This is a genomic window from Secundilactobacillus silagincola, assembly GCF_002583405.1.
In the GTDB taxonomy this organism is placed as follows: domain Bacteria; phylum Bacillota; class Bacilli; order Lactobacillales; family Lactobacillaceae; genus Secundilactobacillus; species Secundilactobacillus silagincola.
Genome location: NZ_BCMJ01000003.1, coordinates 173,014 through 230,684, shown reverse-complemented (window position 1 = coordinate 230,684; position 57,671 = coordinate 173,014). Strand labels below are relative to the sequence as shown.

Genomic DNA, 57,671 nt, shown 5'->3' with positions numbered 1-57,671 from the left:
CCGTTATTTCGGATGTACGTTAACGAGAGAATCCCTGGCAGAACGGTATGCGTACCGCCCAGTGCAATCGTTGCCACAACAAAATGTTTGATCCATTGGTCAATGAAAAATAATAAGATGATAAATGCTGTAATTAGCCCAATTAACACGTTGGCAACTTCCTTTACTTTAAAATGTATAAATTCATCTGCGCCAAAATAGCAGCTGTTCGTTTAAGTAACTTCCATTATATCAAAAAAGCGGCTGATAAACGTCATTGTTATCAATCCGCTTGAGTTGATTTTTTAAAACAGACCTGTAATCTTGCCATCTGCATCAATATCCATGTTCAAAGCGGCCGGATGTTTTGGCAGTCCTGGCATGGTTAATACGTTGCCAGTCATCGCCACGATGAACCCGGCACCTAATTTAGGAACGAATTCCCGGACATGAATCGTAAAGTCCGTTGGTGCACCAAGGGCTTTAGCGTTGTCCGATAAGGAATACTGGGTTTTGGCCATGCAGACTGGTAATTTATCCCAGCCATACTTTGCAAATCGCCGTAACTGACGTTTAGCTTTGGCTTCCAGTTCAACGTCCTTCCCACCATATATTTTTTGAACGATAGTGGTCATCTTGGCAACCACATCGTCATCTTGCTGATACAGTGAGTTAAAATGACTGGTTTCATTGGTTGCATCAACAACAGCGTCCGCAAGTTCAAGTGCACCGCCACCGCCATTTGCCCAAACCGTCGTGTCATATGCTGGGACGTGGAGTTCATCTTTAATGTAACCAAGTAACTGATCGATCTCCGCATCCGTATCAGAAGTAAAGCGGTTCACTGCAACAATCACTGGCACACCGTACTGCTGCATGCTTGCCACGTGTCGTTTCAGGTTTGCAGAACCAGCAGCTAAGGCTTCCAAATTCTCGGTTTCAAGATCATTCTTGTTAACCCCGCCGTTGTATTTCAACGCCCGGACGGTAGCAACAATGACCACTGCATCCGGTGTTTTGCCTAATACAGGCGTTTTGATATCCATAAACTTTTCGCCACCAAGATCAGCACCGAAACCAGCTTCAGTCACAACATAATCAGCCAGCTTCAAAGCCGTTTGGGTAGCTAGAACTGAGTTGCAGCCATGAGCAATATTGGCGAATGGACCGCCGTGAATAATTGCTGGTGTGTGTTCCAAGGTTTGGACGAGGTTAGGTTTAATGGCATCTTTTAACAGTAATGTGATGGCACCGCCAACTTTTAAATCAGCTACTGTGACGGGTTCTTTATCATAAGTATAACCAATCACGATACGATTGATTCGTGACTTTAAATCTGCGAGATCTTTACTCAAACAAAGAATAGCCATGAGTTCGCTGGCAACGGTAATGTCAAAACCATCCTGGCGCGGAACACCAGAAGTCCGGCCACCAAGACCAATCACAGTTTGACGCAGTGCGCGGTCGTTAATGTCTAATACCCGCTTCCAAATCACCTGGCGCGGATCAATATTTAATTCATTGCCTTGCTGAATATGGTTATCAATCAGGGCAGCTAAGGTATCATGGGCCTCGGTCAAGGCATGCATGTCACCCGTAAAGTGGAGGTTGATGTCTTCCATTGGAATCACTTGAGCGTAGCCCCCGCCAGTCGCACCACCTTTCATGCCCATGACTGGGCCTAAGGATGGTTCTCGCAATGCAATGGCGGCCTTTTTACCGCGACGTCTAAGGGCGTCACCCAACCCGACCGTTACCGTCGATTTGCCTTCACCAGCTGGCGTTGGGTTGATGGAAGTAACTAAGACCAGTTTGGAATTTTTGGCGTCACCTTTAACGGGTAATTTGATTTTTGCTTTTGAGGCACCATAAGGTTCAATCTGATCAGCAGAAAGTCCTAATTCAGCGGCAATTTCTGTAATTGGGTTCTCTTTTGCAGCTTGTGAAATTTCAATATCATTCAATTAAACAACCTCCAATTTATTTGAGTGCTTCTTCTTTGGTTTCACCAATGATATTACTCAATTCAATGATAGAATTCAATGGCATGATAAACGAATAAATCTTACCACCGTAGATAAAACCTAAACGGTACTTTGAAACGTGAAGTTCCTGAACATCCTTTAACCGAATGTGAACCCAGTTACGATTGATCACCCGGCTAACCCTGATGATACCATTATCCAAATAAATATGGCGATAATGAATTTGTGCCCAAGTCAACACCAGAAAAATAATTCCTAGTAGATAGGCGATCCATTGCAGTTTGGCCGAAACCTCTAACCCAACGATCAGGGCAAGAAAGAGAAGGCAAAATGTCCAGCTCCACAGAATAATACTGCTTAATGGCGCAGGTTGATATAAAAATTTTCGCTTTTGATTTATGATAGAACTACCTCATTTCGAAAGGTTTGATACCATGTATACGTTATACACAGATGCAGCAACCAACAACGATACCCAGCACAGTGCAGCTGGTATCCTGATCGTACACGCGGGCGAGCAACAGCAATTACGTACCAGTTTGCCTGACAGCGACAATCACCATGCCGAATTTCACGCAGCCCTAGCTGGATTCGAAGCGTTGCTGAAGCTTCTAAACGGGGAGGCCCAAACCGCCACCGTTCAATATTTTACTGATTCTAAAATTGTTGCCGACAGCGTTGAAAAGCGCTATGCAAAACATTACCAAGACTTGGTTGATCAACTACTAGCTAAGCAGTCAGCGTTTAACCTCGTTATCACTCAATGGGTGCCAGAAAAACAAAACCAAGGCGCTCACAATCTTGCCCAGCAAGCGTTGCACGAAAATGATTAGCTTAAATAATTGGTTAACGGTTTTTCATAATTTGACCAGTCAGGTGTGCCACCATAAATTAAGGTACCAGCTAATAAGCGACCTATAAGCGGACCGGTCGTTAATCCTGAGGCACCTAAACCACTTGCCACAAGCATTTGCGGGTAGGCCTTCAGGCGACCGAAAAACGGGGCAAAATCTGGCGTATAGGCTCGGGTACCCACTTTGGTGCGCGTAATATTATCCTGAGTTAGATAGTTGGCAAATTGTGTTGCGCTACTCAGTAAATCTTGGGTAGCTTCGGGGGTTACCGTTAGATTAAAACCAGCTTCATCATCATGAGTTGCCCCAACAATTAGCTTGCCGTGACCAAACGGAATGAAGTCCCGTTCACCTTCTGGCATCAGTACGGGCATGTTTTCTTGTGATTCATAATCGGGTACAGATAATTCGATCAACTGCCCCTTCTGTGGTCGAACCGCTACCTTGATCCCCAATGGTTCAACGAGTTCGTTCAACCAAGGACCAACTGCGATAATGACGTTGTCAAACCGTTGCGGGCCGGTTGGAGAAAGCAGATGACCTTGATGATCAAAAGTCACTTGTTGATGCTTTACGGTCAAATTGACTTGCTGAGCTTGCGCCAGTAATTCACTAACCAAAGCCTCACCATCAATTCGTGCGCCACCGCTAACGTAAATACCTGGCTGCGGATTGGTCAATAACGGTATGCACGCTTTAACTTCTTCAGCTGTTAAGCGTTCTATTTCACCCATATCAGGTGCTTCTTCATGACGTTTCTGTGCTAACACGTACAAATCATGAAGGTCCTTCTCGTTGGTTCTGGTAATGATGGTGCCAGTTTGCTGATAAATATCCGTTGAAAGGTTCGCGCGCCTTGCCAACGTCATTAAAGTCGTCGCACCATCTTTTGCTAACTGATACCACTGTTGATTTCTTCGTTTTGACAACCAGGGTGAGATGATGCCTGCTGCGGCCTTTGTCGCTTGACCGGCACCCTCGTCAAATAAGGTCACATCGATTTGGCTGCCTCCAGGTAAACTACTAAGATAGTATGCGGCACTTGCACCAACGATACCACCACCGATAATTGCAACTTTCTTGTTCATGCTCCAAACCACGCTCCCAAAATCAATTTTGTTTCATAGCGTAATTCTAGCATACTATCGCTTTCAAGATTAAACTAGAAATTTTGGAAAATTTATGGAAATCTATATTTTGAAGATTGATCTTATTTGTCTCAACTCAAATGAACGCCCAAAAAAGCCTGGCAGTTATCACAAATATTGTTGTGATCTGTCAGGCTTTTTTAAACCGAGCTTTAAATTTTATTTATAAAACTTACTTCAGTACTTTGAACCGATCTTCGTCAGCCATGAATTCCTTGTCGCCAGCAGGTGCTTCGATTGAACCAAAGTCCATTTCGGCACGTAATTGCCAGTTATCAGGAATATTGAACGCAGCTTTTACTTCTTCATCAATCAGAGGATTGTAATGCTGCAGGTTGGCACCCAAACCATTTTCAGCTAAGGCAGTCCAAACGGCAAACTGTGCATATCCTTGGCCCTGTTCAGCCCAGTCTTTGAAGTTATCTGCATAAAGCGCAAAGTCACTTTCAAAACGGTGAACGATAGCCATGTCCGTGTAGAACATGACTGTTCCGAATGCTGACTTGAAGCTGTTGATCTTTTGTAACGTCTTTTGATAAGCTTCTTCAGTTGGTACTTCGGACTTCAAACGTTTGGCAACGATGTCCCAAAGCTTTTCGTGGCTGTCGCCAAAGAGAATAACCGCACGGGTGGTTTGGTTGTTAAATGAAGTTGGTGCCCACTTGATTGTTTCCTTGATCAAGTTTGCCAAATCATCTTCACTGGCATTCACATTGCGGCCTAAGGCATAGATTGAGCGACGTTGTTTAGCTAAGTTTAAAAGTTGTTCTTTCATTTTATAAAGTCCTCCAATAAGTTGCGTTCATTTATTAATTTACAAGAACTAGTATAACAGCTTACTTTTTGTAAGTAAAGGTCTTTTTCGTTTTTTGCTTAAGAAGCGCACCATTATTTGTCCTTGCACTATGCGCATGCTACACTAAAAACAACGAATAACAATGAAGGACGTGACATCATGTTGCATCAACGAACAGGTCGTCAACTACTTAGTCAGTACGGCTATTTTTTTGTTTTATGGTTTGTCATACAAGTTTTTATCAACGTACCCATTATGAATTTAACAAGCGGCTGGACTGAGGAATTATTAACGGATGCCGTCAAAATGTTGATCTGGTTAGGTGTCGGTTTTTTCATGATTTTTCATACGAAAAAGGACCAATTCGAGGTTGAACGGCCCTTCCAGCTAAACTTAAAATTCAAACCACTTTATGTGACGCTTGCTGCAATCTTGGTTTACATGTTAGCCAGCGCATTTATTCAGCGACATAGTATTAGCGTTGTTGCTAGTTTTAAACCCACCATGCTGCTGCAAGATTTTTTGATTGTGGGTCTTTGTGAGGAAACCGTGTTTCGTGGTTATCTGCTAAATCGGTTACGCAAAATCGTTCCCACTGAACAGTCAGCACTCATTATTCAGGCAGTTTTGTTTGCGTTGATTCACCTGCCTAAATACCTCACGACTTATCCAGCGCTTTCGTTGATCACGATTATGGGGCAGTTAGTGACCGTCGCCATTCTTGGTTATCTGTTCGGTTGGTTATTTCTCAAGAGCCGTTCACTGTGGCCAAGTATTATTGTTCATTCTGTCTGGGATTTATTGATTGTCCTGCTGATTGGCGGTTAAGTGTAATTGGCCATTCATAGTCAAGGACATAGCAGAAACAGTTGTTGGCTCGGTAAAAATGGCTAACATTTCCATAAAGCTTTCCGCCGTATTTGATGCGTCTAAGTCGGCCAACGGCATCCAAAAGATACGCCCTTCGTCACTTTGTTTCAGAATGCCTGAGAAGTGACTTGTTCGGTACAAATAACCGATTTTTCGATAACCGGCTTGCTGATCGAACCACTCAACGCAGCCACAAGCTTCTAGCTGACTGATGTGCAGACCAGTTTCCTCAAAAACTTCCCGAATCATGGCATCCGCAACGGGTTCGTTGGGCTCAACGTGACCGCCGGGAAAGGTGTGACCAAACTTCCAGCTCACATCAGTTTTATCTTCCACTAACACTTGTTTTGTTTTCTCGTCGTAAATCATGCACATATTAACTAGTTCAACTCGTTGTGTGCGGTCGAGTCCCATGTTACCACCTCATTTACTTAGATGGTTCCATTATAAAGAATGAGTTCATTCTCGTAAACGGGCAGTTTGCCCCTTAAATTCGGTGGCATAGAGTTTCATATCGCTCTGGGCTTTAGCAACATCATCGCTAAGTTCAACCGTATAATCAGCTTCTTCGCCATGTTCGCCAATATCTAAGCCTAGCTCTTCTTCATCGGCGTCAACACGCATTGGCATGACAAGTTGCAGTGCTTTGATAAGGACAATACACATAATAGCAACGAAGGCGATAGTGCTTAAAGTGGCAGCAAGTTGAATTAAGAAAAGATGGACGCCCCCACCGTAAAACAAACCGTTTTCTGCAAGACTGCTATTCACTGATTTCGTGGCAAACAAACCCGTGGCAATACTACCGAAGATACCACTAACGCCGTGACAACCAAAAGCGTCCAGCGCATCGTCCACACCAATACGGTCCTTTAGAACGTTAACAAAGAAGTAGCTGCAACAAGTTGCAACTAAGCCAATCCAGAATGAGCCACCCACAGTGACAAAGCCGGCACCTGGCGTAATCCCAACTAAACCGCACAACGTTCCTGTGCAAACACCCACCAACGTCGGCTTACCTTTAATGAAAACATCAAGAAACATCCACGCCACCATTGCCGTAGCGGTTGCAACCGTGGTGGTTAACGTTGCTTGAACGGCTACCGTGTTAACGCCTAGAGCTGATCCAGCATTGAAACCGTACCAGCCAATCCAAAGAATGGTCGTTCCAAGCAAAACCCAAGGCAAGTTGTAATGGGTATGTGGAATGTCACCAAACTTTATCCGTTTGCCTAAGAATGCCGATAACACAAAGGCCGTAATACCGGCGTTGATATGAACCACGGTTCCACCGGCAAAATCAACTGTTCCCAGTTTAGCAAGCAATCCAGATGGGCTCCAAACCATGTGAACCATTGGGTAGTAAATAAAAATGGACCAAACAACTAAGAAAGTCAGCAAAAATTTAAATCTAATTCTGCCCACTACCGCACCAACGAACAGTGCTGGGGTGATAATTGCAAACATCATCTGGAATAACGAATAAAGACTTGTGGGAATATGAGTGCTAGTCAACGTATTTAGATTCAGGTGGCTCATAAACGGGTGGGCCCAACTGCCGAAGACACCGCCATGATCACCAACAAACGACAATGAATATCCAATTAGAATCCACAAAATAATGGCGACACCGGTCATGACAAACACTGACAGCATGGTATTGACTACGTTTCGTTTTGACACCAAACCACCATAAAAAAAGGCCAACCCAGGTGTCATGAATAAAACCAGAATACTGGATAGCACCATAAACGAGACGTTAGCAAGACTCATATAAAATCACTTCTCTCTTTGATTATGTTATGAATTCTAACATGGTTTAAAATACTATTCCAGCGGTATTTTAATGATGTCACCTCGGAAAAAGTAACAGTTGACCAGTAAACAGCGTGAACACTATCTGAGAATAAGATTAATTTTTTTAAGAATTTTCGTCGCAATGTTAGGTTTTAATACATCATTATGAATAAAAAGAGCTAATACGACTAGTCACTTCACTCATTGATTAGTCATGTCAGCTCTTTTTATTCTAGTTCGTTGAAAGTTTTCCTACTTATGTGAGCGATGTCCCCAATACTGGAAGTAGTCCGTTCTCAAGGCACCGTTGTATAATTTACGACGTTTTGTGGCCTTTTCACCATAAAACGTTTCAAACTCGAGGTCAGCAGTCAAAATATACTTTGACCAGGTGGTTAACGGTTTGAAGACTTGCCCCATTTGTTCATAGAGCTTACGGACACTCTTTTGATCACCCATCCGTTTACCATAGGGTGGGTTGGCGATGATGACACCGTCTTCCTTATCAGTCTTAAAGTCTTTGACCGCTACCTGTTTAAAGGTAATGTCATGTAACACGCCAGCGCCGTTAGCATTTAGCTTGGCGATATCGATCATTGAACCGTCAATATCACAACCGGTGATGTCGACAACATCGTCGTTTTGCTTAGCCTTTGCTTCTTCCTTAAGTTCGTTTGAAATCTTAAGGTTGTCTGGATGCCAGTTTTCGCATAGAAAATGGCGGTTGATCCCTGGCGCAATGTTGCGTGCCATGAGGGCTGCTTCGATTGGCAACGTACCAGAACCACACATTGGATCAACGAATGGCATATCGGTATGCCAGTTGGTCAGCATGATTAAGGCAGCAGCAAAGTTTTCCTTTAAAGGCGCCTCGCCCTTTTCCTGACGGTAGCCTCGTTTGAACAGACTATCACCCGTGGTATCTAGTGTCAGGGTTGCTTCATCCTTATTTAACGCAATTTCTAAGGTAAACAGGGCACCGGTTTCAGGAAAACGACTTTTACGGTGATAAGCACCCGCCATCTGATTGACAATGGCTTTCTTAGTGACCGCTTGAATATCCGGCACACTGAACAGTTTGGAGTTCTTAGAGCGGCCATTTACTGGAAATTTAGCATCCATTGGTAGCCATTGATCCCACGGCATAGCGGTAACAGTATCAAAAATATCGTCAAACGTAGTCGCCTTAAACGTTTTTAAAATAATTTTGATACGATCAGCCGAACGTAGCCAAATATTCGCCCGTAAAATATCGGTCATGGTTCCTTCAAAATAGATTCGTCCGTTATCGACACGCACGTCGTACCCTAAGTCCCGTAATTCTTGGCCAGCTAAAGCTTCTAATCCACTAGCCGTTGCTGCATATAATTGAAATTTATGTTCTGCCATGTTTTGCCTCTTTCTTTGTGGTGAGTGATTGTTTATTGGTTAAAGTAACAAGTTTCTAAAAGCACTGTCGAAACCCAGATTGTTGCCAAAGGTATGTGCCATCCCCGTTGTAGCCAAAATCTGGTAGCCTGGCTTTTGCTACTAACATTAACATCATTTTATAGGCAATTCATCACATTCCTGATGGGAACGTATTTTCTTGTCTTTAATTGCAAAAAAAAGGTGAGAGTCACCTCTCACCAATCCTGAACTGTAAATCTCTGTAAGCCATGTTCCGTACTTTATTAGATGTCAGGGACAGTCTAACAAAGCGGTAATCATCTATCTCAAGAGTAAAAACTCTTCCCCCACATTTAGTTCATTTCCAGATGTGAAGCTCCCCTACCATAGTTTGGGTTGCCCGCTCGAGGGGTTTACCAACGTTCCACCGTACCCGTTTCCGAATACGTCATCGTCGCTGTGGCACTTTTCAGGGATATTAACGCATAGCCGAAACCTTAGCGCGTTTTCCCGCCGTAACTTCTTGCGAAGTCCCCCGGCTTATTTTTTCACCGAGCACGAACACTACAAGCATCTCAGCTTGTGCGAGCATGGACTTTCCTCAGCCGACATAAGCCGACCGCGATTACCCGAGATTTACAAGTTACTATCAAATTATTAAAGACGGTGAGATGCGTTAGCACCACTGTCTACTTGAGAACCGAACACGTGGCGTTCCAAGTTAGAAAGACGCTTCAAAATATCCATGTTAGTCACATTAGTAGCTGGCTGACTTGGTTGGGCAGCGGTTGTGCCCCCAACGGATAACTGCTTCGTCAATTCATCAACTTTAGCACGCAGACGTTCGTTCTCGTCTTGGAGGTGCTGATTTTCCTTCGTGAATGTTTCGTAGTCCTTAATCACATTATCTAAAAAGCTGTCGACATCAGCGGGATCATATCCTCGCATCTTTTGTCTGAACTCTTTTTGAAGGATGTCTTTTGGATTATAATTAATGGTTGCCATTTAAATACACCTCATCATTTATTCAACACCAACATTTAAGATGTTAACAAATTTTAGTTTGAATTGAAACCCTTATTTGAATTTTTATCTGAATTTTCTCCAAATTCATACGAAAATTCCTGTAATTGATCGAAATCAATCATTTGCAAGGGGTAATCATGCTGCCCTTGCCAGTTTACAATTGCATCATAATCGTAACTCGATTTGCCTTTGTTGTCTACATCGTATACTAAAATTGCACCGTCAGTATGGTTTAACATGAATTCTTGGTAATTTCTTAACTGTTGCGGTGATGTATAATCATGGTTACTAACGCTAGCGTGAAAATCAACTTGGGATAGTAACGTCGCTAATTTGGCTTGGTTCTCCGGTTTCCAGTTACCACCGAAATGGGTAAATGGCGTCATCATGGCAACTTGCAGTTCAGGATATTCAGCTTTTAATGATAAACCCACTTGGGCAGCCCACTGTTCAATTCCCATCTGACCACCAGTAATCAGCCATGTCGTTCCATCGTCAATTGCCGCTTTGATCAGCTGTTTCAGTGCGTATTGCAGAACTAAAAATTTGGGTTCTTTATCGGAAAATACGCCTAATTCATAGGCACGGTACCCCGTTATCCAAACTCGTTGCATTTCTCATCCCCCTTTTTGTGGTATCATTTCAACCATGAGTGTTGTGCAAAAACTAATTTCTTACATAATACTTAAGTTAATAGTTTCATATTCCAGTTTTTATTCACGAAGCAACTTGGTATAATAAGCGTAACTGGGTACGGACTTTTTTTCAACATTTTACTATAGAAAAGAGATGATCCAGCCAGTGACAATCCATTATCCTAACGGGACAAAATACCAGCCGCAAGCAACTCAACATTCAACACATGCGCATGCATCACTAGTGAAGCACGGTGGCCGCGGTATGACGCTAGAACAGGAAATCAACGAAAGCAATCAGTATTATCTGGCCCACGATATTGCAGTTATTCATAAAAAACCGACTCCTATTCAAATCGTCAAGGTAGATTATCCTAAACGTAGTGCTGCGGTAATTCGGGAAGCTTATTTCCGGCAAGCCTCAACCACTGACTATAACGGAATTTATCGTGGCCGGTATATCGATTTTGATGCAAAAGAAACAAAGGAAACAACGCGTTTTCCTCTCGATAATTTTCATCAGCATCAAGTAGAGCACATGCGTAGTTGTTTAAAACAAGGTGGAATTTGTTTTGGTTTAATCAAATTTGCCACGCTTGATCAATTATTTTTATTAAAGGCAACTGATTTAATCAAATATTGGGATGCACAGGATAATGCGGATGGTCGGAAATCAATTCCCATGTCCGCATTTAAAACTTCCGGCATACCAATAAAATATTCTCTCAACCCCATTATCGCTTATCTTGATGCGGTTGATCAACTCATTTAACGCCTTAACCAAAGGAGTCTATTTATGTCAAGCAATCAATCTAATCCTCAGACACGCTCGGAGATACGAGCCAAACGAAACCGCGGTCCTAAGGGCCATCACACCATCTGGCGAATACTCAAATGGGCGGTCGTTGTTTTTTTGGCAGCTATACTATTAGGTGCAGTTGTCTTCTTCTATTACGCACAGGGAGCGCCAAACATTTCACAGTCTGCACTTGAAAGTGATACTTCAACGAAGATCTATGATTCTAACAATGATGTTATTTCAAGATCAGGTGCACAGAACCGTGATTATGTTAAATCGAAAAACATCCCTGAACAGTTAAAATCAGCAGTTGTTTCCATTGAAGACCGTCGTTTCTACAAAAACCACGGCGTTGACCCCATTCGAATCGTGAGTGCTGCTATGCACAACGTCACAGGTTCCTCGCTTGGACTTCAAGGTGGAAGTACACTGACCCAGCAACTGGTCAAATTATCGGTCTTTTCAACTGCACAGTCTGACCAAACTTTAAAGCGAAAATCACAGGAAGCTTGGTTAGCAATCAAAGTTGATCAGACATACAGTAAACAGCAGATCCTCGAATTTTACATTAATAAAGTTTACATGGGCAATGGTGTTTATGGGATGCAAACGGCGGCTCACTATTACTATGGTAAATCACTATCCAAGCTTAACCTGCAGCAAATGGCAATGTTAGCTGGTATGCCACAGAGTCCAACAAACTATGATCCCATTCATCATCCGCAATACGCGAAGTATCGTCGTGACCAAGTACTCGATGCCATGGTTTCTAACAAAGTCATTACCTCTGGTCAGGCTGCTGCTGCTAAAGCAACCAGTGTTCAAACTGGCTTGGCTAAAACGCATCCCGTTAGCACGGTCAATTCAGCTAATCAAAAGTACATTGATGCCTATTTAAAAGAGGTTTATGCTGAGCTTAAAAGTGAAGGTTATAATACCAACACGGATGGCCTTCGAGTTTACACTAACCTGAATATGTCAGCACAAAAACACCTCTATAGCATTGCGAATAGCAATAATTATGTGGCCTATCCAAGCAATAAATTCCAGATGGGTGCCACAATGGTGGACCCACACAACGGTCAAGTCGTTGCTATGTTGGGTGGCCGTAAAACGGGTAACGTTACTTTTGGTCTTAATCGTGCGGTTCAAACCGATCGCTCAAGTGGTTCAACGGCTAAGCCAATCGCGGATTACGGTCCAGCCATCCAGTACTTGAAGTACCCAACCTATCAACCGGTTCAAGATACGCAATACTACTATCCAGGTACGACACGTGAGCTTAACGATTTTGATAACCGTCATGAAGGCACTATCACCATGCGTAAAGCACTGGTAGAATCCCGAAATATTCCAGCGGTCAGAACTTTAGATGCCGTGGGTATTAACCGTGCAACTGACTTCTTAGGTAATCTAGGAATGACCTTTAATGATAAATTGACGTTGCAAAACGGGATTGGGCTTTACATTTCGACTGAACAGGAAGCCGCTGCATATGCCGCTTTCGCTAATGGTGGAACCTACTACAAACCCCATTTGCTCAATCACGTTGTTACCGCGGATGGCAAAACGCACAATTACGGTGTCAAAGGAAAGCGCGCAATGTCTCCGGCAACTGCGTTTATGATCACGGATATGTTAAAGGGCGTTATGACCAGTTCTAACGGATCTGGTACCGCGGCTAATATCTCCGGACTCTATCAAGCGGGTAAGACTGGGACAACTGCCTATCCTGATGATTACGCATCACAAGTTCCTGGTGACGCAGCCATGGATTCGTGGTTTACTGGATACACTAAAAATTACTCGCTTTCCATTTGGACTGGGTATGACAAGCAATTCCAGGCAGGTCATTACATTCCTGAGGCACAAACCAAGATAGCTCAAGAAATTTATCGTTCCGAAATGAGTTACGTCCAGCAAAATGCAAGTAATACTAACTGGACTGCCCCATCAGACGTGGTCGCTACACGCCGAAACGGAACAACTGAATATTACGTTTCCGGCTATCCGGGTGATGCATCTACCGCCACAAACGATGGTAGTAGCAGTAGCACGAATACCAATGACACAACCGGTAACAATGAAGCAAATACGAATAGCTCGTCAAGGCCATCCAGTTCCACTGAGAGTTCAAGCACCTCTACCGAACAGCGTCCAACTGGCGGTAATGGCGGTGGTAACGGAAATGGTAATGGCAACAATAACAATAACGACACGCAAAATACCAATTCAGCTTCTACCGATAGCACATCTAATAATGCTAACGCAAATTCTGGGACTGGTAAAAGCAACTCGTCAACCAAGAGTAGTCAATAATTAATAAAACTCAAAAAAGACCAGATTTCGATCAATCATCGAAATCTGGTCTTTTGCTGTTTAGCGTATCATCGAATCGGTAACGACGTTTAGTTATCTTTGGGTTTCTCACCAATCTTGAACATGGGAATATGAGGTAAATTTTTTTGCTTTTTAGTCCCATTATTAGCCTGATTTACGCTGGTAGCGCCCTGATTCTGCTGACGGTGCTCGCGTTCCTGCTGAACCTGTTCAGGCGTTGTCAGGTGCTTTTTTTGCCAGCTGAGCAGGATTCTGTCCATATACTTTAAGTTATAAACCTGATTCAGTACAGCCTCTTTTAAGGCTAACCGAATAATGCCCACCTGGTAATGATCTTTATCCAGCCACTGAGAAATCATTTCTAACTCAATGGGTGACAGCGGTCGACCAAATTCAGTCTCAATTTGGTTAAAAATCGTCTCACGATCATTATCCACCTGGCTGGTCACAGTCTCTGCTTCGGCCTTTTTAACGAACTGAGCGAGTTTTTCATACAGTAAGGTAAAATCATACGAATCTCGTGCTAATTGTCCCGGCTGTTGCACGGTATCAATCTGCATTAACCGTTTACCAATCATCGTGTGCAGTTCCTGAAAAATCTGGTTATCAGTCAACCCCACTGCTTTAGCAATCGTCTCAGTTTGTGGGAAACTAATGCCACGGTCGTTGTAACTCTTAATTTGCAGGTAAATCAGGAATTCAGTGTTACTCATCCCCAATTCACGATAATGCTCCAATAACAGTGTTGCCACCGTAGTCTGGCCAGATTTAATTAAGGTATTCGCAAAACTATCCATCTACTGACCTCCAATCTTTTGATGCAACTTTTAACGACAAGAAACTCCCCCATGCGCCCATTATCCTTAGGCTTTGGAGAAGTTCCTGTTTCAAACATATACGTTTACGGGTAAATACGGTTAAGCAAACGTGGGAACGGAATCGCTTCCCGAACGTGGTCTTCGCCTGTAATCCATGTAATAGCTCTTTCAAGCCCCAATCCAAACCCTGAGTGAGGAACACTGCCATACTTACGAAGATCTAAGTACCAACTGTATTCCTTAGGATCCAAACCGGATTTGATGATTTGATCGTACAGGTAATCGTAGTCGGTTGCCCGCTCAGAACCACCAATAATTTCACCATAACCTTCAGGCGCTAATAAATCCGCACAAATGACAACGTCTTTACGCGTTGGGTGTTCTTTCATGTAGAATGCTTTGATAGCCTTAGGGTAGTTTAAAACAAACACAGGCTGCTTGAATTGATCAGCTAAGAAGGTTTCTTCCGGTGAACCGAAATCAACCCCCCAGTCAACGTCAAAACCGTTTTGCTTAAGCATCTCAACGGCTTCATCATAGCTAATTCGAGGATAAGGTAATTGGGTATACTGTTTAAGCGTGTCGATATCACGGCCAAGTACTTCAAGAGCGTCCTTGCAGTGATCAATCACGTTTTGAACTAAGAAAGCAATGTACTGTTCTTGAATTTCCAAGCTTTGTTCCTGATGCATAAAGGCCATTTCTGGCTCAATCATCCAAAATTCAATCAAATGACGACGAGTCTTGGACTTTTCAGCACGGAAAGTTGGTCCGAATGAAAAGACTTTATCAAAGGCCATTGCGCCGGCCTCTTCGTATAGTTGACCAGATTGTGAAAGATAAGCATCACGATCGAAGTATTCCGTGTGGAACAAATCGGTTGTCCCTTCAGGAGCACTACCTGTCAAAATTGGTGCGTCGATTTTAGTGAAGCCCTCTTTGTTGAAGAATTCGTAGGTGGCACGAATGACTTCGTTGCGAATCACCATGGTTGCATGAGGACGTGATGAACGTAACCATAAATGACGGTGATCCATCAAAAAGTCGACCCCGTGTTCCTTAGGTGTGATTGGGTAGTCTTCACTTTCGCCAATGACTTCAATATCCTCTACAGCGATTTCATAGCCAAATTTAGAGCGGCTATCTTCATGAATGACACCCGTAATCCACATGCTGGTTTCTTGCCGGAGCTCTTTAGCAAGTTCAAAAACTTCTTCAGAAACGTTATTTTTCAGCACAACGCCTTGGAAAAAGGCGGTACCGTCACGCAATTGCAAGAAAGCAATCTTCCCGCTGGAACGCTTGTTTGTCAGCCAAACACCAATTTTAACTTTTTCGTCAACGTGGTCTTTGGCATTAATGATGTTAATCTGTTGCACAATGTAACCCCCAATGAATAATTAGTCTTTAAATTGTACCATGAAAGCCTTGATTCTAGCCATAGCTGTTTTAAGTGAATCTAAATCAGTGGCGTAACTGATGCGAACGTGGTTTTTGACGCCAAACGCGGAACCGTCTACCAAAGCGACGTGTGCCTCAGCCAATAAGCGACTGACCAATTCTCCAGAGGTAGCGATACCTGAAAGCTTTAACGCCTCGCTGACATCTGGGAAAAGATAGAAGGCGCCTTGGGGTTTAACTTTTAATTCAAAACCCGGAATATCGTTTAGTAACGGGTAAATCGTATTTAACCGTTCTTCAAAAGCCTTACGCATCACTTCAGTCTGAGTTTGATCACCGGTGAAGGCTTCCAAGAGTGCATACTGACTGACTGCAGTTGGATTGCCAGTAGCGTGAGACAGAAAGGCGGAAATTTTACTGATCAATCGTTCATCAGCGACGACATAGCCCATTCGCCAGCCAGTCATAGAGTAAGTTTTACTCCCACCGGAAATGATGATGATACGCGGATCTAACTCGTCACCTAACTGTGCAATGGAAGTAAAACTGGCACCGTTATATACCAATTGACCATAAATATCATCCGTAATAACCATCAAATCATGCTGTTTGGTCCATTCATTTAGCGCAGCTAATTCCTGTTGATCATAAATCACACCAGTGGGATTTTCAGGACTATTGAGCACAAAAGCGACGGTTTTATCCGTTAATTTAGTCTCAAGATCAGCTGTCGTTGCTTTGAAACTCTCATCCACTGGTACAGAAACAGGTACACCGCCAGCTAATTTGATCTGTTCGGAATAACTAACCCAGTATGGTTCTGGCAATAACACTTCATCACCAGGATCAAGAATGGTTTGAAAAGCACTGTACAGTGCCATTTTGGCTCCAGTGGTAATCGCAACGTTTTGTGCTGTGAGTCCTTGCAGACCATAGTCTCTAGTCGTCCGTTGTGCCACCGCAGTCCGTAATTGCGGAATGCCAGCAGCCGGAGTATAAAAGCTCGCCTTGCCTGCGTTAATGGCATTAATAGCCGCCTGTTCGATATTTTTAGGTGTTTCAAAATCAGGCTCACCAATGCCGAGGTTAATGACGTCGATGCCGTCAGCAATCATTTGTTTCGCTTGAGCAGAAACTTTCATAGTAGCTGATGGTTGAAGCTGTTGTGCACGCTGTGAGATTTTCAAAAGATAGCCCCCCTAGGTACTTATTAAATATTTTCGATAGATTGTAATACCTTACCAGTTTTAAAACTTAACGTTTCGTAACAGAGTTGTCCTTTTTGATTCATGTAGCTGATCACCCATGCAGGGTTACCATTAAACACACTCAGTGCTGCTGAGAGGACTTTTTTCGGATTTCGTTTTGACCAGACCTGACTTAATGCTTGGTCTCGGGACATGCCATTAGATTGCTGTAAGGCAACCACGTGTCCGCCTTTTTGGGGAACAATAATATATACTGACTGGTTTTGATTATTCTTGCCAGCAACTGTGTAATAGGTTTGGTCCAAATTGGTCCAGTAGAACCCATTATCAGTTTTCAGACCGGCATATTTCTTAGCAATTTGTACCGACTGAGCTTTCGCCTTAGTTACTGGGGAAGTCGCATGGTGGATTCCCCCAAAGATCAATAATAGCAAAACCACGACTATACCGAGTACGGTGAGCAAGATTCGATTGCCCAAACGTCGCCGGCTTGCATGTTCCCTTCTCATGTTCTTTAATACGCCTTCTTTCAGTTGTCACTGCCCATAATTATAGCAAAATCTTAGCTGAGGTGACCGATACTTTTGTGTTTTTTAAAAAATTTAGTGATATCGCTGAGTAATTGCGGTGTAGTTCCCGTCATAATGGGTAAACTAGCCGGTAATGTTTTGATAATCGTTTGACCATAATGACGTGTCACCAATCTGCTGTCCAAAACAATTACGACGCCATAATCCTGACGGGTTCGAATCAACCGGCCAATCCCCTGGCGTAGTCGTAAGGTGGCTTTGGGGAGTGATAGGTTATAAAACGGGTTTTTGCCCTTAGCTTTCATTCGTTCGTACTGAACCTTGGTTTCTAATTGATCAGGTGAATCAAAGGGTAAGCGCGCAATGATCAGCAACTGCAGTTTATCTTGCGGTAGGTCAATTCCCTCCCAAAAGCTGGCAGCACCTAGTAAAACCGCGTTATCTTCGTCCATAAACCGTTTGATCAGTTTTTCTTTTGAACCAGAAATCCCCTGTGCTAAAATCAGGCGTTCTTTGGGATGAATGGCATCGGTTAGTGCACCGTACACCGACTCGATTGCTGCTAAAGAATTAAAGAGTACCAATGTGGGCCGGTCGACCTTTGCCAGGGTCTTGATCAATGTTTGAGAGACATACTGGTTGTATTTATCCTCTTCTTTGATATCTGGTGCATCGTTGCTGATATACATCTTAGCCTGAGCTTCAAAATTAAAATCAGATTTTAACCGTCGCATTTTCACAGCACTTCTATCAAGATCTAACTGATCATACAAGTACTGAGAACGATTTGACGAAAAGAGTGTTGCTCCCGTAAACATTGGGGCTTGAAAGTGCGAATAAATCTGCTGTGACAGGAAACCTTCAACAGTCATTAAATTTGAAGCAATCATAATATGCGTCAAGTCGTTGCTAATGGTGAGCCAGTATAGGTAACTGCCCGTACCAGCCTCTTCATGCTGAGGTGCCAGCCGAATTGTAGATAGCGTATGCCATGCATCCGTCAAAGCGTTGACCGCATGGCTGAAACGCATGAACAATTCTTCATCGCTTTTTAGCCAACGGTTAGATTGCTGATAAAATGACTCCGTGATCTTAGCCAGTTTATCTTGGAACTTACCGACTAAAATATCTAATTGTTCAAATAAACCCTTGCGCTGATTAAGAAAACTCACCCAATCAGCTTCAGAAATCACGATTTCTTTATAGGGTTTAGTGAACTTACCGCCAAATTGAGTCTTAAAATGACTAGTCAAATAGTCGCTTAGGGCCTTCAATTGGCGATTGAATTCAATCAGCCAGCGATAAAAGGTATTTAAATCTTCATTTAAAGTTAAGCCATCAGTCGCAGCGTTTAAACCGTATTCATTATCGGGATCTAAAAGTTCCATCAAGCGACGGCCAGTAGAAAGTGAAACTTGAAAATCAAATTTCTGCCGCTGCGTTTTAAGTGCATAGTCAGCCAAATGCTGAGCTTCGTCAACCACTAAGTACGGTTGGCTGAAATCATCACCCAATAGATCTGCATGCTGTATTAGAAAAGCATGATTAACGATAATAAAACGTGTATATTTTAACCGTTTATAAAGCCGTCTTAGAAAATCATCTTCGTAAAAGGGATCCGTATCCGTTAAATCAGTCATACCATGATGGTAAACACTGTCTAAGTATGGCGGTTCGTTTTTAAAATGCAGTTCGTCTAAATCACCCGTTGACGTTTGGGTCAACCAAACTAGCAGCCTGAGTTTGATAAGCTGAGTCTGTTTAGAATGGTCTGCTTGGCTCAGGGAAACTTTAAACCGTGACAGATCCAGGTAATGTGCGTTCCCCTTCACCACTTCCGCGTGGATTTCAAAGGGCAGCATTTCTTCCAGCAAAGGCATGGTTTGATTGATAAGCTGATTCTGCAGTAAAACAGTATCAGTGGCAATGACCACTTGTTTATCGAATTTTTGGGCTAAATAAGCCATCGGTAAGGCGTAACCTAGTGTTTTACCGGTACCAGTAGGCGCCTCAACAATCAACGGCTGGTTGGCCGTTTCCGCATCCGTATACTGCCGGTAGACCAGATTCATCATCTTAGCTTGATCAGCTCGCCATTCAAAGTGCTTTGGGAATCGCTTTAGTTTATTCTTTTTGGTTCGAGGATAGGTGTACTCACGATCATCAGTTGCCGTTAGAACTGGGGTTTTACGCAATGCAATCCCGTGAGAAACGTACAGATTATCGGGTAAACTGCGCGGATTTTTACGAACTTCTGCGAGTCCCCATTTGAAAACTTCACCAGTATCTTGAGGTAAGTCAGCATCTTCTTCAACCATTTGCTGTAACGTCACGATTGGCAATTCAAGCATCCGCTTAAACAATACAATCAGCAGTTCGCCAGTTACCAGCGCGTCATCGTTAGCAGTGTGCGGATGATCATGTTCAATGCTGAGATACTGTGTCAAATCGTGCAGGCGATAACTGGGGACCGTAGGCAATAAAATCTGACTCAGGGTCACGGTATCGATAGCTTGAATATCGAGTTTGGGGTAACCCACCCGCTCTAACTCGGCATTAACAAACGGAAAATCAAAGTTGACATTATGTGCCACAAAAACCGTATCGGACAACAAACTGTAAATCGTACCGGCCACGTCATCAAATAGTGGTGCCCGTTTGACCTGTGCTTCGGTAATTCCGGTTAGTGCCTGAATGGATTGTGGAATTGAAGTTTGTGGATTAACGTCTGTATTAAAATGGTTAATAATTTTGCCATTTTGTACCAGGACGCACCCAAATTGAATCATTCGGTTGCCTTCAGCAACGTTAGTACCGGTCGTTTCAATATCGACAACGGCATAAATTGTATTTGCATCCATTAATTTCACCAAATTCTCTATGATCTATCTTTCTTCGTTTATCATACTACACTTGGTTCACAGGCGGAAGCAGACGTTTATAGATGAACCCGTTTTGAAGCGTCTAGAATGAATTTTCGAGCTTAACCGTTCTTAATAAAACATTAAATTTACCAAATTTACAACGGTGAATTTTCGCCTTTTCTTGTAACGATTACCTATTTGTCGTATGATACCATGTGTTTGTAATCATTTAAAAGGCATGATTTATTTGGAGTCTACCATAAAAACATGAGAGGGGAGCCTGTTCAGTGGACACACCGGCTAGTGGCAGCAGTCACGCAAAAATTATATTAATTGGTGAACACAGCGTTGTTTATCATCAGCCCGCAATTGCATTGCCGTTGCCAGCTGTTCGTGAAAACGTCACGATAACGTTACGCAAGGATAACGAGCAACAGCTGATCAGCCGCTATTATACGGGTGCTAGGCACGCCGGTCCGCAGCAATTAGCTGGCATTAACCATCTGATTGACGAACTGTTGACACGTTTTAATGCAGCCAATGTCGGTTTCAATTTAGCCATTAATAGTCATTTACCTGCTGAACGCGGTATGGGCTCATCGGCGGCGACTGCGGTGGCGATTATCCGTGCCTTGTACCGCTTTTTCGAACAGCCGCTCTCACACGAACAACTATTGTCTGACGCAAATATTTCCGAAAAAATAATTCACGGCAACCCCAGCGGTATTGACGTGGCTACGGCCAGCGCCAGCAACCCCATTTGGTTTGTGACGGGAACCCAGCCCAGCGCCATCCCGTTCCATCTGCACGGTTATTTAGTGGTGGCGGATAGTGGCATACATGGGCAAACGGGTTTAGCGGTTCAAGCAGTGGCCGAACTGCGAAAGCATGACTTGGCATCAGCTGATCACGCCATTAAGGGACTGGGTCAGCTGACCCACGCTGCTAAATCAGCTCTTGCTAACGACCGATTGGCCGAACTGGGAGTGATTTTTAATCGTGCTCAGGTTTTGCTGAGACAGCTAGGTGTCAGTCACCCACGGTTGGAGACCATGATCAACGTTGCTAATCAAAACGGTGCTCTTGGGGCTAAATTAACCGGTGGTGGCATGGGTGGCTGTATGATCTGTCTGGCACCCGATGAAGCCACAGCAACCCGAATTCGGTTAGCATTAGCTAATGAGGGCGTCAGTCAATCGTGGGTTCAGCCCTTAAAAAGTGAGGAAACTAAATAATGGTAATCGCAAATCATCCAATTATCGCGAAAGCACATACCAATATTGCTTTGGTTAAATACTGGGGTAAGTTAGATAACCAACTGATCATTCCGCAAAACGACAGTCTATCAATTACTCTTGATGAGTTCTACACACAGACTGCCGTTGAGTTTTTACCGAGCTTAACAGCTGACGAAGTTATTTTCGACGGCCAAGTCTTATCAGATCAGGCTAGCTTACGAGTACGTACCTTTTTAAATCATGTACGTGACTTAGCGGGCATCGATTATCGTGCGAAAGTTGACACGAAAAACTTTGTGCCAACCGCAGCGGGACTTGCTTCTTCTGCATCTGGTTTTGCCGCCTTAGCTGGTGCCGCAAGTCGGGCAGCGGGCTTAAACTTAAACCGGCGCGACCTGTCAAGGCTGGCTCGTCTGGGGTCTGGGTCAGCTACCCGCTCTATTTTTGGTGGCTTTGTTGCTTGGCAGCAAGGCCATGATGATGCGACTTCATTCGCTTACCCAATCGATGAACAGCCAACTTGGGACATTGCGGTTGTGGCGCTAGTTTTAACGGCTAAACAAAAGAAAATTTCCAGCCGCGTGGGTATGCGGTTAGCCGTTGAAACCAGCCCCTTTTATTCCGCCTGGATTTCAGCTAGTCAAGCCGATTTTAAAACGGTTAAGACTGCGATTCAAAATCAAGACTTTGAATTACTGGGACATACTTCTGAACAAAACGCCATGCGGATGCATGCATTAACCCTGAGTTCCGATCCTAACTTCACTTACTTTAATGCGGATAGCATTAAGGCCATGAACATGGTTAAAGACTTACGTTTGCAAGGAATACCCTGTTACTTTACAATGGACGCTGGACCGAACGTAAAAATTATCTGCCAAGGCGCGGATGCAGAACGAATTGCACAATATTTTCAAACTGAATTTGGTGAAGAACAAGTACTCGTTACCCGACCAGGTTCAGGTATTTCAATTTCAGATTAATAATTTGCTTTATTTATCAATTAGCAGTGTGTGACTTTGATCTGCTAATGAAAGGACATGATGTTTTGATTTCTGTGAAAGCCCCAGGCAAACTTTATATTGCAGGTGAATATGCTGTCGTAGAGACCGGCTTCCCTGCTATCATCGTTGCCTTGGATCAATTTGTGACGGTCACGATTCAATCCGCGGATCAAATCGGGAGTATCGTTTCTAGTCAGTACCAAGAAAACTCAATTTACTGGCGCCGAGAAGATGGGGAAATGGTTTTTGACAACCGGGATAACCCCTTCCACTATATTTTATCTGCCATTAAGGTAACCGAAGATTATGCCAAAACCCTTGGTAAAGATCTGGGTATTTATCATTTAACCGTAGAAAGCGACCTTGATAGCCAGGATGGCCGTAAGTACGGTCTGGGTTCCTCAGCAGCAGTGACTGTCGCAACCATCAAAGCACTTTGCAAGTTCTACGACCTCCCCGTTAATCATGATAAACTGTTCAAATTAGCCGCCATTGCCCATTTCCACGTTCAAGGAAATGGGTCTTTAGGTGATATCGCTGCCAGTGTTTACGGTGGCTGGATTGCTTATCATTCATTCGACCGTGATTGGTTGAAACTGGCTGAAAAAAACTATAACTTTGCTGAAATGCTGTCGATGGACTGGCCAGGCTTAGATATTGAATTACTGACACCACCCAAGAATTTAAAACTATTGGTTGGCTGGACTGGTTCACCGGCCTCCACTTCTCACCTTGTTGATCGAGTGGCGTTGAATAAAGCCAAACGGCAACAAGCCTATCAAGATTTTCTGACCAATAGTAAAGCCTGCTTAAAACGGATGATTGATGGCTTCAGAAATCAGGATCTACAGGCCATTCAAGCCGAAATCGCGGTTAACCGTAGACTATTGAATGAATTAGATCAGTTCACCCACGCGCACATTGAAACACCGCTGCTCAAGAAACTCTGTGATATTGCTGAAGAATTCGGCGGAATTGCGAAAACTTCTGGTGCAGGTGGCGGCGATTGCGGTATTGCCATCGTCGATTCTCATAAACAGTTAAATCAATTAATTAATAAATGGGCATCAAACAAAATTATTCCCTTAAAGTTTAACGTTCACGACGTAGAGGAGTGATAGCATGACCTCACAGCAGTCACATCGCAAAGATGAACACGTGTCGCTGGCTGAAAAGTTCCATCAACCTACTGATACCAGTGATTTCAGTCAGGTTCGAATTTTGCATCAGAGTTTACCTGAATTGGCATTGTCCGATATTGACTCGACGGTGATTTTTCAAAATCGTCGTCTCAACTATCCCATTTTGATTGAAGCGATGACCGGTGGCTCTAAGCAAACTGGTCAGCTTAACGCTCAGCTTGCGCAACTGGCTGAGGCAACCCAATTGCCAATGGCTGTCGGTTCACAAAGTGTTGCGCTGAAAGAACCAGCATTAGTGCCGACTTTTTCAGTCGTTCGAAAACGCAACCCCAATGGCATGGTAATTGCCAACATTGGTGCAGGACACAGCGTTGACGATGCTCAAAAGGTAGTTAATATGATCTCTGCCGACGCGCTGCAGGTTCACGTGAATGCTGCTCAGGAGATTATCATGCCTGAAGGTGACCGCGAATTTTACTGGTTAGATCAATTGGCTGCAATTGTAGCTAAACTTGATGTGCCAGTAATCGTTAAAGAAGTTGGTTTTGGGATGACTGCTAAGACCGTTCAAAAATTGATGTCAATTGGCGTCAAATACGTCGACTTAAGTGGACGTGGCGGTACGAGTTTTGCCAAGATTGAAAACTTCCGGCGACCCGAAAAAGAAATGACTTATATGGCGGATTGGGGGTTAACAACTCCTGAATCCTTACTGGAAATGCGGAAATTATCCAGTCGTCCAGTGATTATCGCTAGCGGTGGTATTAAGACCCCCCTAGACGCCATTAAAGCACTAGCCTTAGGCGCTGATATTGCTGGCATGGCCGGTGAGATTTTACACCACTTGATTACCACTGACTATGCTGCAACTGAAGCATGGCTAATCCATTGGCTTCGGGATTTTAAACAGTTGATGTTGCTGACGGGTAGTGAAACCGTTAAAGATCTGCGTAAACAGTCCATGGTTTTTTCACCAGAGCTGGAGTCGTTCGCTAGACAAAGGTTCATTTCATTAGAGTGATCAGTTGAACACAAAATAAAAAAAGTGTTTTAGCACATTTTGCGTGTTAAAACACTTTTTTATTTTGTGTTACTCAGCTTTAAACCGCAGTCCCTTTGGAAAGAAGTTCTTAACGGTTTGATTAACCACTTTAGCAAAAGCGACTGGTTGGCCATTGCAGAATAGTCGGACCCAGCCCTTTTTAATTGGCAAATCATCTCGTGTAAACGTATCGCCGTGAACCACTTGTTTCCAATCATCCTCAGAAATGGCTGATTCAAACTTAAACTGACCAGGTCGCAAGGCTAACGCCAGCGCGTAACTGGGTTCAAAGCGGTTCTTTTTAAAGGTACCGAGGTGCAGACCAGGACGAACCACCTTCATTTTTCTCAGCGAAGGTGTCCCTTCTGGCATCAGGTAGAGCTGGTCACCAAATGCCAGTAACTGGTGCGAATCTACTTTGAAATTTAAATATTGAGCAGCAAAATCTTCGAATAAATGAGATTGGTCACGAGACACATTTGAGGCCTGTCGCTGGAATTTGTGACCATCACCGATGGCTTCGTTCAGTCTTAATTTTGCGACAAAGTGGCCTTCGCCCCTCATGAGATGTGGAAACAGTCGCGCAGCACCCTTTAAACTTGGATCGCCATTGCCCCATTCCGGTTTGGCATCGATGATACCAGCCGTTTTTTCAATGGGTACCACTTCAAATTGGGGGTATGTCTCTAGGAGCCAGGAAACCATTTGTTCATCTTCCTCTGGCGCAAAAGTACACGTTGAGTAAACCAACTCACCCCCTGGTTTAAGGACTTTCACCGCCTCAGTCAGAATTTCTCGCTGACGTTTGGCACAGGCTACCGGATAATCGGTGGACCAATAATTAACCGCATCTGGATCCTTACGAAACATGCCCTCACCCGAACACGGTGCATCCGCTAAGACTTGGTCGAAAAATACCGGAAAAACTTTGGCAATGGTCGCTGGATCTTCGTTAAGCACTAATGTGTTGCTCAGCCCGAAACGTTCCGTATTTTCTGCCAAAACCTTAGCACGCTTAGACATGATTTCATTGCTAACCAGTAAACCAGTTTGTTGCAAAAAACTGCTAAGATGAGTTGATTTGCCACCTGGTGATGCGCAAAGATCAAGGACTCGCATACCTTCACTTGGATGAGCAACTTCGCCCACAAACATGGCACTGGGTTCCTGACTGTAAACCGCCCCGCTTTGATGATCCAGACTGTGACCGGACACTTTTCCGTAGTAACCCCACTGGGTATAAGGCACAGGATCAGTTAAATCAAGATCAGTAGGTATGGGTCGCATGGGGTTGATTCTGAAACCACTGTTTGCTGGTTGATCGAAGCTGGCAAAAAACGACTCTGCTTGACCTCCCAGTAATTTTTCATATTTAGTTTTAAACGCTGCAGGTAATTCCATGATTTATCCCTTTCATTATTTAAAAATTCTCTGAAAGCAGTATACCTTTTCAGAACTTTGCGGTCAATTGGCTTTCGTTGAAGCGGCCTTGCTCTTATCCTATTAACTGTGGTAAATTAAGTCTATTATTCGAAAGAAACGGATGTGTAATATTGACTCAAAAACTAATCGCACTTGATCTTGACGGAACCACCTTAAACAGTGAAGCGGTACTGTCTAACAAAACCATGACAACCATCCAAGCCGCTATTAAAGCCGGCCATATTGTCAGCATTGTAACGGGACGACCCAACCGGCTTTCTCAAAGCTACTATGATCAGCTGGGATTAACTTCACCGATGATTAATTTTAACGGCAGTTTAGGTCATATGCCTCATCAGCACTGGCAATTAGAATACCAGTATACGTTTGACCGTGAGATTGTCTTGGACTTGTTGAAACATCAACAGGAATTTAAGATTCAAATGATTGCAGCTGAAGGTAAACACCTCTTTTTGGCACATCAGAACGAATCAACTTCAGTTGGCTTTTTCCCCACAGTTTTGACCCATGACCAACAGCTAAGTCCCGTAACCTTAACCCAAAATCCAACGAGCATGACCATCGCCGTTGAACGGCCGTTACAAAAACGACTTCAGAAATATATCGAGAAACGATTCGGCAGCTTTGTCGACGTTGCTCCCTGGGGCGGACCTAATAGCGTATTGGAAATTGGGGCCAAAGGTGTGCAAAAGGCCGTTGGGGTTGAACGTCTCGCCAATTATTACCATATTGATCGACAAAATGTCATTGCATTTGGTGACGAACATAACGACAACGAAATGATCGAATACGCTGGTACAGGGGTTGCTATGCGTAACGCCACGGATCAGTTAAAAGCTATTGCTGACGACGTAACTGACCTTAATAACGATCAGGATGGCATGGCTGATTATCTTTCAAAAACACTTAAGTTAGCTTAAACGTGTTGACCTGAGTGCAATGATAGCCTAGCATTGTCTTCTTCAAACAATGCTAGGCTATCAACATTAATGTCATTAAGACCAAAGACTTTTTTCCACACGATAAATTTGGTTGACAGATTGATGATTTGATTGAGATTGTGATGCACCAAAGTAAACGTACTTCCCCAGAAGCATGATTCCTGTCAGTTCAGCATCTGCTGGTAAATCGACCAACTGATCTTGAAAACCGTTCTTTAATAGCCAAAACCCTTTGCTGACGGCTCGCTGGTCACCAAAACTTTTGGTTGCATAGATTGCGCGACCGTTGGAAAAAGCAATGCTGCGAATACTACCAATGGTTTCAGGAGCCAACTGCTTTTCAGTTGGTTTAAATGACTGGTAAACCGTAGCCATCAGCTTTAAATCTCCAGCCTCAATCGTTGTTTCACCCTTTTCCATCATTTGCCAAACTAAATGACTGACCTGCTTCATATTAAAAACGGTACACTGAAGGTGCTGAGCTTTGTCCAGTACCAAAACAGCTAGTTCGTCATGATTACTGGAAAGCGCAGAAACTGCGCCAATCACGGGCTCTGGCAGCGGCGTCCCCGTGATGTTAGCACTTTCTAGATGGGTTATTTTAAAAATAGTGGGTTGCTTTGTATGATCATCTTGATTAAGCGTAAGGTGCCATATCTCCGGTGCATTGACTTCGCCATTGGCATCAACTGGCTGCCCGCAAAGCATGAATGTGAGATTAGGTGTACTGGTGATTAACGATAAACTGTGTACATTGGTTAAATTTGGCAATATCAATCTATCGGACGTTGCTACAGCAGTGGCTTTCGACTCATCTAAGTCACACTTTGTAATCACTGTATCTTGATTAATGGTTTGGGCAACGTAACCCGTCTGAGCGTCAATACAAAAAGCGTTCACGACTGATTGTTGTTCCAACCCTGTTATCTCGTAAGCTAACGTTGACTGCATTAAAAAAACTCCTTTTTCTTTGCAAATATTTTCCTACTATCTGCATTATTACTAGGTTGATTATACCATAAGATATCAAAACAAATGGCGGTGACAAAATTGAGGCATAACAGGAATCGTTTTATGGATTATTTAATCGACGGACAACCAATCGTTCAGTCCGGGATTTTTAAACCTGACCGCTTTTTGATTAGTCGTAAATACCCAAATAGATTAAGCCCTCGAAGCGAGATTTATCCGGCTCACCACGCTATTACCTACCAAGGCAAAATTAAGAGTGACGGTCAATATTGGTTAGTGCTTGAAAGCGGCTATCTGTGTGTCGCTACGAATCAGCGACTTTTGTACGGTCATGATTCAAACCCCAATTGGGGATGCAAGAATAAACTGTCAGAAAAGCAGAAGTCGTCAACTAGATCACGTCATTTTGATAACCACTTTAATTTACGGCAATTTGTGGCTGCAGAACCGCTTGTTTTTCGAACATCACCGGAGTGGACAGCCTTAAGTAATCGGACATTGCTATATACAGGTGGTCAAATTGTATATAGCAATATCCGATCAAATCAAGGAATTGCTTATATTCAGACTGAACAGGGCTTTTTGCCCTACTACAACCAGCAAACGGGTAAAAAATATGGTGTGCTGGCAGGTTCGGACTGGAGTTCACAGCCGGTCATTCAATCTAAGAAAACAGCATTCTTTAAAATGAATGGTCGGTTCTGTTTTAATCGCCGTGCTGTCAACATCTATCAAACTCCCGATTTAAATTCATCCATTCTCGGTCACCTTAAGCGAAACTCGATCATTGATTACACGGGCAAGTTAGCTGACAAGCATCGTGGCTGGTTACAGCTTACCCATGCTGGTCGGCATAGCTACGTCCCTTTCATGAGTCGCTATCCAATTCACGACCACTATTTTGGTAAGGAAATCACTGGTTCTAAAAGTGTTTCTCGGCTACGTGAACCTTGGACTTTTGATCAGGTAAAGACATTGCCTGATCAATCGCCCAAGCCTTTAGAGAAAAAGCAGTTACAAAAAATTACCTCTCAACTTAAGCAGCTGCAACAGTCTGACTCAGTTGTTATCGGCCTAATTAACGATACTCACTATGATGCGCATCAATCTAGCGCTACCCAACGACCATTACGTGATTTAAAAATGATCAGTCAGCTGGCACGAGAACAGTTTTTTGACGGATTAGTGATGAATGGTGATCTAGTTGACGGTAATCAGCCCCTCAATCGAACCATCGTTGACACCGGCGATGCAATATCCGTACTGAAAAACAGTCACCGTCCCGTTTTTATTACTCAGGGGAATCATGATGATAACTCGGGGTTTGCTCGCTATTTAAATGGTTATCGCACTGAGCAGGTCGTGACGGAGCAAACCGCGTTGAACTTAAGAAATAGCCTTAACAATAGCTGGCTAGCTAATCAGCATAACTTCTATGGTAAATATCACGTACCTGGCACACCCGTAAGCCTGATCATGCTCAATACCTTTGACATTCGAGATTCGTCCTCAGACGTCTATTTTGACCGCGATTATGACGATCAACCAAATGGTATTCATTGGGCGGGTATTTTGCAAAACATTCGTCATAGCCGTTCGCGAATTGCTGAGCAACAGGCCGCTTGGCTCATTCACACCTTAGATCAGTTGACACCTGACGAACAAGTCATCATTTTTAGCCATGATTCGATTCGTTCTGCAACTGACAGACAAGCGGTTAAGCCGTTTTGGACTTATGATTGGTTTGCGAACAACCAGCAAGGTGATTATGCGCGCGTTTATAGCAGTTTAGTTAAGCACCGGCAACAAATCATTGCTGTCATGTCTGGCCACACTCACGTTGACGATTGGTCAAACCAGGATGGTATCAATTGGATTGCCACTACCAGTGATATTGCAGATCGTCGTAAAACTAACCGGTTAGACAACCCTGCTATTGGTGCTTGGGATGTTCTGATTATCAATCCCAAACAGCGGCAATTATTCCGTCTGCGATACGGTTGGCATGATCGTGCAGGTAAACTTCGTAATTGGCAATTTCGCCTATTTGGTGACGGGACTGATACAAAACATCGATCACTGAAAACAATTTTGAAACGACAAGACGCAAAGCCTTTGACCGGAAACGCACTTTACTACCAGAATCAAAATAAACAAGTTGATCAAGTTTGGCGAGGTTTTCGCGGTTATTTTGAATACTAAATTAAATACAAAAAACATTCCCATCATTTCCGTCCGATGAGAATGCTTTTTTGTATTTATGGTTAAAATATTACAAGTTCTTTTTTGGTTTAAATAACTGTGTCGCCTTCACCGCTGCCTGCCATCCAGAATAGCAGTTCTCACGGTCTTTTTCTGACATTTGAGGATCAAACTCTTCACTTGGCTTGTGCATCCGTTTGATTTCATCTAAATCCTGCCAAAAACCGGTTGCCAAGCCAGCCAAGTAGGAAGCCCCCAAAGCAGTAGTCTCAGCAATTGCCGCTCGTTGGATATGGGTGTTCAAAATATCGGCTTGGAACTGCATCAGGAAGTTATTATTGGCTGCCCCGCCATCCACGCTGAGCGTTTTAATGTCGATACCAGTATCTGCTGCCATGGTATCCACAACGTCTCTGGTCTGGTACGCAATGGCTTCCAGTGTTGCTCTAACGAATTGTTCTCGGGTCGTACCGCGAGTCAGTCCGAAGACGGCACCACGGACTTCCTGATCCCAATATGGGGCACCAAGGCCAGTGAAAGCTGGCACCACATAAACATCGTTCGTCGTCTTAGCCTCAACAGCCATTTTTTCGGATTCAGAAGCGTGCTTGAATAACCGCATGCCATCCCGTAACCATTGAACAGCCGATCCAGCCACGAAAATACTCCCTTCCAAGGCGTAGTTGACTTCACCGTTAATCCCGTAAGCAATGGTGGTTAACAGCCCCTTATTGGACAAGGTTGGTTGCGTACCCGTATTCATCACGATGAACGCACCAGTACCATAGGTGTTTTTGACCGAACCCTTTTCAAAAGCGGTTTGGCCAAACAATGCAGCCTGCTGATCACCGGCAATTCCGGCAATTGGCACTTGTAAACCAAAGAACGTGTAGCCAGCGGTATAACCGTAAGTGTAAGAAGATGGATGAACTTCCGGCAACAAGCTAGACGGAATGTTTAATAAGTCCAAAATTTCTTCGTCCCACTTTAAATCATGGATGTTGAACAGCATGGTTCGAGACGCATTGGTGTAATCGGTCGCGTGAACCCGGCCACCCGTGAGTTTCCATAAGACCCACGTGTCAATGGTACCAAACAAGAGCTCACCCTTCTCAGCGCGTTCACGGACACCAGGGACGTTGTCTAAGATCCACATGATCTTAGTGGCCGAGAAGTAAGAATCAATCACCAGACCCGTTTTTTTGTGAATTAAATCAGCGTATCCTTTTTCCTTTAATTCATCAGCAATCTCACTCGTTTGCTTTGATTGCCAAACCACCGCGTGATAAACGGGTTCACCGGTATTTTTATCCCAAACAATAGTCGTTTCACGTTGGTTAGTGATGCCAATGCCACGCACTTTGTAAGGTTGAATATGCGCGTCAATCACAGCGTCAGAAATGACTGACTGGACGGCGCTCCAAATTTCGTCAGCGTCGTGTTCCACCCAGCCAGGCTTTGGAAAGTGCTGTGTGAATTCACGTTGCGCCTGACCTACAATCTGACCATCCCGGTTAAATAGAATTGCACGCGTACTAGTCGTACCCTCGTCAATTGCCATTATGTACTGTTCGTCATTCATCGTTAAGTCTCCATTCATTTACGTTCTCAAGTTAGTTAATCCTCTATAGTATACCTAAGAACGGAGAATTAGCCAACTACATTTGTTTAAAAAGCATTCATAACAGCACTGTAATCGGTTACAAAAAGCCGTTAAAAAAAGGGTCAGCGAATTCCCGCTCACCCTCAAAAATTATTTTTCGTCGCTCTTAAGAACGCCACCAACACTGTAACGGTCCTTGGCCATTTCTCTCAAAATAACGTGAACGTGTTCAGCAGGTGCACCAGTATCCTTAGTTACTGCATCTGTAACATCTTTAACTAAGTTTTTCAACTGTTCTTGTGAACGGCCTGCAATCAAATCAATATTTACGATTGGCATTAAAAGTGCCCCCTTATTTAGGATGATAAAAGTATACCGTTTTTCACGTTTTCAAGCAAGTCTATTCGGATTGCCCCTGTTTAAACTTTAACTGCTCAGTTTCATCGTAGAAGTTACCCTCAATATCTACGGTGCTGACCAAGTTAACGAAGGATCCCGGGTCAACTGTTTTAACCACGTGTTCCAATTCATACAGTTCATAACGGGAAATGACCACCATTAAGACTGCCCCAGGACGTCGTTTATATGCACCTTGAGCTGGTAAAATAGTGACACCGCGAATCAGTGTTTTTTTCAATCCGTCGATAACGTCGTCCGGTTCAGTCGTGACAATAAAGGCAGTGAGTTTCTGGTGACGGGTATGAATCGCATCCACTACCCGAGACATGCCATATAACGAAATAATCGTATACATGGCATTTTCCCAGCCGACTAAGGTACCAGCAATTAACACAATCACCAAGTTGATGGCAATCATCAGTGTACCAATGGTTTTACCAGTCGTTTTTTCCAGAATTACTGCAATAATGTCCATGCCGCCGGTTGAAAAACCGTACTTCAGCGGATAAGCCACGCCGACCCCAGTTAAAATACCGCCAAATAAAGCACTCAACAACGGGTTATGAGAGAGTGTTTGAACCGGTAAGATCACCGCTAAGATCGAAGTTAAAAAAGAAGTAATGAAACTATAAACGGTAAATCCCCGGCCAATTTTTAACCAGCCTAACAAGCCGATGGGGATGTTGAATATCAGGATCAACCAACCCGTGTTAATCCGAACATGAAACCATTTTAGCGCCAGAATTGATAAAATTTGAGAAACCCCGTTGATTCCGGCACTAAAAATATTACCAGGAATTAAGAAAAAGTTCAGTGCAATCGCACTAATAATAGCTGAACCAACAATCAGCGCACACTTAATGGTAAAATCTTTTCGGTCAATGAGAGCCTGCATAAAGAATAACGTCCCTTCAGAAGATTTGAATCACAGCATTCATTTAATCATATTTTCTCGTATTTGCCTATCCTCTTTAGGCCATTTAATCGCTTCGGACTGCATTATAATAACATGTTTCAACTATATTTATGATAGAATGCTCTTATAATTGATTATTGGAGGGATTACGCATGTCAATGACACCATACTCTGCTTGTACCAGCATTTTAATTGGTAAAGCAGCATCCGTTGATGGATCGGTTATGATTGGCCGTAACGAAGACTCACGTCCAGCCTGGCCAAAACACTTTATCGTTCATCCAGCAACCGTCACCAAGCAAGCGAGTTTTGAATCAACTGATAATGGTTTTAAAATGCCACTGCCAGAGACAGCTTATAAATACACCGCGACTCCAGAGTGGACCGATAAGTACGGCTTATTTGAAGAAGATGGCATCAACCAATACGGCGTTGCCATGAGTGCAACGGAAAGTACCTATGCAAACGATCGCGTGTTAGCCGCTGATCCCCTGGTGAAGGATGGCATTGGTGAAGAAGCCATGATCACCGTTACCTTACCGTACATCAAAACTGCACGAGAAGGCGTGAAACGGCTGGGCACGATTGTCGCTCATTATGGGACTTCCGAGTCCAACGGGATTTTATTTGCCGACCGCACAGAAGCCTGGTACTTTGAGACCGGTTCGGGTCACTACTGGGTGGCACAACGGATTCCGGATGACAGTTATGCCGTGGTTGCTAACCAAATGGCGATTCAAACCATTGATTTTGATGATCCAAAGAACTTTATGTGGCATCCGCACATCCAAGAATTTGTGCAAGAACACGCACTAAACCCGCAACGTCAGGGGTTCAACTTCCGGGAGATTTTTGGTACTAATAACCAAATGGATGCTTATTATAATCTTCCACGCGTGTGGTACGGCCAAAAAATGTTTAATCCAAGTACGGAACAAACAACGAACAGCCATACTATGCCCTTCATTCGTCAGGCAGAAAAGTTATTATCAGTTGAAGACGCCAAGGATTTCCTAAGCTCTCACTTTCAGGAAACACCGTATGATCCGATTGGAGCCGGAAGTCTCGAGGAACGAAAAAAGTTTCGTCCAGTCAGTCTAGCAACAACGCAAGAATCACATATATTACAATTGCGCCAATATTCGCAGCCTGAACTGTCCGGTATTCATTGGTTAGCAATGGGCGTTGCGGCACAGAGCGTCTATGTTCCCTTCTATGCAGGTATCACGGAGACACCCGCTGATTACCACCGTGGATTAGGCACTTATAGTTCAGACAGCGCTTATTGGGTCTTCAAACAAACAGGTGTACTGGTCGATCCACATTACAAGCAATTTGGCGATCAATTAAACCAGGTTCAAAAAGAACTGAATCAGCAATTTACTCGTTCCGTTATAGAGACAGATCAAAAAGCACAACCTTTAAACGGCATCGAGCTAACCACACTGTTAACACAAGAAAGCATGAAAAATGCTGAATTAGCACTGAAAAAATATCGCGAACTATCGGCTAGTCTGATTACACAGGCCACTGCCTTTTCACCGTTAAGCTACAAACAGGATTTAAATTTATGATAGTGTGATGTCAGATTTGAGGATTTTGCGGATAATAAAAGAAACGTCATTCCGGTTCTTGGCGGAATGGCGTTTTTTTACGTTAAATGACCAGAATCTGAGTTGTAAACCCACTCACACTTGCAACAAGAAATAAATACCTAACACTAGAAATAATGCAAGCTCAAAACTGGTAGACAATCGTGACAGCCAATGCTTTTCAGAATACTGAAATTGACCAGTCTGCTTTTGGACCTTAGCCAGGACCGCACTTGACCCCCACTGAACCAGTATAACAACCAGCATTACCATTAAATTTCTACCGGTGAGAAAGCGAAAATTGGAGGATATCATTTTAAACAACAACGTCACCAAGACAACTAAGGCACTTCCCTGAATGACTAATTGCGTTTTTAAAAGTCGCTGCTGTCGTGAAGTCAATTGATGATCAGACATTTCAACCACTTCTTTCATTGAATTCTGCTTAATTTCAGCATACAGGCTCCATTCTTAGAACTCAAGTGTTTCGACCATAACAAAAAACGTCCAAGTCAGCAAAATAGCTAACTTGAACGTTTTTAGATAGAAACTGTCGACTACTTACGAGGACGACGAGCTTCTGGGATACGAGCTGCTTTACCGTGCAATGCACGAATGTAGTAAAGTTTAGCACGACGAACACGGCCGTAACGTACAACTTCTACTTGGGCAACACGTGGTGAATGAACAGGGAAAGTCCGTTCAACACCAACACCGTTAGAAATCTTACGTACAGTATACATTGCTTGGATACCGGTACCGTGACGCTTGATAACGACACCTTCAAACAATTGGATACGTTCACGAGTACCTTCAACAACCTTGGCGTGAACACGAATAGTGTCACCAGGGCGGAAGTCAGGAATATCGGTCCGTAATTGGTCCTTGTTGATCTTTTCGATTAATTGGTTTTGTCGCATGTTGTTTCTCTCCTTCAATCAACATTCATACTCAATCTCGACAGCGGAATATTGTTAATGTGGCTAAACAGCCATTTACTAGAATATCATATCTAATAGCGTGAGTAAAGCTTTATTTAAAACGATGATGATTCATCTGATTCCAAATCAATCTTAATATCACGAAGTTTACGTTTCTGGTCACCCGTTAAGTCTAATTGGTCTAAAAGATCTGGGCGTCGAAGCAGTGTCCGTTTAAGCGATTGAATCTCTCGCCACTCATCAATTTTTTGATGATTGCCACTGATCAATACGTCCGGCACTTTCATGCCGCGAAAATCAGCGGGTCTGGTATATTGCGGATACTCCAGCAAACCCGTGGAAAACGAATCTCCAGGTGCAGATGCTTCATTTCCTAAAACGCCGGGCAATAACCGTGAAATGGCATCGATCATGACCATGGCCGGTAATTCACCACCAGTTAACACGTAATCACCCATAGATACTTCATCAGTTACCAAGGTTCTGATGCGTTCATCGTAACCTTCATAGTGCCCGCAAATGAACGTGAGGTGATCCTCGCCCGCAAAATTCTCAGCCACTTTCTGGGTAAACGGTACACCAGCCGGATCCATTAAAATAACGCGACCCTTTTCGTGTCCTAACTCTTGCGCCTTTTTCTGAGTGGCTGCCATAGCGTCAAAAATCGGCTGTGCTTGGAGTAGCATTCCTGCACCACCACCGAATGGGTAATCATCAACGTTACCGTGCTTATCCGTGGAATATTGGCGAAAATCAGTTACTTCTACTTCAAGTTCATCACGGTCTAGTGCCTTCCCCACGATTGAATCGTGCAGTGGGCCAAACATGTCAGGAAATAAACTGAGGACATCGATTCGCATTACTCTAATCCCTCCATTAATTCCACAGTAACTTGTCCAGCCGCTAGATCAATCTTTTTGACGACTTGGTCGATAACTGGTAGTAACAAATCATCCTTCTCAGGCCGAGAAACCACCCAGACATCGTTAGCACCTGGTGCCAGAATTTCTTTTATGGTACCCAATTCTTCGCCGTCTTCATTAACCACCTTCAAGCCAATGATCTGGTGATAGTAGTATTGGCCATCTTCCAAATCGTTATCACTGAGGTTTTCCTCGGCAACCTTTAAAACCATGCCTTTATACTTTAAGACATCGTTAATATTGTCGTATCCGGCTAAGGTAATCAATATGAAACCCTTATGTTGACGGGAACTATTAATGGTAATCGTGCCAACCGGCTTAGTATCCTGCTCGTTTTTGAACAGGGCTAACTGACTGCCCTTCTTAAAACGCTGTTCAGGAAAGTCAGTAGTGGCAACAACTCTTAATTCACCACGGATACCGTGGGTGTTAACAATGGTTCCAACTTTATAGTACATTACGCACCTGCCTTTCAATTGGTTATTTATCTAAGGTATCAAAAAAGCTCCCGAGACCGAGTCTCATTTGGGAGCTTTAGACTCATCATTGATGACAAGCCGTACACGCTTGGGATCATTGATCCGTACGCTATATACGATTGTGCGAATTGCAGAAGCAACGTGCCCCCGCTTGCCAATTACACGACCCACATCGTCACCGGCAACCGTTAAGTGATACTCGTAAAACCGATCAGTTTCAACGCGTTCGATCTCAATAGCTTCAGGATGTTCAACTAGGGGCGTTACAATCGTGGTAATTAATTTTTTAAAGTCAGTCATGACTGATCACTACTTTTTTGAAAACTTAGCTTCGTGATACTTCTTCATGATACCTGCTTGGGAAAGCAATGTCCGAACAGTATCTGAAGGTTGGGCACCGTTGTTTAACCAGTTCATGATACTCTCTTCTTCAAGTTCAACTTGAGCTGGTTCAACAAGTGGGTTATAAGTCCCAACTTTTTCGATGAAACGACCATCACGAGGACTCCGTGAGTCCGCAACAACGATACGGTAGAATGGGCGCTTCTTAGAACCCATTCGCTTTAAACGAATCTTTACTGACATGCATGACACCTCCTGTTAATTCTTTCAACGGTAAATAATATACCAGTTATCTGATAGGTTGTAAAGGTTTTTTTCTTTACACCTGAAAACAAAGTGGCTGTAAGCCCGAATAACATTTTTAAAACTGATAACCAGAAATAAATTCATTTGAATGGCTGAAGCAAAAATTCTCGACTACCTGGAGCTAAATCAGCCTGATGAGCATGGACAAACGACATCACACTTGCGTAATCACTAGCGTCGGCAAACTGGTTTTCAGTTTGAAGGTCCTGCAGTGCCAACGCAAATTGTAAATCATTAACCGTCATTAACTGTCTTGCTAACGGATTTTGGTCATTAATATTTTGCCAGTCATTCTTCAAAATACTCTGTGCCCGTTTAAACGGCATGTTCTGCTGGATAACGGCACGTAATTGCTGAGCTGTCAGCATAAAGCTACTTCCTTTCACGAATCACGGTGACGACGCCGACTGGCCGTTTCACTGAAAGATCCGCCTTAGTGGTGGTTAATCCCCAAATCAAATTAGTCAGTCCATGAGTGATTACCTTATCTTCGCCATGCCCGTCGGTTAAAATCAGTACCAACGCATTTGTATCATTAACACCTTGTTTAACCAGCCAGTCAAAAATTGGCTGGTAAGCAGTACCTCCTCCAGCAACGCGTTGAAAGACAACTTGGTTGCTGTGAGAAATGGTCTGTACATGATTATCATACACGATCGCATCAAAGGGAATCACAGTAATTTTATCACGATATCGCTTTAAAAGCTGAACAATTTGGGCGAGAATATTTTGGACTTCTAAATCCGTCATCGAACCAGACTGATCAACAAATAAGTATAACTGACGAGTAGCTGCCCTTGTTAATCCAGGTAATTCAAGGCGGTAAGGCTGACGGCGGTTAAATCGATTATAAGCTGGTTCCTGACACTTTTGCGGGCCCTTTAAGCCCATCATGATCAACTGCCGCCAGTCTAGCGTCAACTTAGCAGGTCGGCGATTTAATTGGTGCTGAAGCCTACTAGGTAATAACCCCCGCTGTTTAAGTGGTGTTTCCTGCCAGGAATCAGCGACTAACTGATCTAATTGCATCGTGGTATCCTGATCTAATTGCTGCCAGCCAAGATGCGTTTCTGGTGATTGACCAATGATTTGCTTAACTTGCTTCGCCTTGGTGCCAGTTTTGTCTCGACGCAGTGTCAGTTTTAACTGTGTTAAATATTCAGCTGACCCAAGACCAGCAGTTAAATGCAGCCCTAACTTAAAATTAACGTGCTGCCGCGTGATCGCACCTGGGTACAACGAACTGAGACTATCATTAACGGCTATATCGGTGGCAATTTGAACTAACGGATCAGTGCCCTGATTTGCGTATCGTACGGGATGTTGCCAAGCTAAATGACCTACTACGTGCTGAACTATGCTTAATAGATCTTCATCTGAACGAACGATTTCATTCAATCGTTGAGGATTGATCAGTAAAACTGGTCTTTTAGCCGTGGTCAACATCACTGCTGATGAAAGTTCAGTATCGGCTTTTTTGTTTAACCGCAACAGTAGTTCACCATAGAAACGCTGACTATTAAGTAATTGGCTGGTAACTTGCTGAAACAAGATTTGCGTTTGTCGCTGTAATAGATTGGGATCTTTTTGATTGGCTAATTCATTCAACTGAGTATGAAACATGTTTTAAACCCTCTCTCAGCTAATGTCGTTTTTTAAACCAATTGCCGTCAGCTGATCATACAACTGCTTCACCAGCGGTTCATTCTGCGCTGCCTCATACAGTTGTTCTAATAAATCAGGAATTTCGGCTAGTTTGAGTGCCACCGCAAACTGTGCGTCAACCGGCATCAGGTTTAGTAATGTGGTAAACCGGCCAGCATAGGTTTCCTCCGTCAGCGGATAATGACCAAGTTGCTGGATCAAACTGTTCATAATAGACTGTTGCTGATCAATTCCAGCACCGTTAAAGATTTGAATGATTGCTGGATCTAATGATTCGCCAGCATAGATTTCCTGAGCGCTGATGCCAGTTTGCTGACGTCGAATAAAACGTTCAAAACTTTCCGCAACGGTAACGCCTAAATCACCCTTCAAGATGTCCAAACGAACTTGCTGCTGTTGATCAGCCGGCAGTTCACTTAAAGCCTGCAGATTTCGTGAAACGCGTTGCCATGCTCGTGGAGTAGGATATAAATCGGCATCGTGGTCGTTGGGTGCCAGTTGTTGCGGATTTTCTTCGATGAACCGACAAACACTTTTTATAATATATCCCTTAGATTCAGCCCACTGGAGCCAATCGGATACATCAGCACGCATTACCAGCCGTACTGTCCGGTCGTTGATGGCAGCATCACCCACCGTAACGCCATAATCACTGGTTTCAAAACCAGCCATGGTAGCATCAGGGTTTTCAGCGAGTACCATATGGACTTGGTCAGGTAGTCGCAAGCTATTAATTTGACGTTGTAAGACCAAGTTCATCAGTTCGCTTTGAACCGCTTGAGTCCCACGATTAAATTCATCCAAAAACCAAATGATTGGCTGTTTCGGGTGAGCTTCAGCCCACTGAATAATTTCAATCAAGGTATGGGTATAACCAAATTTAACGTCTGCCAGTTGGCCATACTTCGATGTTTTTACAAAGGCACTATCCGTCATCGGTGGGACGGGAATCGCCAGATCACCCTTTTCGGAGAGACTGACGACCGTGGTAAATAACTTGGCGTTCATCTTCTCTGCGACCGTTTGAACCAATGCTGACTTGCCAATTCCAGCTTCACCAACAATTGCTGGAACGTTGCCAGCTTTGATCACGACGGGAATTGCTGTCACTAATTCTTGATAGGATAACATCTATCCGCCTTCTTCCATTTTTCAAAAAAGAGTCCAGGGCTTTCACCCCCGACTCAATGAATGTTTCATTATTATTTACGCCGTCGCTTTAAATTGTTTCGACGTTTTTTGTTTTTCTTAATGCGACGTGACATTGATTTCATCGCCATCTGGCCCATCTTGCCACCAAGCGCGTTGCCCATGCCGGCATTGTTCATCATGCCTTGCATACCAGAGAAGTTCCCCTTTGAAACTTGATTCATCATCTTTTTCATTTGATTAAACTGCTTAATCATACGGTTAACTTCTTGGACGGGACGACCAGAACCAGCTGCGATTCGGCGCCGCCGTGATGGGTTGAGAACATCTGGTTCAGTTCGTTCCTGTTCTGTCATGGAGTAAATCACGGCCTTAATGTGATCCATATCCTTTGGATCCATTTGAGCGTTAGCTAATGCGGGATTATTCGCCATACCAGGAATCATCTTCATGAGCTGATCCATTGGTCCCATTTTTTGAATCTGTTCCATTTGATCTAAGAAATCGTTAAAATCAAATGAATTTTCTCGCATCTTCTCAGTTAATTCCTGAGCTTGCTTTTCATCGTATTCCTTTTGGGTTTTTTCAATCAGGGAAAGCATATCCCCCATACCCAAGATTCGTGAGGCCATCCGATCAGGGTGGAAGACGTCCAAATCGGACATTTTTTCACCTTCACCAACGAATTTAATCGGTTTCCCAGTAACCGCACGGATTGACAGTGCAGCACCACCACGGGTGTCACCGTCCAACTTAGTCAAAATCACACCGGTGACATCTAGTTTGTCGTTGAACCCTTGCGCAGTGGCGACGGCATTTTGACCAGTCATCGCATCGACCACCAGCATGATTTCGTTAGGATGGGCAAGTTCTTTGATTCGAGCCAGCTCGTCCATTAATTGTTCATCGATCTGTAAACGACCAGCGGTATCAATGAAGACGTAATCGTTATGATCTTCTTCGGCCTTGGCAAGTCCTTGACGAACGATCTCCACTGGGTCAGTATCCGTTCCCATTTCGAAAACGGGCACGTCAATTTGCTTCCCAACGGTGACTAATTGATCAATCGCAGCTGGTCGATAAACATCGGCTGCAATCATCAATGGGCGCGCGTTCTCATCCGTTTTAAGATGGTTAGCTAATTTACCAGCAGTGGTCGTTTTACCGGCACCTTGAAGCCCAACCATCATAATAATGGTCGGAATCTTCGGTGCTTTGTTAAGCGGAACTTCCGTCTCACCCATGGTTTTAGTTAACTCTTCGTCAACAATTTTGACGATTTGTTGAGCTGGATTTAACCCTTCCAGCACTTTAGCGCCGACTGCTCGCTCACGAACCGTTTTAACGAAATCCTTAACGACGTCGAAGTTAACATCGGCTTCTAATAATGCCAGACGAATCTCGCGCATCGTATCGCGTAGATCAGCCTCAGAAATTTTTCCTTTACCACGAAGCTTCTTCATGGCGTTTTGTAAACGCTCGGTTAGTCCTTCAAATGCCATTTATTATGCACCTAACTTTCATTCTTCTTCAGCTGATTCCAATTGGTGAACCAGCTGGTTAAGTTGTGGATCGTTTGGATATTGTTTCGCTACATAGCTCTGAATTTCATCCGCTAGTTGATTTCGTCTAGTGAACTCCTCGAGCAGATGCAGCTTTTTTTCATAGGTTTCAAGAATCTTTTCAGTCCGACGAATGTTGTCATAGACTGCTTGGCGACTAACATCATACTCCTCAGAAATCTCACCCAGTGAATAATCATCACCATAATAGAGCTGCATGTAATCGTTCTGCTTTTTGGTCAATAGTGGCTGATAAAAGGCAAACAGCGAATTGATCCGGTTATTTTTAGCTATCTCCACGTTGTTTCCTCCCATCCCATTTATTGACTTAGTTTAACCTAGCCAGTCTATTATACCAAATCCTAACAATAGCGATAGGTTTTCCTAAAAAAATTCAAAAAGTCGTTAAGCCCCGAACAGACTAACGACTTAATGTCATTATTTAACGTCAATTAACCCTTTAAACAGACCATAAACGAATTCGCTTGGTTCGAACGGTCGCAAATCATCTACTTGTTCACCAAGCCCAACGTACTTAACGGGTAAGTGCAATTCGTTTCTGATTGCCAGCACGATCCCACCACGAGCAGTACCGTCAAGCTTAGTCAGAACAATTCCCGTCACATCCGTGGCCTCTTTGAACATCTTAGCTTGATTTAAAGCGTTCTGACCAGTGGTCGCATCCAGTACTAACAGAACCTCATGAGGCGCGTCTGGAATTTCTCGTGTAATGATCCGCTTCATCTTAGCTAATTCATTCATTAAATTGGTCTTGTTTTGCAGACGGCCGGCAGTATCAACGAACAAAACGTCGTAATTTTCTGATTTGGCTTTTTTCAGTGCATCATACACCACTGCAGAAGGATCACTTTGTTCCGGCTTTTTAACAATATCGACACCATCACGTTGAGCCCAAACGTTTAACTGTTCAATAGCCCCTGCACGGAACGTATCAGCCGCTGCCAACAATACTTTCTTGCCTTGCTGTTTAAACAGGTTGGCCATTTTGCCAATTGTGGTTGTTTTTCCAACACCGTTAACACCGACAAAAAGAATCACGGTTGGCCCTTCTTTAGCAAAGGTGAGCCCATTTTTCTCTTCGGTACCAGCCTGGTCGTATAGCTCGATCAGTTTTTCAACAACAACGTTTTGAACGTCTTTTGGTTTCTTGACGTTTTTAAGTTTAACTTCCTCACGTAACTCGTCGCTGATCTTCATGGCCATATCAAAACCAACGTCAGCACCAATCAACGTTTCTTCCAAATCATCAAAGAAACTTTCATCAACGGACCGGAAGTTAGCCAGCAAATGATTTAACCGTTGTCCAAACGTCAACCGTGATTTTTCAAGTCCCTTGTCATAACGTTCAGCTTCAGTTGGTTCGGTTTGATCACCCGTTTTGGTTGTACCTGTTTGTTCATCTTGATCAGAGACAGGTTGAGATTGGTTCTCAGTAGCATCAACGGATTTTGATTCCGCTTGCTGCGTTTCGGGTACGGGTTCTTCAGACGTTTTATCAGATTCGACTACCTGAGCATTTTGTTGATCATTAGGTTCAGTTTCATCAGGCTTTATTGCTTCTGAAACAGCTTGTTCTGAATCCTCTGAAGATGATGTAACAGACGTATCAACCTGGTCTGAGACTTCTTCATCTTCTGATACGATTTCTGTCTTATTTTCCGTCCCAACTTCAGCTTGATCAGATTTCACTGATGTTTCAGGTGCCTGTGAATCAGGTTCATCCGGCTTGGCAGTCTTTTCAACGGCTTGTTTCGTTTCAGTTTCGGATTGCTTTTCAGCTGTTTTTTCTGATTCATCCTGTTTAGCACGCCGTTTGAAAAAATCAAATAGTCCCATAAAATCACATCCTTAATTTTATTAACTTTGAGCGGGTACTTTATTTAGATCAACAGAAACCAGTTTTGAGACACCCGATTCCTGCATGGTAATGCCATAGAGCCGATCAGCTTGCACCATGGTTTCTTTACGGTGGGTAATGATAATGAACTGCGTATCATCATCAAAATGGTTTAAGTAACTGGCAAAACGACCGGTATTAGCTGGATCCAATGCAGCTTCTGCCTCATCCAAGACGCAGAATGGTGCTGGTTGAACGCGTAGAACTGCAAATAACAAAGTAATCGCGGTCAAAGCTCGCTCACCACCAGACAATAATCGCATACTCTGCAGGCGTTTTCCAGGCGGTTCAGCCATAATCTCAATCCCAGTTGTTAATAAATGATCTGGATCCGTTAAGACCAGCTTCGCTTGACCGCCGCCAAACATCTTAACAAACGTCTCTTGAAATTGCTGATTCAGTGCTTTAAAAGTCGTATCAAAGCGTTCAATGACTTGCTGGTCCATTTCGTTCATGGTTTCCAACAAATTATTTTTTGAGGCGCTTAAATCTTCCTTTTGCTGAGTCAAAAAGTCGTAGCGTGACTTTACGCGATCATACTCATCGATACTGGAAACATTGACATCACCTAAATCATCTAAGCCACGTTTTAACAGCTTAAGTTTTTCTCGAATCTGATCAATTGATAACTCAACTTGATTCTGCTTGGCAAAAGTAAAACTCACGTGGTACGTTTCTGCGAGCGACGTTTCACATTGATCAAGTTGTGAACTCAATTTTGAACAAGCCAAATCTAACTTTTGAACTGCCAGCTGCTCACTATTTAGCGTTGCAGTAGCCAGTTGATTAGAACGTTCTAAGTCTGCCTGCTGGTCGTTAGCAGTTTCCAGATCCAAGTTTAACTGCTTTAAAGTATCCTTCAATTGCTGTTCTTTGTTAGCGAGCTGTTTCAGGGTCGTCTCATGATCCTGGGTTGACTCCCCAGTTTCTGAACGTGCTGCCTTTAATGCGTTGAGCCGCTTTTGCAGGAGACTGCTTTCATCCTCAAGGGCTTGAACCCGTTCTTGCTGCGCAGTCCGTTCCTTCTCCAACTGTTTAACCTGAACTGTTTTAGTGGTGACCACAGCTCGCTGGTCTTGATACTGAGCACTGACTTTTTGAACTAACTCACTGCGTTGCGCCTTTTGTTGCTTGAGAGCGGCCATTTGCGTTTTTAACGCCGTCAGTTTTTGTTCAGCGACATCTGTTTCTTTTTTATTATGCTTTAACTGTGCTGCAAAATCTTCGCTATCTTGGCTAAGTCCCCACTGCGCTTGATGAACAGCAATTTGCTTTTCGATTGAGTTCACGTGGTCGGACAGCAACTTAACCTGGCTTTCTGACCGTTGACGACTAATATCCAGTTCATTAAGCTGATTTTGATAGTCACCTTGGTTGTCGCTTTCTTGGACAGCTTTCAATTTCTTCAGCTCATCTTGCTTGGCTACCAGCTGGTCAGACATTTGGTCAACGCTGGCCTGCAGTTTTGTCAGTTCCTGTTTTTGACTCAAAATACCATGTCGTTCATGCCTATCTTTACCGCCTGACATTGCCCCGCTGGTAGAAATCACTTCACCCGCCAACGTAATGATTCGGTAACGGTGATGTATCAGATTAGCTAGTGCAACAGCGTGGTTCAAATCATCCGCAAAAATCAAGTTGCCTAATAGGTGATTCAAAACTGGTTTTAACCGCGCATCGCTCACGCGGACTAAATCGGCAGCCACACCCAAAAAACCGGGTGCCTGTTTGCAGTTTGATAAGGTTTCGGCAGCCACGTGGCTAGTCCTAATTTTATTCAACGGCAGAAAGGTACTGCGCCCCAGTTGATTTTGAGTGAGATACCGAATGGCGGCTTTACCAGCTGCTTCGTTGGTAACGACCACGTGTTGCTGCTGTGCACCAATAGCTGCTTCAACGGCCTTCGTGTACTTGTTTGGCACATCCAAAATCTCCGCTACTGGACCAATAATCCCTGAGAGTTGATCTTTCGCTTTTAAAACGGCTTTCGTCCCTTGATAAAAGCCAGTATAATTTTGTGCTAACTCCTGAAGACTCTTTAATCGAGCTTTAGCCTGTTGGCTGACTTCAAGAGCTGACAGCCACTGATTGTTTAACTGCTCGATTTGCGCTTGACGTTTCTCGTGTTCATCAGCCAGTGTTCGACATTGCTTTTGCAATTCATCATATTGACCCTGTTGTAACTGCAACTGTTGACTAGCTGACTTTAATTTGGCGGATTGCTTAGAAAGTTCCGTTTGCAGTTCCTGTAATCGTTGATCCGCCTGTTGATTCTCGGAAGTTGCCCGCTGCTGGTTTTTTTCCAAATACTGTTTTTGATTATGCAAAGTCGTGATGGCCTGCAGTTGATCAATATAGTCATTTTGAAGCTGATCGCCTTCATCAGCCAGCTTAGTCTCATCCAAATCATTTAATTGTGACTTCAACTGGTTAGCACGGCTACGATCCTGTTTTAGCGTGACCTTCAGCTTCTTATACTGAGATTCGGTGGCAGCTAACGTTTCCTGAGCGGTTTTTAAATCAGACTGAGCCCTCTTGATCCGCTCAGTCAGCTCACCCAAGGTCTGTTGCTGGTGTTTCTGACGTTCAGAATCAAGGGCTTGCGCACCTGCCATTTGCTGTTTACGGGAAGTCACTTCTAGCAACTGCTGATTGGTGTCATCCTTTTTACTCGTTAATGAGTTCGTTGTCTTACGAGCGGTGTCTAATTGGTTTGAATGATTAGCCAGCTGCCGTTTTGTATCAGATACCCGCAGCTGTTTTTCTTTCAGTTGTGCTTGTTGAATCTTTAATTTAGCTTGCAAGGATTCAATTTCAAGGACCAATCGTGTTTGATCTAATTTATCAAACTGCTTCTTTTGGGCAAGGTATTCCTTAGCTAAACTACTTTGCTGTGCTAATGGTTCGATTTGACTACCAAGTTCTGACATCAAGTCATTAACCCGATCAAGATAGCCCGCGGTTTGATCAAGCTCACGTTTAGCCTTTTCTTTACCCAGACGATACTTCGAAACCCCGATAAGTTCCTCAACGATGAATCGTCGTTCCTCTGGCTTGCTATTGAAAATCGATTCGACTCGGCCTTGCGAGATCATGGAAAAAGCATTATCACCGATACCCGAATCCATGAACAGATTTAAAATATCCTTTAAACGGCAATCTTGACCATTTAAACGGTAGCTACTTTCACCGTTACGAAAGAGCTTTCTAGTCACGTTGATTTCAGTATATTCAGACTTTAAATAGTGATCGGAATTGTCCAGAATCATGGTTACCCGAGCACGGTTCAAAGGTTTTCGCTTAGAAGAACCATTAAAAATCACGTCTGGCATCCGACTGCCCCGTAAGTTTTTGGCAGATTGCTCGCCTAGGACCCATCGGATAGCTTCACTAATATTACTTTTGCCACTCCCGTTGGGGCCAACGATGCCAGTGACACCGTCTTCAAATTCGATTTTGGTATCGTCCGCAAACGACTTGAAACCACTAATTTCTAGCGATTTTAGTTTCATAGTTGCTCCCCACTTACTTTCAGATTAGGCTTGGTCTGGTTCAAGCTTAAGTAACGCTTGTTTGGCCGCCCCTTGTTCCGCATTTTTCTTAGAATGGCCAACGCCCACACCAAGCTCTTTACCATCAATCTTAACCGCCACTTTGAAGGCACGATCATTATCCGGTCCATTCTCATCTAATAGTTCATAATCAATTGAAACGGGACCGTTTTTCTGTGCAACTTCCTGTAATTCCGTCTTGTGGTCAAAAAATTCATCAAAGCGACCCTCATCAAGTTTTGGAAAAATAACCTGAGCAGCAAATGCTCGTACCGGTTCCACTCCTTGATCAAGGTATAAAGCGCCAATAAAAGATTCAAAGATGTCGCAAAGCAATGAATCCCGTTCCCGAGCGTGCGCCTTCTCTTCACCCTTGCCTAACCGAATGTACTGGTCAAAGTGACATTCCCGGGCAAAGCTGGCAAAGCTTTCTTCGTTCACCATTGCCGCCCGCAGCCGAGTCAAACGACCTTGAGGCATCTTAGTGTAGCGTTTGTAAATATAATCCGAAACAACCAGCTGCATCACTGCATCGCCTAAAAATTCAATTCGTTCATAGAACTTTAAGTTTTCATTGGGATGTTCATTAACGTAGGAAGCTTGTGTAAACGCCTCATCCAGCAAACTTTTATCCTTGATGACAATGTTAAAATTCTTTTTGAGTAAATCATCCAGTCCTTTAATCAACTTCAATAACGCTCCTTTTAGTTTATAAAAATACAAGGAAAAAGGCTGTGACAAAACAAATCGTTTTACCGCAACCTTTCCGTTTATTAATTGACACTGCTATTTTTTGTCACCATTTGCTGCGATGTAATCAACAGCTTCACCCACAGTGTTTAACTTTTCGGCGACATCGTCCGAAATTTCAGCACCAAAGGTATCTTCAAGTTCCAAAATAAATTCCACGAAATCAATGGAATCGGCATCAAGGTCGGTTTTAAAGTTTAGGTCCATTGTGATCTTGTCACGCTTAACTTCAAAACGGTCCGCAATGATGTCGGCAATTTTATTAAAAATTTCATCTTTTGACATAATTTACCTCACCCTATTTAGTTCATCAATCAGTTTAGCACAAACTATTCATAAACGGTAGATTTACCTGTTTACTTCTGCATCTCAGCCTTGGCTGCAGCCATCTCTTCACTGTGATCATTGAAGTAAGTGACGACGTTATCGACTGAATGATTTTCCAGCATCGTCTTAATTTGACCAATCGTATTGGCAATAGTTTCTGCCTTAGCTGAACCGTGTGTTTTAATCACTGGCGCCTTAACACCAAGTAAAACCGCACCACCGTACTTTGAATAATCCATTTGAGTCTGAATATCCTTGAACGTTGACTTAAGCATCGCTGCACCAAGCTTACTTGTAATCCCGCCATTCATAATGCTGTGCTTGATCAGTTTCAGCATTGATAGTGCCGTACCCTCAGTATTCTTAAGCACTGCATTACCCGTGAAGCCATCGGTAACAACCACGTCTGCAGCACCATTTAATAGTTCACGTGATTCAACATTGCCGATAAAGTTCAGATCTTTAGCGTTGGCTAAGTATTCGTGAACGGCTTTATGGACCATATCGCCCTTATCGGCTTCAGTACCATTATTCAGCAGACCGATTCGTGGATTTTCAACACCCATAACGGTTTGAGCATAATACTTGCCTAAAATAGCGTATTGGTACAAATTAAATGGCTTTGAATCCGCGTTTGCGCCCACATCCAACATCAAAAATTGATTTTGCTCTGGATTATTGAGCACGGGCAGCGTGGTTGTCAAACCAGGACGGTCAATGCCCTTGATTCGACCAATGATCAGCAAACCAGCCGCCAGCAAAGCGCCTGAATTACCAGCTGAGAAGAACGCGTCATCTTTACCATCGCGCACTGCTTGAGCAGCCAGCACAATACTGGACTGCTTTTTACGGCGCAAAGCACGGACGGGTTCGTCTTCCATGGTAATGACTTCATCAGCTTGAACTAAAGTGATATGGTCCTCATTATTTAAAAATGGTTTAACTTTATCAGACTGTCCGTACAAATCAAATTCAATTTCTGGATAGCGGTCACGTGCCATTTCAATTCCCGCAACGACTTCTTTCGGGGCGTAGTCTCCGCCCATTGCATCAACAGCGATTCTCAATTTGTTCATCCTCTCTTAATCGAACATATAAGCGTGTTCTTCAGCTTGTTTTAGATAACTGACCAGTGCTTGGTTCTCCGGCATCGACTGCCAACCAGGTGTACTCGTCAATTTTTTGGCTTCATCTTGCGCGACACTTAGCATCGTGAGGTCGGCTATGGGATCGCCAACTTTAAAATCGGGTAACCCTGATTGCTTTTTTCCTAGTACATCACCAGAACCACGCAATTCTAAATCCTTTTGCGACACGACAAAACCATCATTAGTTTCCGTCATCACCCGCATCCGGTCAACCCCGTTTTTATTCTTGGGGTCAGCCACTAAGATACAGTATGATTGCTGGTCCGATCGACCAACCCGCCCACGCAACTGATGCAGCTGTGCCAGGCCAAAATGATCAGCATCGTAAATCAGCATCACGGTAGCGTTTTTAACGTCAACCCCAACTTCAATGACGGTTGTCGCCACCAAAACTTGGTACTGATTATTCTTGAACGCTTGCATAACTTCGTCTTTTTCATCGTTTTTCATCCGACCATGCAACAGGCCAACCTGATAGTGATGCGGTGAAAAATAGGCGGAAAAACGTTCGTAAATGGCTTCCGCATTCTTCATATCCACAGCTTCAGATTCTTCAATTAACGGTGTCACGACGTAAGCTTGGTGTCCAGCGGCCAATTCCCGTAAAACAAACTGAACAGCCGAATCAATCTGGGCACTTTTGATCCATCGGGTTGTCACCGGTTTACGACCAGCTGGCAATTCATCAATGACGGAAATATCCATCTCACCATAACTAGTAATGGCCAGCGTTCGGGGAATGGGCGTTGCAGTCATTGCCAACACATCAGGGTTATCGCCCTTCTGACGTAAGGCCTGTCGCTGTGCCACACCGAAACGGTGCTGTTCATCGATGACCACTAGTCCAAGACGATGATAATCAACACCTTCTTGGATTAAAGCGTGGGTCCCAATAATCAGATTAATCTCACCAGAGGCTAGCCGTGGCAGGATCTCTTTTCGAACAGCTGGCTTAGTCGAACCAGTAAGTAGCACAATATTAACCGGCAGCCCTTCGAATAAAGCCTGTAAGTTATTAGCATGCTGCTCTGCTAGGATTTCCGTAGGTGCCATCAATGCGGCCTGATAACCACCAGTAATTGCAGCGTACATGCAAATAGCTGCAACGACCGTTTTACCACTACCCACGTCCCCCTGGAGCAATCGATTCATGTGAATCGGGCGTTTCATATCCGCACAGATTTCATTAACCACCCGCTTTTGAGCATCAGTTAGCTCGTAAGGCAGTGTATGGATAAAGCGCTGCAAACGCTCGTTATCATAGTCCACATCGATGCCGGCCTGACTCTCATCACGCCGTTTAAGCATCTGCAGTTGCATTTGAAAGCGAAAGAACTCTTCAAATTTAGCCGATCGACGGGCAGCTTTAGCTGCAGCTAAGTCTTTGGGAAAATGCATGTCATGGATCATCTGAGCACGGTCAAGTAATCGATAGTGCGTTTTAATGTGATTGGGAATTAAGTCAACAATTTCCGTATGGTATTGCTCCCAAGCGGCCACTACTAATTGTTGAATGGTCTTTTGTCGAATGCCAGAATTTGACGGATAGACGGATGCCATTGGGTCATTCTTGCCACTGCTCAGGATTTTCATCCCGTTGAGTTGTTTACGGTTGGCATCAAAACGGCCATACACCATAATTGGTGATTCAACTTCAATGTTATTTTTTAACCATGGCTGATTAAAGAAAGTGACTGGCACCACATCCTGGCCAATCAGCAATCTGAAATTCAGCCGACTTTTTTTACGACCAAACCGACTCAACGTGGGAGGTGCAGCCACAATTCCCTTTAGTGTAACCTGTTCCTGGTCGCCAATCTCGTTAAGTGCCTTTACCCGTAAGTCTTCGTAACGAAACGGATAGTAGGTAAGTAACGATTCGATTGTTGTGATGCCAAGATCCGCCAAGGCGTCAGCCCGTTTTGGCCCAACACCTGGCAATACTGTCACGGAATCTGATAATCCCACGTGACTCCCTCCCAACCTAAGCAACTGATAAACAAAGTGCCGGTTCACTTGAGCCGCCACTTTTAAAAAATGAATGATTTCGACTTTTTGTCACCAATACATAACAACCAAGTTCATTATTCAATAACGTCATACATTATAATCGAAACCAGCAAAAAAAAGCAATGGCATTACTCATTATTTGGGAACTGCCATTACTTTCTAATTGAATAAAACTTTGTGTTTCACTATTAATTCAGTTCGAAGGCGGCGTCAGCAGTTTGCCAATCTTTCACCCACTTGGAGAAATCATCGCTGTCCAAGTCACCATCTAGCATCCATTCAATTTCGTATAATTTATTTGGGTCGCCGTTCAGTTTGTATCCCTTGCCATTGAGTGTTCTGATGGCCTCACTGACACCCATTACCGTACTTTCATAAATCTCACCGGTTGCGGGTTCGGTGACCACGTATTTAGTACCATCAACCGTGACGATTTGTTTATCATCCATGATTGCATTCTCCTTTTTAAAATGTTTCTTACATCATATTATAAGCACACGTGGCCCCACTTTGGCACCTAAAAAGCTTACGATACAAAAAGCGGAGAAACCCGAAAACAGGCTTCACCGCTTTATTTAATCAATTTTATTATTCGACACTAATTACAAACGGGTAGACAGGTTGGTCTCCTTCATGAACTTCAACTTCTAATTCATCATCCAGTTCCTCAACTGCGGCTTCAACGTGTTGAGCCGTTTCTTGGTTCGTATCTGCACCATAAATAATGGTGACGATCTCACTATCGTCATCGATCATCTTATTGACCATTTGAATAGCGGCTTCTTCCACGTTATCGGTGACGATGGCAATCTTGCCATCGATCAAGCCCATGAAATTGCCTTTTTTAATATCAAAACCATCGATTTGTGTGTCACGAATAGCATGAGTAACCTCACCGCTTTTAACGGTGGATAGATTGTCTTCCATAGCCGATTGATTTTCTTCAAGCGTATGGTCAGGTTCAAAACCTAATAAAGCAGTCATCCCTTGCGAGATAGTCTTACTATGAACGATTACTGCAGGAATATCAACAACCTTCACTGCTTGTTCAGCAGCTAAGAAAATATTGCCGTTATTTGGCACGATAATCGCCTGTTTTGCGTGGCTGTCATTGATGGCATCAACGATATCTTGCGTACTTGGATTCATGGTTTGCCCACCAGAAATCACCGTGGTTGCCCCAAGGCTTTCAAACAAGGTCTGCATACCCTGACCAGCAGCAATTGTAATAATGGCTGTTTCGGGTGCTTCAGCAGGTGTTTCCGCAGTTGCAACTGGTGTGGCTTTTGCAGCATCCTCATCATCTTTTTCAATAATGGTTTCCTGTTGTAAACGCATGTTGTCCACCTTAACCTTGGCTAAATCACCAAACTCTTGACCCCACGCAATGACTTTACCTGGGTGTTCAGTGTGGACGTGGACCTTAACGATCTCATCATCGTTGACGACCAACAATGAATCACCTAGTTTTGCGAGATAATCATAGAATGTATCGTAATCAAACTTTTGGTCTACTTGTTTGCCCTTACCGATTCTGACCATGATTTCCGTGCAATAACCGTAGACAATGTCATCAGGGTTTATTTTACCCTGTACACTGCGATGGTGTTCTGCATCGACCATTTCATCCATCTCGGTCGGATTCGGTTGATGAGCACCCTTTTGAGCCGTTTCGCGACCATTTAAGACGTCATCAAATGCTTGGAACACAAACGTTAAGCCCTGACCACCTGAATCCACAACACCGACTTGCTTTAACACAGGTAATAAATCAGGCGTCGTTTGTAAGGCAGCATCAGCAGCTTTATAAGTGGCATCCATAACTGCGACGATATCATCCTCACGTGCGGCAGTCTTCCGAGCAGCCTTAGCAGCTTCACGGACAACCGTTAAGACAGTCCCTTCAGTTGGCTTCATAACGGCTTTATAAGCAGTTTGAGCACCAGCAGCGAACGCGTCAGCCAAATCAGTAGCTGACAAAGTTTCTTTATCAGCGACATCCTTGGAAAAGCCACGGAAAATTTGCGACAAAATAACACCAGAGTTCCCACGGGCACCCATTAGCAGACCCTTAGCCAAGGCTTCAGCTAATTCACCGACCTTAGTGCTACTTGATTCATTAACGTACTTTAAGCCGCTATCCAACGACAAACTCATGTTGGTCCCAGTATCACCATCGGGTACCGGGAACACATTTAATGAATTAATGAATTCAGCATTTTGATCAAGGAATGCTGAAGCTGCCTCAATCATTTTGATGAATTCACGATTCGTTATTTCTTTCGTTTGCAACAACTTTATCCTCCGCTTCTTACTCACTCAACACTTGGACGCCTTGAACTGTGATATTAACAGCATTGGCAGTGATTCCAAGCATTGTTTCCAAATTATATTTTACTTTTGATTGAACGGTTCGGGAAACTTCCGAAATCTTTGTCCCGTAGCTGACAATAATATTCACATCAACAGCCACACCGTTATCTTCTTGACGGACGACAACGCCTTTGGCATAATTATTCCGATTCAAAATAACATTCATGTTATCACGAATCTGATTCTTGCTTGCCATACCTACAACGCCATATGAATCGGTGGCAGCACCACCAACGACTGTAGCAATGACATCATTATCAATATCGATTAAGCCATGTTTTGTTTTAATTTTAACGGCCATCTAAAGCAGCCTCCTTGCATACTAGTCTTCACGATAATTTATCTTACCACAAATTGTGCATTACCGTTATCATAATTAATCATCTTAAGTGCTGTCAAGTAAAATTACTTGAAAGAAAACTATTGCATTCCGATTGGGGTTATGATAAATTATTTTAGTGAGCTAAAAAGCAACGTTTTTTAGATAAGTCTAAAAGGAGGTAGTTACCAATGGCAAAAGATTTCATTAACGGCAAGCGCACCCGTTTCGGTAACAAGCGCTCTCACGCCTTGAATTCATCACGGCGTGCTTGGAAGCCAAACTTGCAAAAAGTTCGGATCTTAGTAGATGGCAAGCCTAAGAAGGTTTGGATTTCTGCACGAACTTTGAAGTCAGGTAAAGTGACTCGAGTTTAGTTAAAAAAGTTTGGCACCATTGCCAAGCTTTTTTTGTGAATTTTTTAAAATTTTTCTTTCAACCAAAAGAACCACTGACGACGATCAATTTCGCTGTCAGTGGTTTTTTTGTTTTTTCAGTTAGTTGTGACTGAGAACAATGATAGACTCGGGATTTCAATCATCCCTTAGTAATGGCTGTTTCATAACGACGAATCAGTTGATTGACCTGATGTTCAAACTTAACCATGAAGGCCTGTCGATTGTCTGGAAGCGAGCCGTCAGCTAAATGAGCTGTATCAGACGTTATAAATTGATCCAGGTAGCCACAACAATCAGTCACGTACTGGGTTAACGTTGTGTCATAAGCCCCACCAGAAACCCGGTAACTGTTTACCATACGAGAGCCATACGACAAGAGATTGCGTTGCATACTCGAAATTTGGCTAACCGTGATTGGATCACTTAGCTGAGCTCCTTGACCCTGAATATATTGCCAAAATTGCTTGAGTGCTTTTTTGGCAGCCGATTTACTGCCACCGTTGTGGGTTTTAGCCCCGCCAAAGTTATAGTGTGTTTGAAATGCCACGTTAGTCGCTCACTTTCGTTCTTAATGAGACCAGTACACTGTCTCGAAAATACCGTGTCATAGTATATTAATCTTTAAACAGATAGACACAGCCCCGTTTTAATCCAAAACTAGACGCCAATCCATAAGCAACATAGTGACCCTTTGGTAAAATATCAGGACGATTAATCGTGATTGACGTCATTTTACCATCGACCATGGCGGCTTGAGGTACATCCGTTTCACCGTCAAAATCTAACAGTTGGATATCTTCACCGTTAATTTCGGTTTTGGTTGCGGGATCAACTTTGTAATCATCGAATTCTGACATTGGAATAATTTGGATGTCCTGCTCTCCATCAGCACCGCCATTTGAAACTTCAATACGTTTGCCATCCACCATAAAGACGGCTATTTCTGACTTTGTATTTGTCACATAATGATCGTTAAAGACTTTCATTCTATCCACTCCTTGACTAATCTTTCATTAATATTGTTCCGTTATGATCAACTACTATTCTATCATATTTACGAAAACGGATTCAAAACCAGCGTTGACAGTCGCTGTCATATATAATTAAAAAGTTCTCGTCATATGATGATGACGGGAACTTAGAGAACATAATCAATCCTTACTTTGAATGACTGCAACCATGCCACTATCGAATGAAAAATGGCCGGTGTCACCAACAAATTCATTGCTGGCATACGAAATTGGCCGGGTCACGTTTTCGTCCTTCAGATTGTACTTTTCATCAGGCAGCGTGAGGTGACCCACATTTTCAAGTGTCACAAACGCCAAATATTTTTTGTCCGGTTCTTTTTTTATCTCATACGAACCTGGTGCAAAAAACGTAATGGTGTTTTGTTTATCGATAAAGCGAATTCGGGGTGCGTATTGCCGATACCGGGGTTCTAAAACCATCCAGAAATTAGCTAGGAAATGATCTAGGCGACCGCCAGTGGCACCATAAATATCTAATCGATCATATTGATACTCATGTAAAGCGACCGTTACGGCAAGCTGTGTATCCGTCTCATCTTTTTCGGGAACGGCCTGTCTAATGTCAGAAACGGCGCTCTTGACCAGTTTAAGTTCGTCTGCTGATAATGAATCAAAATCACCAATAGCAACTAACGGTGTAATGCCCATCTTCAACAGTCTTAATGTTCCACGGTCAACACCGATCCAATCACCGAACACCTTGCCGGCAGTCAGTTGGTCGGGCCATTCACTGGTAGGACCACCTACCAGCAAGTTTAAATGTGTCATGTTATTTCGTCGCATCCTTTAAGGCTTGGACTTTAGCAGCAGGATCAACACCATCAAAGACGTATGAACCGGCGACAGCAACTGTTGCACCAGCTTTTTGACAGTCTACGATCGTATCGTTCTTAACGCCGCCATCAACTTCGATGTCAAAATCGTAGCCTTCAGTTTGTTTCAATTGGTCTAATTGCTTGATTTTCTTTAGCGTTTCGGGCAGGAACTTTTGACCACCAAAACCTGGGTTAACCGTCATTACTAACACTTGGTCCACCATGTAAAGCAATGGTTTGATAGCTTCCACAGAAGTGCCAGGGTTGATAACAACTTCCGCTTTTGCACCAGCATTTTTAATCAATTGAAGTGCACGGTGAATATGTGGCGTTGCTTCAACGTGTACACCAATAATATCAGCACCGTTTTCAGCAAATTGTTCCACGAAACGTTCAGGATTTTGCACCATAAGATGAACATCCAGCGTCATGTTGGTAATTGGACGAATGGCCTTTAACCAACCTGGACCGTAAGAAATAGCCGGTACGAATTGACCATCCATAACGTCAATATGGAGGTATTCAGCTCCTGCTTTGTCCACTTTTTCGATATCCTGTTGAAGATTAACATAATCTGCACTTAAAATAGATGGTGCGATTTTCATACATAGTCCCTCATTTCTCAGATTTGCGATAGTTTGGTTTTTGATTTTTCAGAGCTTGATACAGCAGTAAATAATTATCGTAACGACTTTGCAAAATATCGCCTGACTCGACTAAGGCTTTAACAG

General features: G+C 43.4%; 57 protein-coding genes and 1 other RNA gene (2 of these 58 only partly in view). 12 read left to right on the top strand and 46 right to left on the bottom strand.

All coding sequences use genetic code 11. The annotated features are described in order from the left end of the window. The 3 genes from lspA to CES82_RS12465 form a co-directional block, all read right to left on the bottom strand. Positions 1-149, bottom strand: partial view of a signal peptidase II gene (gene lspA, locus CES82_RS05055; RefSeq protein WP_098824226.1) — the 5' end (the start) only. Its footprint begins 316 nt before the window's first position; 149 of the gene's 465 nt are visible here — the first part of the coding sequence; its start codon is at positions 147-149; its stop codon lies beyond the left edge, outside the window. 135 nt (positions 150-284) lie between these two features. Beyond that, a complete protein-coding gene (locus CES82_RS05050; RefSeq protein ID WP_098824225.1) occupies positions 285-1,943 on the bottom strand; it encodes a formate--tetrahydrofolate ligase in 1,659 nt (552 codons plus the stop codon). A 16-nt stretch (positions 1,944-1,959) separates the two neighbouring features. Continuing rightward, positions 1,960-2,364, bottom strand: coding sequence for an EbsA family protein (locus CES82_RS12465; protein ID WP_225364850.1), 405 nt, complete (start codon positions 2,362-2,364; stop codon positions 1,960-1,962). A gap of 34 nt (positions 2,365-2,398) precedes the next feature. On the opposite strand from CES82_RS12465, the gene CES82_RS05040 reads away from it, so the two are divergent. After that, positions 2,399-2,797 (top strand): ribonuclease HI family protein, encoded by a 399-nt coding sequence (locus tag CES82_RS05040; RefSeq protein ID WP_098824223.1) that lies wholly within the window; start codon positions 2,399-2,401, stop codon positions 2,795-2,797. On the opposite strand, the gene CES82_RS05035 is transcribed toward CES82_RS05040, so the two are convergent. Next, positions 2,794-3,906, bottom strand: a complete 1,113-nt coding sequence (locus tag CES82_RS05035) for an NAD(P)/FAD-dependent oxidoreductase (RefSeq protein WP_098824222.1) — start codon at positions 3,904-3,906, stop codon at positions 2,794-2,796. The two genes, CES82_RS05040 and CES82_RS05035, sit on opposite strands and share 4 nt — an antisense overlap. Before the next feature lie 232 nt (positions 3,907-4,138). Continuing rightward, positions 4,139-4,741: a nitroreductase family protein gene (locus CES82_RS05030; protein WP_098824221.1), complete on the bottom strand. Its 603-nt coding sequence runs from the start codon at positions 4,739-4,741 to the stop codon at positions 4,139-4,141. 276 nt (positions 4,742-5,017) lie between these two features. Here CES82_RS05030 and CES82_RS05025 point away from each other — a divergent pair, with 276 nt between their 5' ends. Further along, positions 5,018-5,590, top strand: a complete 573-nt coding sequence (locus CES82_RS05025; RefSeq protein ID WP_180245667.1) for a CPBP family intramembrane glutamic endopeptidase — start codon at positions 5,018-5,020, stop codon at positions 5,588-5,590. Here CES82_RS05025 and CES82_RS05020 read toward each other — a convergent pair. The 6 genes from CES82_RS05020 to CES82_RS04995 form a co-directional block, all read right to left on the bottom strand. Next, entirely contained in the window at positions 5,561-6,046 is a 486-nt protein-coding gene (locus tag CES82_RS05020; protein WP_098824219.1) for an 8-oxo-dGTP diphosphatase, read from the bottom strand. The two genes, CES82_RS05025 and CES82_RS05020, sit on opposite strands and share 30 nt — an antisense overlap. A 45-nt stretch (positions 6,047-6,091) precedes the next feature. Beyond that, positions 6,092-7,405, bottom strand: coding sequence for an ammonium transporter (locus CES82_RS05015; protein ID WP_098824218.1), 1,314 nt, complete (start codon positions 7,403-7,405; stop codon positions 6,092-6,094). A gap of 276 nt (positions 7,406-7,681) precedes the next feature. Further along, positions 7,682-8,818 carry a THUMP domain-containing class I SAM-dependent RNA methyltransferase gene (locus tag CES82_RS05010; RefSeq protein WP_098824217.1) on the bottom strand — a complete coding sequence of 379 codons (1,137 nt, stop codon included), beginning with the start codon at positions 8,816-8,818 and terminating at the stop codon, positions 7,682-7,684. A 258-nt stretch (positions 8,819-9,076) separates the two neighbouring features. Continuing rightward, positions 9,077-9,455: RNase P RNA component class B (gene rnpB / locus CES82_RS05005), an RNA gene on the bottom strand. A 20-nt stretch (positions 9,456-9,475) separates the two neighbouring features. Continuing rightward, the gene (gene gpsB, locus CES82_RS05000; protein WP_098824216.1) at positions 9,476-9,823 is read right to left on the bottom strand and encodes a cell division regulator GpsB; all 348 of its coding nucleotides are present in this window, start codon (positions 9,821-9,823) and stop codon (positions 9,476-9,478) included. A gap of 53 nt (positions 9,824-9,876) precedes the next feature. Further along, on the bottom strand, positions 9,877-10,458 hold the full coding sequence (locus CES82_RS04995) for an SLOG family protein (RefSeq protein WP_098824215.1): 582 nt from the start codon (positions 10,456-10,458) through the stop codon (positions 9,877-9,879). 187 nt (positions 10,459-10,645) lie between these two features. On the opposite strand from CES82_RS04995, the gene recU reads away from it, so the two are divergent. Both recU and CES82_RS04985 read left to right on the top strand, forming a co-directional pair. Further along, a complete protein-coding gene (gene recU / locus CES82_RS04990) occupies positions 10,646-11,251 on the top strand; it encodes a Holliday junction resolvase RecU (protein WP_225364849.1) in 606 nt (201 codons plus the stop codon). A gap of 24 nt (positions 11,252-11,275) precedes the next feature. Beyond that, the gene (locus CES82_RS04985; protein ID WP_098824213.1) at positions 11,276-13,597 is read left to right on the top strand and encodes a transglycosylase domain-containing protein; all 2,322 of its coding nucleotides are present in this window, start codon (positions 11,276-11,278) and stop codon (positions 13,595-13,597) included. 89 nt (positions 13,598-13,686) lie between these two features. On the opposite strand, the gene CES82_RS04980 is transcribed toward CES82_RS04985, so the two are convergent. The 5 genes from CES82_RS04980 to CES82_RS04960 form a co-directional block, all read right to left on the bottom strand. Next, positions 13,687-14,415 carry a DnaD domain protein gene (locus CES82_RS04980; RefSeq protein WP_098824212.1) on the bottom strand — a complete coding sequence of 243 codons (729 nt, stop codon included), beginning with the start codon at positions 14,413-14,415 and terminating at the stop codon, positions 13,687-13,689. 104 nt (positions 14,416-14,519) lie between these two features. After that, positions 14,520-15,815, bottom strand: coding sequence for an asparagine--tRNA ligase (asnS, locus tag CES82_RS04975; protein ID WP_180245666.1), 1,296 nt, complete (start codon positions 15,813-15,815; stop codon positions 14,520-14,522). A gap of 21 nt (positions 15,816-15,836) precedes the next feature. Then, the gene (locus tag CES82_RS04970) at positions 15,837-17,024 is read right to left on the bottom strand and encodes a pyridoxal phosphate-dependent aminotransferase (RefSeq protein WP_098824210.1); all 1,188 of its coding nucleotides are present in this window, start codon (positions 17,022-17,024) and stop codon (positions 15,837-15,839) included. A gap of 23 nt (positions 17,025-17,047) precedes the next feature. Then, on the bottom strand, positions 17,048-17,485 hold the full coding sequence (locus CES82_RS04965) for a cell wall elongation regulator TseB-like domain-containing protein (RefSeq protein WP_225364841.1): 438 nt from the start codon (positions 17,483-17,485) through the stop codon (positions 17,048-17,050). Positions 17,486-17,607: 122 nt separating this feature from the next. After that, positions 17,608-20,436 (bottom strand): helicase C-terminal domain-containing protein, encoded by a 2,829-nt coding sequence (locus CES82_RS04960; RefSeq protein ID WP_098824208.1) that lies wholly within the window; start codon positions 20,434-20,436, stop codon positions 17,608-17,610. 290 nt (positions 20,437-20,726) lie between these two features. On the opposite strand from CES82_RS04960, the gene mvk reads away from it, so the two are divergent. The 4 genes from mvk (at position 20,727) to fni (ending at position 24,844) form a co-directional block, all read left to right on the top strand. Beyond that, positions 20,727-21,674 carry a mevalonate kinase gene (gene mvk, locus CES82_RS04955; RefSeq protein WP_098824207.1) on the top strand — a complete coding sequence of 316 codons (948 nt, stop codon included), beginning with the start codon at positions 20,727-20,729 and terminating at the stop codon, positions 21,672-21,674. Continuing rightward, positions 21,674-22,660: a diphosphomevalonate decarboxylase gene (gene mvaD, locus CES82_RS04950; RefSeq protein WP_180245665.1), complete on the top strand. Its 987-nt coding sequence runs from the start codon at positions 21,674-21,676 to the stop codon at positions 22,658-22,660. Before mvk ends, mvaD begins: the two co-directional genes overlap by 1 nt. 65 nt (positions 22,661-22,725) lie before the next feature. Next, entirely contained in the window at positions 22,726-23,799 is a 1,074-nt protein-coding gene (locus CES82_RS04945) for a phosphomevalonate kinase (RefSeq protein ID WP_098824205.1), read from the top strand. Positions 23,800-23,803: 4 nt separating this feature from the next. Further along, positions 23,804-24,844, top strand: coding sequence for a type 2 isopentenyl-diphosphate Delta-isomerase (fni, locus tag CES82_RS04940; RefSeq protein ID WP_098824204.1), 1,041 nt, complete (start codon positions 23,804-23,806; stop codon positions 24,842-24,844). A gap of 69 nt (positions 24,845-24,913) precedes the next feature. Here fni and CES82_RS04935 read toward each other — a convergent pair whose 3' ends face one another. After that, on the bottom strand, positions 24,914-26,266 hold the full coding sequence (locus CES82_RS04935) for an RsmF rRNA methyltransferase first C-terminal domain-containing protein (RefSeq protein WP_098824203.1): 1,353 nt from the start codon (positions 26,264-26,266) through the stop codon (positions 24,914-24,916). Positions 26,267-26,418: 152 nt separating this feature from the next. Between CES82_RS04935 and CES82_RS04930 the strand changes: the two genes are divergently transcribed. After that, positions 26,419-27,228 (top strand): Cof-type HAD-IIB family hydrolase, encoded by an 810-nt coding sequence (locus CES82_RS04930; protein WP_098824202.1) that lies wholly within the window; start codon positions 26,419-26,421, stop codon positions 27,226-27,228. A 75-nt stretch (positions 27,229-27,303) separates the two neighbouring features. On the opposite strand, the gene CES82_RS04925 is transcribed toward CES82_RS04930, so the two are convergent. After that, the gene (locus CES82_RS04925; RefSeq protein WP_098824201.1) at positions 27,304-28,200 is read right to left on the bottom strand and encodes a helveticin J family class III bacteriocin; all 897 of its coding nucleotides are present in this window, start codon (positions 28,198-28,200) and stop codon (positions 27,304-27,306) included. 123 nt (positions 28,201-28,323) lie between these two features. On the opposite strand from CES82_RS04925, the gene CES82_RS04920 reads away from it, so the two are divergent. Further along, positions 28,324-30,423 (top strand): metallophosphoesterase family protein, encoded by a 2,100-nt coding sequence (locus CES82_RS04920; protein WP_180245664.1) that lies wholly within the window; start codon positions 28,324-28,326, stop codon positions 30,421-30,423. Between the two features lie 70 nt (positions 30,424-30,493). Here the strand turns inward: CES82_RS04920 and glpK are convergent, their stop codons facing one another. The 3 genes from glpK to CES82_RS04905 all read right to left on the bottom strand — a co-directional run bounded on the left by glpK (position 30,494) and on the right by CES82_RS04905 (position 33,320). Then, positions 30,494-32,005, bottom strand: a complete 1,512-nt coding sequence (glpK, locus tag CES82_RS04915; RefSeq protein ID WP_098824199.1) for a glycerol kinase GlpK — start codon at positions 32,003-32,005, stop codon at positions 30,494-30,496. 171 nt (positions 32,006-32,176) lie between these two features. Continuing rightward, positions 32,177-32,365, bottom strand: a complete 189-nt coding sequence (gene thmT / locus CES82_RS04910) for a 2-hydroxymuconate tautomerase (RefSeq protein ID WP_098824198.1) — start codon at positions 32,363-32,365, stop codon at positions 32,177-32,179. A gap of 61 nt (positions 32,366-32,426) precedes the next feature. Beyond that, positions 32,427-33,320, bottom strand: coding sequence for a YitT family protein (locus CES82_RS04905; protein WP_098824197.1), 894 nt, complete (start codon positions 33,318-33,320; stop codon positions 32,427-32,429). Between the two features lie 179 nt (positions 33,321-33,499). Between CES82_RS04905 and CES82_RS04900 the strand changes: the two genes are divergently transcribed. Continuing rightward, positions 33,500-34,915, top strand: coding sequence for a C69 family dipeptidase (locus tag CES82_RS04900; RefSeq protein ID WP_098824380.1), 1,416 nt, complete (start codon positions 33,500-33,502; stop codon positions 34,913-34,915). Between the two features lie 114 nt (positions 34,916-35,029). On the opposite strand, the gene CES82_RS04895 is transcribed toward CES82_RS04900, so the two are convergent. The 20 genes from CES82_RS04895 to CES82_RS04800 all read right to left on the bottom strand — a co-directional run bounded on the left by CES82_RS04895 (position 35,030) and on the right by CES82_RS04800 (position 54,678). Next, positions 35,030-35,368 (bottom strand): hypothetical protein, encoded by a 339-nt coding sequence (locus tag CES82_RS04895; protein ID WP_098824196.1) that lies wholly within the window; start codon positions 35,366-35,368, stop codon positions 35,030-35,032. 122 nt (positions 35,369-35,490) lie between these two features. After that, on the bottom strand, positions 35,491-35,853 hold the full coding sequence (gene rplS / locus CES82_RS04890) for a 50S ribosomal protein L19 (protein WP_098824195.1): 363 nt from the start codon (positions 35,851-35,853) through the stop codon (positions 35,491-35,493). Positions 35,854-35,969: 116 nt separating this feature from the next. Beyond that, positions 35,970-36,734, bottom strand: coding sequence for a tRNA (guanosine(37)-N1)-methyltransferase TrmD (trmD, locus tag CES82_RS04885; protein ID WP_098824194.1), 765 nt, complete (start codon positions 36,732-36,734; stop codon positions 35,970-35,972). Then, the gene (gene rimM / locus CES82_RS04880; protein ID WP_098824193.1) at positions 36,734-37,255 is read right to left on the bottom strand and encodes a ribosome maturation factor RimM; all 522 of its coding nucleotides are present in this window, start codon (positions 37,253-37,255) and stop codon (positions 36,734-36,736) included. Before rimM ends, trmD begins: the two co-directional genes overlap by 1 nt. Before the next feature lie 63 nt (positions 37,256-37,318). After that, the gene (locus tag CES82_RS04875; RefSeq protein WP_089109470.1) at positions 37,319-37,576 is read right to left on the bottom strand and encodes a KH domain-containing protein; all 258 of its coding nucleotides are present in this window, start codon (positions 37,574-37,576) and stop codon (positions 37,319-37,321) included. A 9-nt stretch (positions 37,577-37,585) separates the two neighbouring features. Beyond that, the gene (gene rpsP, locus CES82_RS04870) at positions 37,586-37,861 is read right to left on the bottom strand and encodes a 30S ribosomal protein S16 (protein ID WP_054656367.1); all 276 of its coding nucleotides are present in this window, start codon (positions 37,859-37,861) and stop codon (positions 37,586-37,588) included. 143 nt (positions 37,862-38,004) lie between these two features. Continuing rightward, positions 38,005-38,292 carry a hypothetical protein gene (locus tag CES82_RS04865; protein WP_098824192.1) on the bottom strand — a complete coding sequence of 96 codons (288 nt, stop codon included), beginning with the start codon at positions 38,290-38,292 and terminating at the stop codon, positions 38,005-38,007. A gap of 4 nt (positions 38,293-38,296) precedes the next feature. Further along, the gene (locus tag CES82_RS04860) at positions 38,297-39,547 is read right to left on the bottom strand and encodes a vWA domain-containing protein (RefSeq protein ID WP_098824191.1); all 1,251 of its coding nucleotides are present in this window, start codon (positions 39,545-39,547) and stop codon (positions 38,297-38,299) included. A gap of 15 nt (positions 39,548-39,562) precedes the next feature. Beyond that, entirely contained in the window at positions 39,563-40,720 is a 1,158-nt protein-coding gene (locus CES82_RS04855) for an ATP-binding protein (RefSeq protein ID WP_098824190.1), read from the bottom strand. A gap of 71 nt (positions 40,721-40,791) precedes the next feature. Beyond that, positions 40,792-42,240 (bottom strand): signal recognition particle protein, encoded by a 1,449-nt coding sequence (ffh, locus tag CES82_RS04850; protein ID WP_098824189.1) that lies wholly within the window; start codon positions 42,238-42,240, stop codon positions 40,792-40,794. An 18-nt stretch (positions 42,241-42,258) separates the two neighbouring features. Further along, a complete protein-coding gene (locus CES82_RS04845; protein WP_098824188.1) occupies positions 42,259-42,600 on the bottom strand; it encodes a putative DNA-binding protein in 342 nt (113 codons plus the stop codon). Between the two features lie 138 nt (positions 42,601-42,738). Next, positions 42,739-44,157: a signal recognition particle-docking protein FtsY gene (gene ftsY / locus CES82_RS04840; protein WP_098824187.1), complete on the bottom strand. Its 1,419-nt coding sequence runs from the start codon at positions 44,155-44,157 to the stop codon at positions 42,739-42,741. 21 nt (positions 44,158-44,178) lie between these two features. Further along, positions 44,179-47,730 (bottom strand): chromosome segregation protein SMC, encoded by a 3,552-nt coding sequence (gene smc / locus CES82_RS04835; protein ID WP_098824186.1) that lies wholly within the window; start codon positions 47,728-47,730, stop codon positions 44,179-44,181. A gap of 24 nt (positions 47,731-47,754) precedes the next feature. Beyond that, entirely contained in the window at positions 47,755-48,456 is a 702-nt protein-coding gene (rnc, locus tag CES82_RS04830; RefSeq protein ID WP_098824378.1) for a ribonuclease III, read from the bottom strand. A 99-nt stretch (positions 48,457-48,555) separates the two neighbouring features. Next, positions 48,556-48,804: an acyl carrier protein gene (gene acpP / locus CES82_RS04825; RefSeq protein WP_098824185.1), complete on the bottom strand. Its 249-nt coding sequence runs from the start codon at positions 48,802-48,804 to the stop codon at positions 48,556-48,558. A 71-nt stretch (positions 48,805-48,875) separates the two neighbouring features. Beyond that, positions 48,876-49,913, bottom strand: a complete 1,038-nt coding sequence (gene plsX, locus CES82_RS04820; protein ID WP_098824184.1) for a phosphate acyltransferase PlsX — start codon at positions 49,911-49,913, stop codon at positions 48,876-48,878. Between the two features lie 15 nt (positions 49,914-49,928). Then, positions 49,929-51,962, bottom strand: a complete 2,034-nt coding sequence (gene recG / locus CES82_RS04815; RefSeq protein ID WP_098824183.1) for an ATP-dependent DNA helicase RecG — start codon at positions 51,960-51,962, stop codon at positions 49,929-49,931. A gap of 230 nt (positions 51,963-52,192) precedes the next feature. Then, positions 52,193-52,453, bottom strand: a complete 261-nt coding sequence (locus CES82_RS04810) for a hypothetical protein (protein ID WP_098824182.1) — start codon at positions 52,451-52,453, stop codon at positions 52,193-52,195. Between the two features lie 139 nt (positions 52,454-52,592). Further along, entirely contained in the window at positions 52,593-54,296 is a 1,704-nt protein-coding gene (locus CES82_RS04805; protein ID WP_098824181.1) for a DAK2 domain-containing protein, read from the bottom strand. A gap of 19 nt (positions 54,297-54,315) precedes the next feature. Beyond that, positions 54,316-54,678 carry an Asp23/Gls24 family envelope stress response protein gene (locus tag CES82_RS04800; RefSeq protein WP_098824180.1) on the bottom strand — a complete coding sequence of 121 codons (363 nt, stop codon included), beginning with the start codon at positions 54,676-54,678 and terminating at the stop codon, positions 54,316-54,318. A 209-nt stretch (positions 54,679-54,887) separates the two neighbouring features. Here CES82_RS04800 and rpmB point away from each other — a divergent pair, with 209 nt between their 5' ends. After that, positions 54,888-55,073, top strand: a complete 186-nt coding sequence (rpmB, locus tag CES82_RS04795) for a 50S ribosomal protein L28 (RefSeq protein ID WP_020088997.1) — start codon at positions 54,888-54,890, stop codon at positions 55,071-55,073. A gap of 160 nt (positions 55,074-55,233) precedes the next feature. Here the strand turns inward: rpmB and CES82_RS04790 are convergent, their stop codons facing one another. From CES82_RS04790 to rsgA, 5 genes are all read right to left on the bottom strand, one after another. After that, complete coding sequence (locus CES82_RS04790) at positions 55,234-55,641, bottom strand: hypothetical protein (protein ID WP_098824179.1); 408 nt, start codon at positions 55,639-55,641, stop codon at positions 55,234-55,236. A 67-nt stretch (positions 55,642-55,708) separates the two neighbouring features. Continuing rightward, positions 55,709-56,080, bottom strand: a complete 372-nt coding sequence (locus CES82_RS04785) for a hypothetical protein (protein ID WP_098824178.1) — start codon at positions 56,078-56,080, stop codon at positions 55,709-55,711. Between the two features lie 165 nt (positions 56,081-56,245). Next, positions 56,246-56,893 carry a thiamine diphosphokinase gene (locus CES82_RS04780; RefSeq protein ID WP_098824177.1) on the bottom strand — a complete coding sequence of 216 codons (648 nt, stop codon included), beginning with the start codon at positions 56,891-56,893 and terminating at the stop codon, positions 56,246-56,248. A gap of 1 nt (position 56,894) precedes the next feature. Then, positions 56,895-57,545, bottom strand: a complete 651-nt coding sequence (gene rpe / locus CES82_RS04775; protein WP_098824176.1) for a ribulose-phosphate 3-epimerase — start codon at positions 57,543-57,545, stop codon at positions 56,895-56,897. 10 nt (positions 57,546-57,555) lie between these two features. Beyond that, positions 57,556-57,671 carry the end of a ribosome small subunit-dependent GTPase A gene (gene rsgA, locus CES82_RS04770; RefSeq protein WP_098824175.1) on the bottom strand. It continues 787 nt past the right edge of the window, so the window shows 116 of its 903 coding nt (coding positions 788-903); the start codon falls outside the window, past its right edge — the gene reads right to left on this strand; its stop codon occupies positions 57,556-57,558.

Excerpts from the sequence above, each read along its gene's own strand:
- CES82_RS05040 (WP_098824223.1), top strand. The coding sequence starts at position 2,399 with ATGTATACGTTATACACAGATGCAGCAACCAACAACGATACCCAGCAC.
- CES82_RS05035 (WP_098824222.1), bottom strand. The coding sequence starts at position 3,906 with ATGAACAAGAAAGTTGCAATTATCGGTGGTGGTATCGTTGGTGCAAGT.
- CES82_RS05030 (WP_098824221.1), bottom strand. The coding sequence starts at position 4,741 with ATGAAAGAACAACTTTTAAACTTAGCTAAACAACGTCGCTCAATCTAT.
- CES82_RS05025 (WP_180245667.1), top strand. The coding sequence starts at position 5,018 with ATGAATTTAACAAGCGGCTGGACTGAGGAATTATTAACGGATGCCGTC.
- CES82_RS05020 (WP_098824219.1), bottom strand. The coding sequence starts at position 6,046 with ATGGGACTCGACCGCACACAACGAGTTGAACTAGTTAATATGTGCATG.
- CES82_RS05015 (WP_098824218.1), bottom strand. The coding sequence starts at position 7,405 with ATGAGTCTTGCTAACGTCTCGTTTATGGTGCTATCCAGTATTCTGGTT.
- CES82_RS05010 (WP_098824217.1), bottom strand. The coding sequence starts at position 8,818 with ATGGCAGAACATAAATTTCAATTATATGCAGCAACGGCTAGTGGATTA.
- gpsB (WP_098824216.1), bottom strand. The coding sequence starts at position 9,823 with ATGGCAACCATTAATTATAATCCAAAAGACATCCTTCAAAAAGAGTTC.
- CES82_RS04995 (WP_098824215.1), bottom strand. The coding sequence starts at position 10,458 with ATGCAACGAGTTTGGATAACGGGGTACCGTGCCTATGAATTAGGCGTA.
- CES82_RS04985 (WP_098824213.1), top strand. The coding sequence starts at position 11,276 with ATGTCAAGCAATCAATCTAATCCTCAGACACGCTCGGAGATACGAGCC.
- CES82_RS04980 (WP_098824212.1), bottom strand. The coding sequence starts at position 14,415 with ATGGATAGTTTTGCGAATACCTTAATTAAATCTGGCCAGACTACGGTG.
- CES82_RS04960 (WP_098824208.1), bottom strand. The coding sequence starts at position 20,436 with ATGGATGCAAATACAATTTATGCCGTTGTCGATATTGAAACGACCGGT.
- mvaD (WP_180245665.1), top strand. The coding sequence starts at position 21,674 with ATGGTAATCGCAAATCATCCAATTATCGCGAAAGCACATACCAATATT.
- fni (WP_098824204.1), top strand. The coding sequence starts at position 23,804 with ATGACCTCACAGCAGTCACATCGCAAAGATGAACACGTGTCGCTGGCT.
- CES82_RS04935 (WP_098824203.1), bottom strand. The coding sequence starts at position 26,266 with ATGGAATTACCTGCAGCGTTTAAAACTAAATATGAAAAATTACTGGGA.
- CES82_RS04925 (WP_098824201.1), bottom strand. The coding sequence starts at position 28,200 with ATGCAGTCAACGTTAGCTTACGAGATAACAGGGTTGGAACAACAATCA.
- CES82_RS04920 (WP_180245664.1), top strand. The coding sequence starts at position 28,324 with ATGGATTATTTAATCGACGGACAACCAATCGTTCAGTCCGGGATTTTT.
- glpK (WP_098824199.1), bottom strand. The coding sequence starts at position 32,005 with ATGAATGACGAACAGTACATAATGGCAATTGACGAGGGTACGACTAGT.
- thmT (WP_098824198.1), bottom strand. The coding sequence starts at position 32,365 with ATGCCAATCGTAAATATTGATTTGATTGCAGGCCGTTCACAAGAACAG.
- CES82_RS04905 (WP_098824197.1), bottom strand. The coding sequence starts at position 33,320 with ATGCAGGCTCTCATTGACCGAAAAGATTTTACCATTAAGTGTGCGCTG.
- CES82_RS04900 (WP_098824380.1), top strand. The coding sequence starts at position 33,500 with ATGACACCATACTCTGCTTGTACCAGCATTTTAATTGGTAAAGCAGCA.
- CES82_RS04895 (WP_098824196.1), bottom strand. The coding sequence starts at position 35,368 with ATGAAAGAAGTGGTTGAAATGTCTGATCATCAATTGACTTCACGACAG.
- rplS (WP_098824195.1), bottom strand. The coding sequence starts at position 35,853 with ATGCGACAAAACCAATTAATCGAAAAGATCAACAAGGACCAATTACGG.
- trmD (WP_098824194.1), bottom strand. The coding sequence starts at position 36,734 with ATGCGAATCGATGTCCTCAGTTTATTTCCTGACATGTTTGGCCCACTG.
- rimM (WP_098824193.1), bottom strand. The coding sequence starts at position 37,255 with ATGTACTATAAAGTTGGAACCATTGTTAACACCCACGGTATCCGTGGT.
- CES82_RS04875 (WP_089109470.1), bottom strand. The coding sequence starts at position 37,576 with ATGACTGACTTTAAAAAATTAATTACCACGATTGTAACGCCCCTAGTT.
- rpsP (WP_054656367.1), bottom strand. The coding sequence starts at position 37,861 with ATGTCAGTAAAGATTCGTTTAAAGCGAATGGGTTCTAAGAAGCGCCCA.
- CES82_RS04865 (WP_098824192.1), bottom strand. The coding sequence starts at position 38,292 with ATGCTGACAGCTCAGCAATTACGTGCCGTTATCCAGCAGAACATGCCG.
- CES82_RS04860 (WP_098824191.1), bottom strand. The coding sequence starts at position 39,547 with ATGTTTCATACTCAGTTGAATGAATTAGCCAATCAAAAAGATCCCAAT.
- CES82_RS04855 (WP_098824190.1), bottom strand. The coding sequence starts at position 40,720 with ATGTTATCCTATCAAGAATTAGTGACAGCAATTCCCGTCGTGATCAAA.
- ffh (WP_098824189.1), bottom strand. The coding sequence starts at position 42,240 with ATGGCATTTGAAGGACTAACCGAGCGTTTACAAAACGCCATGAAGAAG.
- ftsY (WP_098824187.1), bottom strand. The coding sequence starts at position 44,157 with ATGGGACTATTTGATTTTTTCAAACGGCGTGCTAAACAGGATGAATCA.
- smc (WP_098824186.1), bottom strand. The coding sequence starts at position 47,730 with ATGAAACTAAAATCGCTAGAAATTAGTGGTTTCAAGTCGTTTGCGGAC.
- acpP (WP_098824185.1), bottom strand. The coding sequence starts at position 48,804 with ATGTCAAAAGATGAAATTTTTAATAAAATTGCCGACATCATTGCGGAC.
- CES82_RS04810 (WP_098824182.1), bottom strand. The coding sequence starts at position 52,453 with ATGGATGATAAACAAATCGTCACGGTTGATGGTACTAAATACGTGGTC.
- CES82_RS04800 (WP_098824180.1), bottom strand. The coding sequence starts at position 54,678 with ATGGCCGTTAAAATTAAAACAAAACATGGCTTAATCGATATTGATAAT.
- rpmB (WP_020088997.1), top strand. The coding sequence starts at position 54,888 with ATGGCAAAAGATTTCATTAACGGCAAGCGCACCCGTTTCGGTAACAAG.
- CES82_RS04785 (WP_098824178.1), bottom strand. The coding sequence starts at position 56,080 with ATGAAAGTCTTTAACGATCATTATGTGACAAATACAAAGTCAGAAATA.
- CES82_RS04780 (WP_098824177.1), bottom strand. The coding sequence starts at position 56,893 with ATGACACATTTAAACTTGCTGGTAGGTGGTCCTACCAGTGAATGGCCC.
- rpe (WP_098824176.1), bottom strand. The coding sequence starts at position 57,545 with ATGAAAATCGCACCATCTATTTTAAGTGCAGATTATGTTAATCTTCAA.